The 57,463-nt window shown below is 70.6% G+C and carries 48 protein-coding genes and 6 pseudogenes (2 of these 54 running past the window's edge); 18 read left to right on the top strand and 36 right to left on the bottom strand.

From position 1 onward, the window contains the following. Nucleotides 1–441 carry the 3' portion of an SAM-dependent methyltransferase gene (locus OHT74_RS32855; RefSeq protein ID WP_328623440.1) on the top strand. The gene continues 15 nt to the left of window position 1, outside the view, so 441 of the gene's 456 nt are visible here — the last part of the coding sequence; its start codon lies off the left edge, out of view; the stop codon is at nt 439–441. A 309-nt stretch (nt 442–750) separates the two neighbouring features. On the opposite strand, the gene OHT74_RS32850 is transcribed toward OHT74_RS32855, so the two are convergent. Beyond that, entirely contained in the window at nt 751–933 is a 183-nt protein-coding gene (locus tag OHT74_RS32850) for a hypothetical protein (RefSeq protein ID WP_266669547.1), read from the bottom strand. Nucleotides 934–1,221: 288 nt separating this feature from the next. Here OHT74_RS32850 and OHT74_RS32845 point away from each other — a divergent pair, with 288 nt between their 5' ends. From OHT74_RS32845 to OHT74_RS42190, 4 genes and pseudogenes are all read left to right on the top strand, one after another. Continuing rightward, nucleotides 1,222–2,592: a GAF domain-containing protein gene (locus OHT74_RS32845; protein WP_328622182.1), complete on the top strand. Its 1,371-nt coding sequence runs from the start codon at nt 1,222–1,224 to the stop codon at nt 2,590–2,592. A gap of 54 nt (nt 2,593–2,646) precedes the next feature. Continuing rightward, nucleotides 2,647–4,170, top strand: coding sequence for an acetaldehyde dehydrogenase ExaC (gene exaC, locus OHT74_RS32840; protein ID WP_328622181.1), 1,524 nt, complete (start codon nt 2,647–2,649; stop codon nt 4,168–4,170). A 270-nt stretch (nt 4,171–4,440) separates the two neighbouring features. Then, nucleotides 4,441–4,818 (top strand): FKBP-type peptidyl-prolyl cis-trans isomerase, encoded by a 378-nt coding sequence (locus OHT74_RS32835; protein ID WP_285440506.1) that lies wholly within the window; start codon nt 4,441–4,443, stop codon nt 4,816–4,818. 218 nt (nt 4,819–5,036) lie between these two features. Continuing rightward, nucleotides 5,037–5,168: pseudogene (locus tag OHT74_RS42190) on the top strand (aldehyde dehydrogenase family protein); the annotation flags it as partial. Nucleotides 5,169–5,304: 136 nt separating this feature from the next. Here the strand turns inward: OHT74_RS42190 and OHT74_RS32825 are convergent. The 5 genes from OHT74_RS32825 to OHT74_RS32805 form a co-directional block, all read right to left on the bottom strand. Then, nucleotides 5,305–6,831 (bottom strand): FG-GAP-like repeat-containing protein, encoded by a 1,527-nt coding sequence (locus tag OHT74_RS32825; RefSeq protein ID WP_328622179.1) that lies wholly within the window; start codon nt 6,829–6,831, stop codon nt 5,305–5,307. Nucleotides 6,832–6,926: 95 nt separating this feature from the next. Then, a complete protein-coding gene (locus OHT74_RS32820; protein WP_328622178.1) occupies nt 6,927–8,483 on the bottom strand; it encodes an FG-GAP-like repeat-containing protein in 1,557 nt (518 codons plus the stop codon). A 185-nt stretch (nt 8,484–8,668) separates the two neighbouring features. Then, complete coding sequence (locus OHT74_RS32815) at nt 8,669–10,243, bottom strand: FG-GAP-like repeat-containing protein (protein WP_328622177.1); 1,575 nt, start codon at nt 10,241–10,243, stop codon at nt 8,669–8,671. A gap of 129 nt (nt 10,244–10,372) precedes the next feature. Beyond that, the gene (locus tag OHT74_RS32810; RefSeq protein WP_328622176.1) at nt 10,373–12,826 is read right to left on the bottom strand and encodes a trypsin-like serine protease; all 2,454 of its coding nucleotides are present in this window, start codon (nt 12,824–12,826) and stop codon (nt 10,373–10,375) included. A 388-nt stretch (nt 12,827–13,214) separates the two neighbouring features. Then, nucleotides 13,215–13,730, bottom strand: a complete 516-nt coding sequence (locus OHT74_RS32805; RefSeq protein ID WP_328622175.1) for a hypothetical protein — start codon at nt 13,728–13,730, stop codon at nt 13,215–13,217. Between the two features lie 596 nt (nt 13,731–14,326). On the opposite strand from OHT74_RS32805, the gene OHT74_RS32800 reads away from it, so the two are divergent. After that, a complete protein-coding gene (locus tag OHT74_RS32800) occupies nt 14,327–17,692 on the top strand; it encodes an ALF repeat-containing protein (RefSeq protein ID WP_328622174.1) in 3,366 nt (1,121 codons plus the stop codon). A 371-nt stretch (nt 17,693–18,063) separates the two neighbouring features. Then, nucleotides 18,064–18,387 carry a hypothetical protein gene (locus OHT74_RS32795; protein ID WP_328622173.1) on the top strand — a complete coding sequence of 108 codons (324 nt, stop codon included), beginning with the start codon at nt 18,064–18,066 and terminating at the stop codon, nt 18,385–18,387. A gap of 63 nt (nt 18,388–18,450) precedes the next feature. Here OHT74_RS32795 and zapE (OHT74_RS32790) read toward each other — a convergent pair whose 3' ends face one another. From zapE (OHT74_RS32790) to OHT74_RS32735, 13 genes and pseudogenes are all read right to left on the bottom strand, one after another. Next, nucleotides 18,451–18,642, bottom strand: coding sequence for an AFG1/ZapE family ATPase (zapE, locus tag OHT74_RS32790; protein ID WP_328622172.1), 192 nt, complete (start codon nt 18,640–18,642; stop codon nt 18,451–18,453). Nucleotides 18,643–18,774: 132 nt separating this feature from the next. Beyond that, nucleotides 18,775–19,265, bottom strand: a pseudogene (zapE, locus tag OHT74_RS32785) (AFG1/ZapE family ATPase). A gap of 224 nt (nt 19,266–19,489) precedes the next feature. Further along, nucleotides 19,490–20,068, bottom strand: a complete 579-nt coding sequence (locus tag OHT74_RS32780) for a PEP-utilizing enzyme (protein ID WP_328622171.1) — start codon at nt 20,066–20,068, stop codon at nt 19,490–19,492. A 417-nt stretch (nt 20,069–20,485) separates the two neighbouring features. Then, nucleotides 20,486–20,977, bottom strand: a pseudogene (locus OHT74_RS42185) (hypothetical protein); the annotation flags it as partial. 154 nt (nt 20,978–21,131) lie between these two features. Continuing rightward, nucleotides 21,132–21,419: an ABC transporter ATP-binding protein gene (locus tag OHT74_RS32775; RefSeq protein WP_328622170.1), complete on the bottom strand. Its 288-nt coding sequence runs from the start codon at nt 21,417–21,419 to the stop codon at nt 21,132–21,134. Between the two features lie 73 nt (nt 21,420–21,492). Beyond that, a pseudogene (locus tag OHT74_RS32770) lies at nt 21,493–22,600 on the bottom strand (FecCD family ABC transporter permease). Between the two features lie 125 nt (nt 22,601–22,725). Further along, nucleotides 22,726–23,025 (bottom strand): annotated as a pseudogene (locus tag OHT74_RS32765) (ABC transporter substrate-binding protein); the annotation flags it as partial. A 414-nt stretch (nt 23,026–23,439) separates the two neighbouring features. Next, complete coding sequence (locus OHT74_RS32760; protein WP_328623439.1) at nt 23,440–23,595, bottom strand: maleylpyruvate isomerase N-terminal domain-containing protein; 156 nt, start codon at nt 23,593–23,595, stop codon at nt 23,440–23,442. A 421-nt stretch (nt 23,596–24,016) separates the two neighbouring features. After that, entirely contained in the window at nt 24,017–25,003 is a 987-nt protein-coding gene (locus OHT74_RS32755) for a helix-turn-helix domain-containing protein (protein WP_030296791.1), read from the bottom strand. Nucleotides 25,004–25,661: 658 nt separating this feature from the next. Next, nucleotides 25,662–26,258, bottom strand: coding sequence for an NADPH-dependent F420 reductase (locus tag OHT74_RS32750; RefSeq protein ID WP_266631639.1), 597 nt, complete (start codon nt 26,256–26,258; stop codon nt 25,662–25,664). 44 nt (nt 26,259–26,302) lie between these two features. Further along, the gene (locus OHT74_RS32745; RefSeq protein WP_328622169.1) at nt 26,303–27,121 is read right to left on the bottom strand and encodes an inositol monophosphatase family protein; all 819 of its coding nucleotides are present in this window, start codon (nt 27,119–27,121) and stop codon (nt 26,303–26,305) included. 108 nt (nt 27,122–27,229) lie between these two features. Further along, nucleotides 27,230–28,735: a GMC family oxidoreductase gene (locus tag OHT74_RS32740; RefSeq protein ID WP_443047744.1), complete on the bottom strand. Its 1,506-nt coding sequence runs from the start codon at nt 28,733–28,735 to the stop codon at nt 27,230–27,232. 144 nt (nt 28,736–28,879) lie between these two features. Further along, complete coding sequence (locus OHT74_RS32735; protein ID WP_266673703.1) at nt 28,880–29,101, bottom strand: hypothetical protein; 222 nt, start codon at nt 29,099–29,101, stop codon at nt 28,880–28,882. 855 nt (nt 29,102–29,956) lie between these two features. Here OHT74_RS32735 and OHT74_RS32730 point away from each other — a divergent pair. Beyond that, nucleotides 29,957–30,487: a hypothetical protein gene (locus tag OHT74_RS32730; protein WP_328622167.1), complete on the top strand. Its 531-nt coding sequence runs from the start codon at nt 29,957–29,959 to the stop codon at nt 30,485–30,487. Between the two features lie 394 nt (nt 30,488–30,881). On the opposite strand, the gene aspA is transcribed toward OHT74_RS32730, so the two are convergent. The 3 genes from aspA to OHT74_RS32715 all read right to left on the bottom strand — a co-directional run bounded on the left by aspA (nt 30,882) and on the right by OHT74_RS32715 (nt 34,783). Further along, on the bottom strand, nt 30,882–32,291 hold the full coding sequence (gene aspA, locus OHT74_RS32725) for an aspartate ammonia-lyase (protein WP_328622166.1): 1,410 nt from the start codon (nt 32,289–32,291) through the stop codon (nt 30,882–30,884). A 56-nt stretch (nt 32,292–32,347) separates the two neighbouring features. Beyond that, entirely contained in the window at nt 32,348–33,364 is a 1,017-nt protein-coding gene (locus tag OHT74_RS32720) for an asparaginase (protein WP_328622165.1), read from the bottom strand. A gap of 81 nt (nt 33,365–33,445) precedes the next feature. Further along, the gene (locus OHT74_RS32715; protein ID WP_328623438.1) at nt 33,446–34,783 is read right to left on the bottom strand and encodes an amino acid permease; all 1,338 of its coding nucleotides are present in this window, start codon (nt 34,781–34,783) and stop codon (nt 33,446–33,448) included. A 126-nt stretch (nt 34,784–34,909) separates the two neighbouring features. Here OHT74_RS32715 and OHT74_RS32710 point away from each other — a divergent pair. Continuing rightward, a protein-coding gene (locus tag OHT74_RS32710; RefSeq protein WP_328620557.1) for an IS3 family transposase occupies nt 34,910–36,201 on the top strand; the annotation gives its coding sequence in 2 pieces (ribosomal slippage) (nt 34,910–35,195 and nt 35,195–36,201; 1,293 coding nt in all). A gap of 52 nt (nt 36,202–36,253) precedes the next feature. On the opposite strand, the gene OHT74_RS32705 is transcribed toward OHT74_RS32710, so the two are convergent. Both OHT74_RS32705 and OHT74_RS32700 read right to left on the bottom strand, forming a co-directional pair. Beyond that, nucleotides 36,254–36,985: a FadR/GntR family transcriptional regulator gene (locus tag OHT74_RS32705; RefSeq protein WP_078613352.1), complete on the bottom strand. Its 732-nt coding sequence runs from the start codon at nt 36,983–36,985 to the stop codon at nt 36,254–36,256. Between the two features lie 31 nt (nt 36,986–37,016). Then, entirely contained in the window at nt 37,017–37,811 is a 795-nt protein-coding gene (locus OHT74_RS32700; RefSeq protein WP_328622164.1) for a gamma-glutamyl-gamma-aminobutyrate hydrolase family protein, read from the bottom strand. A gap of 272 nt (nt 37,812–38,083) precedes the next feature. Here OHT74_RS32700 and OHT74_RS32695 point away from each other — a divergent pair, with 272 nt between their 5' ends. Further along, nucleotides 38,084–38,992, top strand: a complete 909-nt coding sequence (locus OHT74_RS32695) for a LysR family transcriptional regulator (protein WP_266661840.1) — start codon at nt 38,084–38,086, stop codon at nt 38,990–38,992. Nucleotides 38,993–39,202: 210 nt separating this feature from the next. Continuing rightward, nucleotides 39,203–40,468 carry a hypothetical protein gene (locus OHT74_RS32690; RefSeq protein WP_266631611.1) on the top strand — a complete coding sequence of 422 codons (1,266 nt, stop codon included), beginning with the start codon at nt 39,203–39,205 and terminating at the stop codon, nt 40,466–40,468. 414 nt (nt 40,469–40,882) lie between these two features. Here OHT74_RS32690 and OHT74_RS32685 read toward each other — a convergent pair. The 3 genes and pseudogenes from OHT74_RS32685 to OHT74_RS32675 form a co-directional block, all read right to left on the bottom strand. Next, nucleotides 40,883–41,350, bottom strand: a pseudogene (locus OHT74_RS32685) (cation transporter); the annotation flags it as partial. Nucleotides 41,351–41,381: 31 nt separating this feature from the next. After that, nucleotides 41,382–41,687 (bottom strand): ArsR/SmtB family transcription factor, encoded by a 306-nt coding sequence (locus tag OHT74_RS32680; protein ID WP_328622163.1) that lies wholly within the window; start codon nt 41,685–41,687, stop codon nt 41,382–41,384. Nucleotides 41,688–42,143: 456 nt separating this feature from the next. After that, nucleotides 42,144–42,539: a winged helix-turn-helix transcriptional regulator gene (locus OHT74_RS32675; protein ID WP_328622162.1), complete on the bottom strand. Its 396-nt coding sequence runs from the start codon at nt 42,537–42,539 to the stop codon at nt 42,144–42,146. A gap of 90 nt (nt 42,540–42,629) precedes the next feature. On the opposite strand from OHT74_RS32675, the gene OHT74_RS32670 reads away from it, so the two are divergent. Beyond that, complete coding sequence (locus OHT74_RS32670; RefSeq protein ID WP_328622161.1) at nt 42,630–43,424, top strand: MBL fold metallo-hydrolase; 795 nt, start codon at nt 42,630–42,632, stop codon at nt 43,422–43,424. Nucleotides 43,425–43,577: 153 nt separating this feature from the next. Here OHT74_RS32670 and OHT74_RS32665 read toward each other — a convergent pair whose 3' ends face one another. From OHT74_RS32665 to OHT74_RS32655, 3 genes are read right to left on the bottom strand one after another with little or no spacing between them, the layout of a single operon-like run. After that, on the bottom strand, nt 43,578–44,234 hold the full coding sequence (locus OHT74_RS32665) for a phosphatase PAP2 family protein (protein ID WP_328622160.1): 657 nt from the start codon (nt 44,232–44,234) through the stop codon (nt 43,578–43,580). Continuing rightward, nucleotides 44,231–44,836 carry a phosphatase PAP2 family protein gene (locus OHT74_RS32660; protein WP_328622159.1) on the bottom strand — a complete coding sequence of 202 codons (606 nt, stop codon included), beginning with the start codon at nt 44,834–44,836 and terminating at the stop codon, nt 44,231–44,233. The genes OHT74_RS32665 and OHT74_RS32660 overlap by 4 nt, the downstream gene beginning before the upstream one ends. Further along, a complete protein-coding gene (locus OHT74_RS32655; protein ID WP_266669454.1) occupies nt 44,836–45,504 on the bottom strand; it encodes a DedA family protein in 669 nt (222 codons plus the stop codon). Before OHT74_RS32655 ends, OHT74_RS32660 begins: the two co-directional genes overlap by 1 nt. A 118-nt stretch (nt 45,505–45,622) precedes the next feature. Between OHT74_RS32655 and OHT74_RS32650 the strand changes: the two genes are divergently transcribed. After that, nucleotides 45,623–45,991 (top strand): BlaI/MecI/CopY family transcriptional regulator, encoded by a 369-nt coding sequence (locus OHT74_RS32650; protein WP_328622158.1) that lies wholly within the window; start codon nt 45,623–45,625, stop codon nt 45,989–45,991. Between the two features lie 368 nt (nt 45,992–46,359). Here the strand turns inward: OHT74_RS32650 and OHT74_RS32645 are convergent, their stop codons facing one another. Next, nucleotides 46,360–47,298 (bottom strand): M56 family metallopeptidase, encoded by a 939-nt coding sequence (locus OHT74_RS32645; protein WP_328622157.1) that lies wholly within the window; start codon nt 47,296–47,298, stop codon nt 46,360–46,362. Continuing rightward, entirely contained in the window at nt 47,295–47,666 is a 372-nt protein-coding gene (locus OHT74_RS32640) for a BlaI/MecI/CopY family transcriptional regulator (protein ID WP_266669450.1), read from the bottom strand. The genes OHT74_RS32645 and OHT74_RS32640 overlap by 4 nt, the downstream gene beginning before the upstream one ends. A gap of 251 nt (nt 47,667–47,917) precedes the next feature. On the opposite strand from OHT74_RS32640, the gene OHT74_RS32635 reads away from it, so the two are divergent. Continuing rightward, a complete protein-coding gene (locus tag OHT74_RS32635; RefSeq protein ID WP_266669448.1) occupies nt 47,918–48,388 on the top strand; it encodes a hypothetical protein in 471 nt (156 codons plus the stop codon). A 15-nt stretch (nt 48,389–48,403) separates the two neighbouring features. Here OHT74_RS32635 and OHT74_RS32630 read toward each other — a convergent pair whose 3' ends face one another. From OHT74_RS32630 to OHT74_RS32615, 4 genes are all read right to left on the bottom strand, one after another. Continuing rightward, complete coding sequence (locus OHT74_RS32630) at nt 48,404–49,906, bottom strand: ABC transporter ATP-binding protein (RefSeq protein WP_328622156.1); 1,503 nt, start codon at nt 49,904–49,906, stop codon at nt 48,404–48,406. Further along, nucleotides 49,903–50,772: an ABC transporter permease gene (locus OHT74_RS32625; protein ID WP_266669444.1), complete on the bottom strand. Its 870-nt coding sequence runs from the start codon at nt 50,770–50,772 to the stop codon at nt 49,903–49,905. Before OHT74_RS32625 ends, OHT74_RS32630 begins: the two co-directional genes overlap by 4 nt. Continuing rightward, nucleotides 50,769–51,659 (bottom strand): ABC transporter permease, encoded by an 891-nt coding sequence (locus OHT74_RS32620; RefSeq protein ID WP_443047743.1) that lies wholly within the window; start codon nt 51,657–51,659, stop codon nt 50,769–50,771. The genes OHT74_RS32625 and OHT74_RS32620 overlap by 4 nt, the downstream gene beginning before the upstream one ends. A 113-nt stretch (nt 51,660–51,772) precedes the next feature. Next, nucleotides 51,773–53,332: an ABC transporter substrate-binding protein gene (locus OHT74_RS32615; RefSeq protein WP_266669436.1), complete on the bottom strand. Its 1,560-nt coding sequence runs from the start codon at nt 53,330–53,332 to the stop codon at nt 51,773–51,775. Between the two features lie 342 nt (nt 53,333–53,674). On the opposite strand from OHT74_RS32615, the gene OHT74_RS32610 reads away from it, so the two are divergent. The 4 genes in view from OHT74_RS32610 to OHT74_RS32595 are tightly spaced (at most 56 nt apart) and all read left to right on the top strand, a layout consistent with a single transcriptional unit that may run on beyond the window. Further along, the gene (locus tag OHT74_RS32610) at nt 53,675–54,700 is read left to right on the top strand and encodes a TauD/TfdA family dioxygenase (RefSeq protein ID WP_328622155.1); all 1,026 of its coding nucleotides are present in this window, start codon (nt 53,675–53,677) and stop codon (nt 54,698–54,700) included. A gap of 31 nt (nt 54,701–54,731) precedes the next feature. After that, nucleotides 54,732–55,745: an ornithine cyclodeaminase family protein gene (locus OHT74_RS32605; protein WP_328622154.1), complete on the top strand. Its 1,014-nt coding sequence runs from the start codon at nt 54,732–54,734 to the stop codon at nt 55,743–55,745. Further along, on the top strand, nt 55,736–57,106 hold the full coding sequence (locus OHT74_RS32600; RefSeq protein WP_328622153.1) for an alanine racemase: 1,371 nt from the start codon (nt 55,736–55,738) through the stop codon (nt 57,104–57,106). Before OHT74_RS32605 ends, OHT74_RS32600 begins: the two co-directional genes overlap by 10 nt. A gap of 56 nt (nt 57,107–57,162) precedes the next feature. Beyond that, nucleotides 57,163–57,463 carry the beginning of a cysteine synthase family protein gene (locus OHT74_RS32595; protein ID WP_328622152.1) on the top strand. It continues 728 nt past the right edge of the window, so only the first 301 of its 1,029 coding nucleotides appear in the window; its start codon is at nt 57,163–57,165; the stop codon falls past the right edge of the window.

Raw genomic sequence — 57,463 nt, 5'->3', positions numbered from 1 at the left:
GTGGCCGTGGTGGTGGGCGGCCGCGCGGAGGTCGTCGACGACGACTGGGGGCGGGAGACGGCCGTGATCCGCGTGGACGCCGGACGGTTCGGCCCGGAGGCCCTGTACGGGCTGGCGGAGTTCTCGCACCTCGAGGTCGTCTACCACTTCGACCGCGTCCCGGTGGAGAAGGTCGAGACGGGCGCGCGGCACCCCCGGGGGAACCCGGACTGGCCGCTGGTCGGCATCTTCGCCCAGCGCGGCAAGAACAGGCCGAACCGGCTGGGTGTCTCCCGGTGCCGGATCCTGAAGGTGGACGGTCTGGACGTGCACGTGGAGGGCCTGGACGCGGTGGACGGCACCCCGGTGCTCGACCTGAAGCCGTACCTGGCCGAATTCGGCCCGCGCGGAGAACTGCGCCAGCCGGAGTGGGCCACGACGCTGATGCGGGACTACTACTGACCCCGGCCCGCCGCGACGGGGCGCGGGCCCGGACGCCCCGCCCAGGCCCGGGCCGCTAGGTCGTGTCGTCAAAGTATCGTCTGGCTGGCGGGGTCTGGCACGCACGCTCGCCGCGTTGTCGTCGGTCAACGACGTCCCCCAGCTACCGCTGGGAGGTGCCCCCACCGCGTCGCTTCCCTCCTCCGCCTTGCGATCGCACGCACCAGACCCCGCCAGCCCCGCCCTTCCGGGCGGCCGACGCCACTTTGACGACACTCCCTAGGCCGGCCCCGGGTCCGGGTGGTCATGGGCGGATGCGGCCGCGCCCGCTCAGCGGCCGAGCTGCTTCTTGGATATACCCCGCAGACGACGCCGCTGGGAGGAGTCCAGCAGCAGGTAGGCGGCCGCCGGCACCCCGATCAGGACCAGCAGCCCTGCCCAGAACCCGACCGTCCAGAACAACACGATGGCTGCCGCGACTCCGGCAACCGCGACCTTGCCGCGCTTGGACATCTGCGGACACCTCCAGCTGTCGTCGACCACTATCCCCTCAACGCGCCACCGCGACCAGGCGTTCCCGGAGCCTGCCACGGGCAGGAGCCGTTCCCGCGCCGCATCCGCGTCCGGTGGGCGGTCCCGGGAACGCACCACCGGCTCCGGCTGCGCGGGCACCGGCCGCGAGCAGCTGTACCCGGCGGCGTTTCGGCACCGCGTGGCCGACGCAGTGCTTGCCGGGGCTCGGGCGCGGGACGACGATGGGGGCGCTCCGGACACGACACCGCGGCACCACGGGAGGGTGACATGGACGATCCGTCGGTGGCGCTGCCGGGCGGGGCCGATCCCGCCGAGCGCACGCGCGTGCTTCGCCGGGCGCACACCGCGTTCACGCAGGACGGGCTGGTCGAGGCCCCGGTCCGGGCGGTGATCGCGAACTCCTGGCGGCGGTGCGCCCGGGCCCGGGTCGGCCCGGAGTGCACGCCCCGGGTGGACTTGGCGGAGGCGGAACTGCGGTCGTACCGCGCGCAGCACCCGCTGGCCCGGGTGATGCCGGTGTTCCGGGACCTCGTAGGTGCCTTCGCGGCGCACGGGGCCCATCTGCTGGCGGTGTGCGACGCGCGGGGCAGCCTGCTGTGGGTGGAGGGCGAGACGGCCACGCTGCGCCGGGCAGAGGGGCTCGGCTTCGTACCGGGCGCGCGCTGGGCCGAGGCGGCGATGGGGACCAACGCCCCGGGTACGGCGGTCGCCGTCGGGCAGCCGGTCCAGGTCTTCGGGGCCGAGCACTTCAGCCGCCCGGTCCACCCCTGGACGTGTGCGGCGGCCCCGGTGCGCGACCCCCGTACCGGCCGGCTGCTCGGCGCGGTGGACATCACCGGCGGCGACAGCCTGGCCCATCCGCACTCCCTCGCCTTCGTGCAGGCGGTGGCCCGGGCAGCGGAGGCCCAGCTGGCGCTGCTGGACCCGTTCCCGCAGGGCGCCGGGGACACCCTCGGCTCCCTCGGCCGGGACGAGGCCCTGCTGGTCGGCGGTGACGGCGCGAGGATCCGGCTGGGGCGGCGGCACAGCGAGATCATGGCGCTCCTCGCGCACCACCCCGAGGGGCTGTCGGGCGAGGAGCTGGCGATCGCGCTGTACGAGGACGAGTCGGTGTCACCGGTGACCCTGCGCGCCGAAATGTCACGGCTGCGCGGGCTGCTGGGGTCCCGCGCCCCGCTCTCGCGGCCTTACCGTACGGCGGCGCCGCTGGAGGCGGACTTCACCGTCGTGACCCGCAACCTGGCGGCCGGCGCCGTGTCGGCGGCGCTCCACCACTACGCGGGCCCGCTGCTCCCCGGCTCGACCGCGCCGGGCATCGTCCGGCTGCGGCGCCGGATCGAGGACCAGGCACGGGCCGCCGTGATCGCCCGGGCGGACGTAGGGCTGCTGACGGACTGGGTGTGCGCCCCGTGGGGCGCGGACGATGCGGCGGTGTGGCGGGCGCTGGCCGCCGCGCTGCCGCCGGAGGGACGCCCGGCCGCGCTGGCCCGCATACGGGCACTCGACAGCGAACTCGGCACCGCAGGCCCTCACCCCACCACCGCATCCGTACCCGTACCCGGCGCCGAACCGCCCACCGTCCGGCGGGAGTCGGCGCGGCCGGGCCGTGCAACGTATCCGCAACCTGCCCGCTCCTAGCCTCCTCCCGAGCGCTGTCCGACGGCGGCCGGCGCCCGGCAAGGGGAGGACACCATGGCCCGTTACGCTGCGCCCGGTACCGAAGGCGCGCTCATGTCGTACGCGTCCCGCTACGGCCACTTCATCGGTGGCGAGTACGTCGAGCCCGCCCGCGGCGGATACTTCGCCAATCCCTCTCCCGTCAACGGCCAGCCGTTCACCGAAGTCGCGCGCGGCACTGCCGAGGACGTGGAGCGGGCGCTCGACGCGGCGCACGCGGCCGCGCCCGCCTGGGGGCGCACCTCGGTCGCCGAGCGCTCGACCGTCCTGCTGCGCATCGCGGACCGGATGGAGCAGAACCTGGAGGCCTTGGCGGTCGCGGAGACCTGGGAGAACGGCAAGCCGATCCGGGAGACCCTCGCCGCCGACATGCCGCTGGCCATCGACCAGTTCCGCTACTTCGCGGGCGCGCTGCGCGCCCAGGAGGGCGCGCTCAGCCAGCTCGACGACGACACGGTCGCCTACCACTTCCACGAGCCGCTGGGCGTCGTCGGGCAGATCATCCCGTGGAACTTCCCGATCCTGATGGCGGTGTGGAAGCTGGCTCCGGCGCTCGCGGCGGGGAACACGGTGGTGCTGAAACCGGCCGAGCAGACCCCGGCCTCGGTGCACTACTGGCTGAGCCTGGTGGCGGACCTGCTGCCGCCGGGCGTGGTGAACATCGTCAACGGCTTCGGCGAGGAGGCGGGCAAGCCGCTGGCGTCCAGCCCGCGCGTGGCGAAGATCGCGTTCACCGGGGAGACGTCCACGGGGCGGCTGATCATGCAGTACGCGGCGGAGCACCTCAAGCCGGTCACCCTCGAACTCGGCGGCAAGAGCCCGAACCTCTTCTTCGACGACATCTGGACCACCGACGACGACCTGCGCGACAAGGCCCTTGAGGGCTTCACCATGTTCGCCCTGAACCAGGGCGAGGTGTGCACGAGCCCCTCCCGCGCGCTGATCGAGCGCGGCCGGTACGGCGACTTCCTCGACGCGGCGGTCGCACGCACCGAACTGATCGTGCCCGGACACCCGTTGGACACGGACACGATGATCGGAGCGCAGGCCTCCGAGGAGCAGCTGCGCAAGGTCCTCTCGTACGTGGAGATCGGCCAGCAGGAAGGCGCGAAGATCCTCACCGGCGGGCAGCGGATCGACCACGGCGGCGACCTGGCCGGCGGCTTCTACGTGGAACCGACGATCTTCGAGGGCGACAACCGGATGCGGATCTTCCAGGAGGAGATCTTCGGCCCGGTCGTTTCGGTGACGTCCTTCCAGGACTTCGACGACGCCGTCCGGATCGCCAACGACACGGCGTACGGCCTGGGCGCCGGCGTCTGGACCCGCGACATCAACACCGCCTACCGCGCGGGCCGCGCGATCCAGGCGGGCCGCGTCTGGACGAACTGCTACCACGCCTACCCGGCCCATGCTGCTTTCGGAGGGACGAAGCAGTCCGGCATCGGTCGAGAGACCCACAAGATGATGCTGGAGCACTACCAGTGGACCAAGAACCTTCTCGTCAGCTACTCGCCGAAGAGGCTCGGGTTCTTCTGAGCGTCTTCGGAAGCCACATCGGCTTCCTCTCCCCTCCGCTCCGATCGCCAAGACTCACCGGGCGCCAGGAGGGCTCAGCGGACTCAGCTCAGGCCTCGCCATGGCCATACCGAAGACGTAGCACGCCCAGTCACGCCGCGCCGTGTTCCATGGGGTTTGATGTACTTCAGTCGATCAGCGTTCTCGGTAGCGTGATCATCTACTGCATGGAGTGACCATGCGCCCGGCTGGTCTGTACGAGGGATTCCGGCGGAGAGTAATGAGGCTGCGATGAGTGAACTGACGAAGCCCGAGATCGAACTTCCGGGGGGTGATGCTCCCCAGGAGCTGACAATCCGGGACCTCGTCGTCGGGGACGGGCCTGAGGCGAAGCCGGGCAGGGTTGTCCGGGTTCACTACGTCGGGGTCACCTTCGAGTCCGGAATGGAGTTCGACGCCTCCTGGGACCGGGGCCAGCCGTTCAAGTTCGCCGTAGGTGGCGGCAGGGTCATCAAGGGCTGGGACCGGGGACTCAGGGGGATGAAGGTCGGCGGTCGGCGCGAGATCATCGTTCCCCCGCGCCTCGGCTACGGCAACCAGTCCCCCTCGCCGTTGATCCCGGCGGGTTCCACGCTCGTCTTCGTGGTGGACCTGCTCTCCGTAGTCTGAGGAAGGCCTGCTTCTCCCCGGCCTCTCCGTCGGAACGAAGGCCGGGCAGCCCTTGCCCGGCTGACCGCGACACCACACCCGTGTCGGTGCTCCATGATCCGCTCCAGGGTCGCCTCGGCGAGGGCCGGAGCCCGTTGGAGCCAGTGATCAAGGCACTCTGTGTTCGTCATCACGCCAGGTCAGCCTCCCTCCATGGTTACGGAGTTCTGTCAAAATCTGCCCACGCCGCCTTCGGCGGCTACAAGCAGTCGGGCATCGGCCGCGAGACCCACAAGATGATGCTGGAGCACTACCAGCAGACGAAGAACCTCCTGGTCAGCTACTCCCCCAAGAAGCTCGGGTTCTTCTAGAGCGCTGGAGTCCGCTGCCGGAGACGGGCGAGCGTGCCCTTGATCGGTGGCGCGGCACGCAGCGGTCGCGCTCGGTGCCAGGGGCCGTTCCCGCGCCGAGGTCCGCCGGCTCGCGGAGAGCCGGAGGACCTCGGTGTCACGCTCCTGCCGACACCCGGCCGAGGTCGGTCCAGCCGCCGGCCCGGTCACCGCCGTTCCACAACAGGACGCGGACGGAGTTGTCCGCGGCGGTCAGGATGCAGTCGCTGTAGCCGTCCCCGTCGTAGTCGGCGAACGCGACCATCCGCTGGTCGGTCGTCTCGCCGGCCGATACCGGGCCCGCGGGCACGGACCAGCCGCCGTGGCCGTCGCCGCCGCGGTTGAGGTACGTCTCCACGGCTCCGCTCTCCGCGAGCACGGTGTAGTCCGCGTACCCGTCTCCGTCGAAGTCCGTCCACCTCACGCGAGACGGGTCCTTGGTCGTACCGGTGGCGATCGTGCCGCGGTCCTGCCAGCCGCCGTGCCCGTCGCCCCCCTTGTTGAGGAAGACGGTGACGGGACCGTCGGGGCGCACCAGAGCGTAGTCGGTGCGGCCGTCGCCGTCGAAGTCGACGAAGCGGACCTGGTCAGCGTCCCGGGTCAGTCCGCTCGCCACCGAGTCGGCGAGTTCCCAGCCGCCGTGGCCGTCGCCGCCCCGGTTGAGGTACACCGACACGCTGCCGGTCTCGGAGATCAGGATGTAGTCCGCCCGGCCGTCGCCGTCCCAGTCTGCGAACCGGACCCGCTTGCTGTCCGTGGTGAGGCCGGTGGCGATCTGCCCGAGGTCCGACCAGCCTCCGCGGCCGTCGCCGCCCCGGTTGAGCATGACGCGGACCACGCCGCTGTCCGCGACGACGATGCGGTCGGCCCGGCCGTCGCCGTCCCAGTCCGCCCAGCGCAGCGGGCCGGTCCCACCGGACTCCATGCCCGCCCTGCCCAGGTGCGTTCGGGCGGCGACACCGTCGAGGACGGCCTTGTCCATGCCTTCGAAGAAGGCCGCGCCCATCTTGGCGTAGCCGGCGTCCCGCGGGTGCAGGCTGTCAGCCATTTCACCGGGACTCAGCGCGGGCGCGTCGACGTACCGCACCCTCGCCCCGGCCCCGGCCTTGGCCGAAGCCCAGTTCTTCACCTCACGGTTGAAGGCAGGAACCCCCGGGACGTTCGAGTTCGGTATGAGGCCCATCACCACGACGGTGACACCGGGCCGCGCGGCGAGGATCTCATCGGTGAGCGCCGCGAGCCGTGCGGGGGCATTGGCCTTGTCCGTCCCGCGGTCGAGGTCGTTGACGCCTTCGTGGAGCAGGACCACGTCCGGCTCGGCGGCCCGCACCCACCCCGGGGCGCCGGCTCGGATGTCGTTGATCATGGTGGCGCCGTGCGCCTCGTTGTCGGAGTCACCGTTCGGGCCGGCCTGGCGCGACCCGACGAAGTCGACCCGGAACCGGGTGTGGGTCAAGGCCTTCTGCCAGAGGGGCAGGCGATAGCCGAGGCCGGTCGAACCCTGGTATCCGTCGGTGATCGAGTCGCCCAGTGGCATGACCCGAAGGACGGGCGGAGCCGGATTCGGGGCGGCTGCCGCAGGGGTCGCCGCCGCCCCGATCAGGCCGCTGACGCCGACGGCCGTGGCGGCCGTCAGTGTGATCATCTTGCGCAACATACGTGGTGAGACCTTGTCTTCGTAACTGCCCGCGCTCGGCGGGGTCCGGTCGGTTCGCTGCGCCTGCGGCAGACGCGGCCCGGTCATGAGCCGCTGGGGACGCCGCCGAGCTCGGTCCAGCCTCCGGCCCCCGGATCGCCGCCGTTGAAGGCGTAGACGGTGGTGCCGTCGGGTTGCTGCAAGAGGTAGTCGGCATGGGTGTCGCCGGTGAGGTCGGCGAGCTGAACCCGGGAGTGGTCGGGCGTCACTCCCGACGCGGTCTGACCGAGCGGCTTCCAGCCTCCGTGGCGGTCACCGCCGCGGTTGAGGTAGGTCGTCACGCTGCCGCCGGGGTTGACGGTCCAGTAGTCGGCACGTCCGTCGCCGTCGAAGTCGCCCAGACGTACGCGGGTGCGGTCGGTCGTCGTTCCGGTGGCGATCTGGCCGAGATCGGCCCAACCGCCCGCTCCGGACGGGTCGCCGCCGCGGTTGAGGTGGACGTTGACCGATCCGTTGTCCGCGATGACCCAGTAGTCGGCACGTCCGTCGCCGTCCTGGTCGGCGAAGCGGACCTGCTCGTGTGCGGTGGTCGTGCCCCACGCGATCCGGCCGATGGACTTCCAGCCGTTGGGGCCGCCGACATCGCCTCCCTGATTGAGGTAGGCGGTCACATTGCCGTTCGGGGCGATGTACAGGTAGTCGGCCCGCCCGTCGCCGTCGAAGTCGGCGAAACGTACCCGGGTACGGTCGGTGGTGATGCCCGTGGCGATGCGGCCGATGTCCTGCCACGTCCCCACGCCCTCGCCGCCGCGGTTCAGCGTGGCCCGGACTTCACCGCCCTCGCCGATGGTGAGCTGGTCAGCGCGTCCGTCGCCGTCGAAGTCGGCCCAGCGGATGCTTCCGGTGCCGCCCGATTCGGTTCCTGCCCGCGGTACGGCGGGGCGCCGGGTCCAGCCGTCGGTGACGGCCTGCTCAAGGCCCTCGTGGTACGCGGCCGCCATCTTCCGGTATCCGGCCTCGTTGGGGTGGAGCCCGTCGGGGAGCTCGGATGGCCCGTCCAGGCGCGGGGGCTCGACGTACCGTACGTGCACCCCGTCCGCGGCACGGGCGGAGACGGCGGTCCGCAGGTCCGCGTTGAAGGTGTTGACACGGTCGTACTGGCCGCGGGTGTCCAAAAGCAGCCCCTGCACGATGACCGCGGTACCGGGCTTGTTGGCCTGGATGCGATCGATGAGCGAGGCCAGCTCGGCCGCCGCGGCGTGCGGATCGGCTCTGCGGGTGTTGAGGTCGTTGATGCCGAGGTGGAGCAGTACGGCATCGGGGTTCGCGGCGGCCTGCCAGCGGTCGATTCCGTCCCGGATGTTCCCGATCGTGTAGCCGCTGTGGCCCTCGTTGTCGGGATCGCCGCCTCCGCCGAACGACCCGCACCCGACGAAGTCGGGCGTGTACCGGTTCTGCGTGGAGATCAGGTTCCACAGGGGTGCGCGGTAGCCGGCCTCGCCGTTGCTGCCGGCGCCGGCGGTGATCGAGTCGCCGAGCGGCATGATCCGCAGCAGTGCGGGGGCGGGCTGCGGTGCCGCTGCGGCCTGCGTGCAGCCCAGGCCGAGTGCGGCGGCGGCGCCGACGGCCAGGGCGGAGGCTGCGGATGCGGTGCGTTTCATCGCTGGTGTCGCCTTCGCGAGTGACGGACGGCGGGGCTTCGAACTGCGGGAGGGCCTCGCCGGAGAGGGAAGGGGCGGCACAACGGACGACCGCCTCCGGTCCTTCCCTGCGGGGAAGGACCGGAGGCGGTCGGTCGCGTCGGGCCGTACGGCGGGCTCCCGGCGTACCGGTGACCCGGTCCGGGTCAGGTACCGCTCGCGACCTTGCCGAGGTCGGTCCAGCCGTTGCCCTTGTCGCCGCCGTTCCAGGCGAAGACGGTGGCGCTGTTGCCGGGGCCGGCGAGGACGTAGTCGGCGTGGGTGTCGGCGTTGAAGTCGACGAACTGGACCTTGGTGTGGTCGGTGGTCAGGCCGGTCGCGATCTGACCGACGGTGAGCCAGCCGGTGTTCGGGACGACGTCGCCTCCACGGTTGATGTAGAGGTCGACCTTGCCGTCGGGCTTGACGAAGTAGTAGTCGGCCTTGCCGTCACCGTCGTTGTCGGCGAACCGGATGCGGCTGCGCTCGCTGGTCACACCGGACGCGACCTTGCCCACCGCGGGCCAGCCGTTGCCGGACTGGTCGCCGCCCCGGTTGAGGTAGGCGTACACCTCGCCGGCGTCGGTGAAGACCAGGTAGTCGGAGCGGCCGTCGCCGTCCCAGTCGGCGAAGCGGACCTTGGTGGGGTCGTTGGTGGTGCCGACGGCCACCTTGCCCAGGTGCTTCCAGCCGTTGCCCGGGTCGCCGCCCTGGTTGAGGTAGACCTCGACGGAACCGTCCGTGTTGATCAGGAAGTAGTCGGCCTTGCCGTCGCCGTCGAAATCGGCGAAGCGGACCCGGTTGCGGTCGTTCGTGAGGCCGGTCGCCACCTGCCCCAGGGGCTGCCAGCCGTTGGCACCGGCCGGGTTGCCGCCCCGGTTGAGCCAGACGGAGACCGCGCCGCTGTCGGCGACGTTGATGTAGTCGGGCTTGCCGTCACCGTCGAAGTCCGCCCACCGGATCCGCTCGCCCGCTCCAGCCTCGTTCGCGGCGGCGGAGCGCCGCGGCTTGACGGTCTCGGCGATCCAGGCCGCGACGTCGGCGGTGCGGGTGGAGACTGCGCCGGTGCGGGTCTCGGTGGGGTTGACGCCGAGGCAGCCACCCTGCCAGGACCGGCTGTTGACGCCTACGAGTTCACCCGCGGCATTGAGCAGCGGGCCGCCGGTGTCACCCTTGCAGATGGCGTCGGTGCCCTTGCCCGTGATGGTGAGCGACGTCGCGGCGGCCGCGTTGAGGGTGAACGTACCGGTGTGAAGCTTGCCGGGCACCCACTCGGTCTTCGTCCGGCCGAAACCGACCGCGGTAAGGTCCGCACCGACCGCGGGAGTCGTGGCGGAGATCTTGGCCGTGGCCGCGCCCCTGGCCGGCAGGGCGAGGCGGGCCAGCACCATGTCGCGGTCGGAGCGGGGAGCCAGCTCGGTGACCTCGCGGGTCTCACCACCGGCGAGGACGACGGTGGCCTTCAGCGCGGGCTTTCCGGCCGGAACCTGCTGGCCCGGGGTGGCCGCGAAGCAGCTGGCGGCGGTGGCGATCCACCACTCGTCCACGAGCGTGCCGGTGCAGGAACGGCTGTTCACCTCGTCACCGATGCTGAGCTTCACGACGGCGGGGTGCTGGCCGGCGGCGGCCTCGGGCCCGGTGAGGGCGTGGGCCGGGACGGTGCCGGCGAGGCCGGCGGCGACCGCGGTGGCAGTCGCCAGCAGGCCGGTCATCCGCGCCGAGCGCGTACGGAGAAGAGACATGCGAGGCATCCTCCAGGAGGGGATCCGGATGGGTGAGCGAGCGTGTGGGAAGCGGAGCGGCGTACGGAGGAGTGCGTCCTCCGTACGCCGCTGCGTCACTCCAGGAGTTGAGCGGGGCGGCGCCCGCCTCTACTTGGTGGTGGTGGCGGCGACGTCGGTCGGGCTGGTGAGCGTGCCCGGAATCTCGTGCCAGCCGGTCCAGGAGCCCAACGTGGCGTCGAGCGTGGTGTTCTGGACCTTGCCGCCCGCGCCGGTGGCGTAGACGTGGACGTTCTTGCCGGCGGAGGCGCTCGTGACGTGCGTCAGGCCCGTGCCGCCGGTCTTGGTCCAGGAGGGCTTCCAGATTCCGGCCAGGTAGTCGCCGGTCTGCGCGTAGAGCGCACCATCGGAACCGATGACCTGGACGTGGACGGTGTTGCCGATGCTGGACACCGCGATGTCCTTGGCGCCGGTGATGCCGCCGGGCAGTTCACCCCAGGCGGTCCAGCTGCCGTTGCGGCTGTCGAAGTCGCGACCTTGGACCTTGCCGTTCTTGATGCCGTAGAGGCGTACGAACGGACCCGCCTTGACGCTGGCGATGTCGGTCAGACCGGTCCCGCCGGACACCGGCGTCCAGTAGGTGTTCCAACGCCCGGCGTTGTAGTCGCCGACCTGCGTGTACAGGTCGCCGCTGGAGCCGATGGCCTGCACGTACAGAACGTTGTTGATCATGGCGGCTGCCACGTCCTTGACGCCGCCCGCGCCGCCGGGGACCTCGGTCCAGTTGCCCCACTTGTTGTTGCGGACGTCGTACTCGCGGTCGAAGACCTTGCCGTCGGCCACACCGACGTAGCGGATGGTGCTGCCCGTGTCCACGCCCACGATCCGGCTGACGGTGGCGCCACCGACGCCGGCCCACTGGGCTCCGAAGACACCGGTGTCGAGCTTGCCGCTCTGGCTGAACAGGGTGGTGCCGGCCGGGGCGGCGAGCGTCACGTTCGAGGGGGCGGAAATGACGGAGGCGGAGACGTCCGAAGCTCCGGCGAGACCGCCCTGAAGCTGCTTGAAGGTGCTCCAGGAACCGGTCGTGGTGTTCATGGAGGCATTGTTGATCTTGCCTTCGGCGCCCACGGCGTAGAGCTCGACGGTGCCGCCGTCCGCGATGCTGCTGATGCGCGTCAGGCCGCTGCCGCCCGCCTTCGCCCACTGGTCGTTCCAGCGGCCGGCGTCGTAGTTGCCGAACTGCGTCCAGATCGCGCCGTCGGAACCGATGATCTGGACGTGGACGTTGTTTCCGACAACGCTGGAGGCGATGTCGACGGCACCCTTGGCGCCGCCCGGAACCGCACCCCACTGCGACCAGCTGCCCGTGCGGGTGTCCAGGTCGCGGCCGTAGACCTCGCCGCCGCCGATGGCCTGGACACGCACAGTGGTGCCCGAAGCCGCGCTGGTGACGTGGGTGAGTCCGGTCGCGCCGACCGAGGCCCAGTTGTTGTTCCAGCGCCCGGCCCTGTAATCGGCGGCCTGCGCATACAGATTGCCCTCGGAACCGACGATCAGCACGTGGACGGTGTCGCCGACCAAAGAGGCCGAGATGTCCTTCGCACCGGCGGCACCGCCGGGAATCTCGCCCCAGCCGGACCACTTGCCGGTCGCCAGGTCAAGGTCCTCGCCGTAGACGCGGCCGCCCGCGATGGCGTAGGCACGCACGGCGTCGCCGTGCCGCACGGTGCTCACGCGGGTGACGTCCTGACCATCGACCTTCCCCCACGACGCACCGTACTCGCCGTAGCCGAGGTCACCGGACTGCGACCACATCGTTCCGCCGCCACCGGCGAGCAGGGACACCTGCGCCCCGCCGCGCGGAGAGGTGACCTGGTCGATCCACTGGCCGACGTTGTCGGTGCGGGTGGAGACTGCGCCGGTGCGGGTCTCGGTGGGGTTGACGCCGAGGCAGCCACCCTGCCAGGACCGGCTGTTGACGCCTACGAGTTCACCCGCGGCATTGAGCAGCGGGCCGCCGGTGTCACCCTTGCAGATGGCGTCGGTGCCCTTGCCCGTGATGGTGAGCGACGTCGCGGCGGCCGCGTTGAGGGTGAACGTACCGGTGTGAAGCTTGCCGGGCACCCACTCGGTCTTCGTCCGGCCGAAACCGACCGCGGTAAGGTCCGCACCGACCGCGGAGACGCCACCGGCCCGCTTGACGGGGGCGATGTCGGACACAGGACTGGCAAGACGAGCGAGGACCAGGTCACGGTCGGCGGCGCTCGCGGAGACCTCGACGACCTCGCGGCTCTGACCGTTGCTCAGTGCCGCGGCGGTCTGCAGCGAGGGCTTCCCGGCCGGGACCGACCCACCGGGGGTGGCAGCGAAGCAGCTCGCGGCGGTCAGAACCCAGCGGGGGTCGACCAGCGTGCCGGTGCACGAGCGGCTGTTCGCCTCGTCGCCGATGCTGAGCTTCACCACGGCGGCGTGCTGGCCGGCGGCGGCCTCGGGCCCGGTGAGGGCGGAGGCCGATCCGGCCGTGACGAGGCCTGCGGCCACCGCAGTGGCCGAGACGAGTAGGCCGGTCATCCGCGCAGAGCGCAGATGGGGTACAGACATGCTTCTCCTTCGGAGCAGGGCGCAGGCAGGCGGTCATTTTTGAGCGCGCCGGAGCCCCGGTCGACTGAAAGTCGACCGTCGAGTCGGTGTGTCTGGTGATGGCGCAGAGAAGGATGGCCGGTTGAGGCGACCGTTTTGATTCAGGCCGCAATTCCCACAGGGGCGGCCAATCGTGCAGTCGGACTCGATCCGTCACTTCTCCGCAACTCGCAGGCGCCGAACGACTCCAGGGTGAGGTCGAACGACGATGGGCGGACGGTTCTCTCCGGGCATTCCTGCGCCTCATGGGAGAGTGGGTAATCAGATCCGGATTCAGCGAATCCGTGCGCAAGACATCAAGAATTCAAAGCAGATGATTTTGCACGGGACAGGCGCTGCCATACGAGTATTACTTGGAAGCCCTGATTTCCATGAGCATGAAGTCACGACCCTGCTCGTCCGCGCTCTCACCGACCGGAGTCCAGTCGTTCTTCTTCACCTCGAACGTCTTCTCCACGGCACCCGCAGACATGTCCACCTGGGCGCTGTAGCTGTTTCCCTTGATGAAGTAGACCGCGGGAATCTCCAGGGTCAGGTAGCCGCTGGTTCCCGTGACGCTGAAGCAGATCTTTTCGTTCTTGCGTCCCCAGACCTCGAGCACGTCGGCCGAGCTCGCGCAGTCCGCGAGGAGGATGTGGCCATCGCCACGCTTGAGCGTGATGTGCTGCTCCGCGAGGATCTTGTCGGCGTTCGGGTAGGAGAAGTCCTCGACGGCGTAACCAGGGCCTTCGTCGGCGATCGTCTTCACGGAGGAGGCGTCCACGGCGGATCCGCCCGTCGCGCCGCCCGCTACCGCGAACCACGCCAAGATGCCGGCGCCCGCGGCCGCACCAAAGGTTCGCACAATTGCCTTACGTGCCTTCATCGCTGTCCTAGTCGTCGGTTTCGAGGAAGCCCCGAAACATGCGTCAACGTCGGAGGTGAAGGACACCATCTGACCAACAGGCAACAGCTCTTCGACGAGCCCGTCCCCCGCTGGAAGCCCCCCACTTCCAGTCGCAGCATAACTGTTCGTCAGGAGTCTCGTAAACCTGGCAAGAAGCAGCTCGATGACGAGACGTCAGACAGACGGAACACCCTGCGGCTCGTGTACGTAAGCACACCGGGCCGGCGCCCGTCCAACAACTTTCCCAGAGCCGGACGGGACAACCCGCGGGCGCCACGAGTGACTTTCACCACGGTGGAGATGCCCTGACCGATCCATACGGAACACGAGGATCCGAACTCCCGAACCGGAATGCAGAATTCCCGTTCTTGTCTTGGCTCAAACCGTGTCGCTTACAGCGTGCCGCGGGTGTTCAATACCTTCATCGCCGCATAAAGTCACGAGGCAGATCTGTCGTGTCCCTGCCCGACTTCCTTACGGGCCGGGGGACATGGCCTCGGCCAACGCAATTCCCCGTCTGGCGACAGGCCACCGCCGGTGCGTCGAGCGTCAGGCGCTGATTCCGAAGGACTGTTTTGGACACCATCTATTGGAGCAGGCGGCGTGTGCTCACCGCCGTCGCGGCCGCCACGGCTGTCGTCACCACCTCCAGCCTCGTTCTCAACCCCGTTGCGGCGTGGGCCGATACACCGCCGCCGGAGGGCGACGGAGGCGACCCGTTCAAGCTGCCCGACACTCCCCGGGCCAAGGTCGTCAGGGCCTGGCTGCTGGGCGGCAAGGGCGTTCGCGCGGCCGCGGAAGCGGCGTTGATCGGATCTGACGCCGACGTCCAGACCTTCCTCACCGTCACGCTTCCCGCGGAGACGTCGGTGGACAACCGCGTTGCCATCGGCACCTCTCTCGCGAGGGGCGGCAAGGGCACCCGGCGAGACGCCGAGGCGGCACTCAACGGCGGCGACGCCGCCATCGCCGCCTTCCTCGCGGGCGGCTTCAAGGCCGCCATCGCCGAAGACCTGCGCGTGGCCACCGGAATCGTCATGGCCACCGGCGGCAAGGCCGTGAACCGAGCCGGGAACGATGCCCTGAACGCGGGCAACCAGGCCGCGTTGGAGACGTTCCTCACCGACGGTCAGTACACGGCCCGCCAGGAGGACATGCGCGTCGAGGTCGCCAAGCTCACCTTCCAGGCAGGTCCGGAGGTTAAGAAGTACGCCAACCGTGCCATGTCGGGCACTGCCTCCGACATCGAATGGTTCCTGGAGACCGGCCAGCACATCGCGCGCGCCCGCGACCAGGAGGCGACGAAGATCGAGGAACTCGTCGCGGTCGTCGAACGCGAAGGCAAGAAGGCCGACGCGATGACGAAGCAGGCCGAAGAGGCGTCCGCCCGCGCCGTCAAGGCGGCGGCACAGGCCAAGGAAGCCGCGGAGAAGGCGGCCTACGAAGCCCAGCAGGCCCAGGCCGACGTGGCCAAGTCCGGCAGGGCGGCCCGCAAGGCCGCCGAGGCCGCCAAGGGCGCGGCCGACTCGGCGCGTGTCGCGACCAGCGCTTCGCACGCCGCCGTTCAGGCTTCCCGTCGCGCCGCCTACGCCGCCGCCGCGGCGAGCCAGGCCGCGGCCACCGCCGGCTACGCCGCCGCCCAGGCATACGGCGCCGCCATCGCCGCGTCCAAGGACGCCTCCCAGGCGGCCGCCGCCAAGGACGCCGCCGTCTACGCTCGCAACGCCGCGGCCAGGGCGCGCAGCGCGGCGACCGCCGCCGGCTACGCCGCCGATGCCGCGACCCAGGCGGCGGGTGCCGGCTCCGCCGCCGCGTCGGCCGCACGCAACGCCGCCTCCGCCGCGAACTCTTCGGCCGCCGCGGCCGAAGCGGCCGGCGTCGCCCAGTCCGAGGCCGCGGAGGCCAGGCGCGAGGCGCAGATCGCCAGCACCAACGCCCAGATCGCCACCAATGCCGCCGGCATGGCACAGAGCCTCGCGAACACGGCGGCGACGGCCGCCCGCACAGCGCGCGACGCGGCGAACAGTGCGGCCGACCACGCCGAGAAGGCCGCGGCCGCCGCGGACTGGGCCGTTCAGTACGCGGGCCAGGCACTGGAGTACGCGAACAAGTCGACCGAGTTCGCCAACGAGGCCAGCAAGGCCGCGAAGACCGCCACCGACGCCGTCGCCGAGGCGGTCGCGGTCGAGAAGGCCGCGCGTGAGGCCGAATGGCAGCGCCTCGACCAGGACGCGCAACAGGCGGTCGAGGAGACCCGCCTGCTCAAGCGGATCGAGGACCTGGAGCGCGCGGAGCTCGCCGAGAAGCGCACCCAGGCCGCGCAGGCCGTACAGGCCCACAAGGACCTGATAGCCCAGGCCGAGTCGGCGCTCAAGGCGGGTGACACGAACCTTGCCGCCGCGCTCGGGCGCAAGGCCGCCGTCACCACGATGCGTTCCACGGGCACCTGGTCGCTCGAGGCCGCACGGTTCGCCCTGTCCGGAACGGACTCCGACGTCCACCTCTGGATCGACGCCTCCCGGCAGATCGCCCAGCGGCAGGACGACCGGGAGACCAGCCTCTACCTCGCGCGGACCTGCGCCCCGGACATCGCCGATGCGGCGACCAAGGCGCTGGCCAGCACCGACCCGGACGCCGCCACGAAGTTCCTCGGCACCGGCGCCGTCCAGGCCGCCGCGACGGACAACCGCGTCACGGTCGGCCGTATTCTCGCCGCCAACCCCGGCAAGGCGGTGAAACTGGCGGCGAACGACGCGATGAACGCCGGAACCGCTCAGGCCCTGCACGATTTCATCAACATCAAGCACGAGGTTGCGCAGCGGGAAGACGACGCTGTCGCCGCCGCAGCCCTCATCGCCTCGGGGGGCCGGTACACCAAGGCCCATGCCCAGGCGGCGATGGAGGGCCCGGAGTGGATGCGACGCAACTTCATCGCCTCCGTCCAGTACAAGACCGCGCTACTCGACTACGATTCCGCCACTCACATCGCGGCCATGCAGGGCGCGATCGCGGCAGCCGCGAAGATCGCTTACAAGGCTCAGGAGAACGCCCAGCGCGCCCAGCAGGCCGCCGCGCTCGCCCGTGACGCCGCTGTCGAAGCGCAGGAGTGGGCGAACAAGGCGGACGCGTCGAAGCGGCAGGCCGCCGCCTCCGCGCAGCAAGCGAACACGTACGCCGACGACGCCGAGAAGTCGGCGGTGTCCGCGCAGTCCTCGGCGGACCGGGCCAAGCAGGCGGCCGCCACCGCACGTACCGCCGCGCGCTCGGCGAACTACTCCGCCAACCGCGCCCTGGATTCCGCCCGGAGCGCGGTGGCCTCGGCCAACGCCGCCCAGGCGTCGGCCGCTTCAGCCCACGCCTCGGCGCTTCAGGCCGGTCAGGACGCGAGGACGGCGGCGGTCGCGGCGAGCGATGCGCAGCGGATCGCGACGGACAAGCGGACGGCCGAGATCGCGGCGGCCGCCAAGAAGGCAGCCGACGACGCGCGCGCGGCCAAGGACGCCGGGAAGAACCCGGCGGACACGTCCGACAACGACACCGTCAAGAACGACGTTCCCTGGTGGAAGGACGTCAAGTGGTGGGCGAACGCCACGAACTGGGCGAGCATCGGCACGGGCTTCCTGTCCGCCGGCTTCGGTGTCGCGGGCATCTTCTTCCCGCCCCTGGAGGTCATCGCCGGCGGACTCGCCTGGACCTCCCTCGGGCTGTCCGCCATCAGCACGGTGCTCACCGGAATCGGCTACGGATGGACGAGCGGCGAGTTCAAGACGTCCCTCGGGGGGACCGCCCTGGGCCTCCTCACCTTCGGCCAGTCCAAGTGGATCGGCGCGCTCGGCAAGATCGACGGCAAGGTGGTGGCTCCGATCGCGACGAAGATCTCGCAGTTCGGGCACGACCTCATCTCACCGGTCACCGGCCTCCTCGGAACCCTGGGGCTCTAGAAAGGTAGAAGGACGGGTACGGGTTCAGGGCCGGCCGACGCACCTGCGGTCGGCACTGAACCGGTTCCCGCGAACCCGTACCGGGCGCTACCGGGCTCGACCACTCGGAGAGGACATCCCGCATGTGATCAACTGATCTCATGGGAAATACGAGTGCGGCCCTGGGACCACTGGAACTGGTCGGAGGCATCTGGGTGGTAGGGGATTCCCGGCGCCCCGGCGGAACGTGGCTCGAATTCCGTGCGGAGGGGTTGTACCGGCAGAGATCAGCCGGGGATGGCGAGCTGATCCCGTGGCCCAGGATCATGCTCGGCGTCGGGGTGTACATCGGACGCGGGTATCCGCGTACGGGGCAGTACACGCTCGCGGGAATGCTCGGCAACCTCCCCGGTCCCTTCAGGGGGCACGGTGGCGGTCACCTCGACATGACGCTCCGCCACCCCTATGAAGACCGCAAGCTGACGTTTGACCGGCACACACGCGCGTACCGGCTCCTCGACACCTTCCTCTTGGAAGAACTGCTGTCGCAGATCGTCGCCGCGAACGAAGCGCACCGTCTCGGTGACCCTGATCTGCTCGGACAGGTGGTCGGCCGCCTGACATCGTTGAGCCCCTGGATGACGCGCCGCCGGCTCAGCGAAGCAGTGGCGGAAGCCTGGCGGGGCTCCCATGGCCCTTTGGGCAGTCGGCCCTGAGCCTGAGCCGACTCGGACGCCCGAGCATCGCGAGCCGGCTCGTCGTGCAGTCCAGGTCACGGGTCACGGCCTGGCCTTCGGGAGGGCGGTCAGGGGGTCGACGCCGATGAGGACGAGCCGGATGTCACGGTCGCAGGCGACGTCGACGAGGTTCGCGAACCGCTGCCTTCCGTCCGCGGAGGCCTCGGTCAGCGGGGGGACACCGTCCAGGACCAGCGTGCCGAACCGTTCGGCGAGGGCCAGGTAGTCGGGCACCCCGTCGCGGCCTCGCACAGGGCGTCGAAGGCGAACCAGACCATGTCACCGCACCGCGCGGGCCGGCAGCTCCCGCAGGTGGGCCCGGACGGGGGTGGCGTCCCCAGGCTCCGGGGCGCCGAGGCCGAGCTCCTACAGGCCCGCGTCACGCGGTGGCAGACACAGGCCTGTCGCGAACCGGCGGCCCGCCGCCGAGGGCGCCGCCACGCGGCGGAGGTCCACCGGACCCGAGACGTCCAGGACGTCCATCCGCTCCTCGATGAGCCGGATGGTCGGCTCGAACAGGTGGTGGTGGAGCGGGTCCGGCATCAGCCCGGCGGGCGGGTAGTTCGAGGTGGTGACCAGGGCGATCCGGCGGTCGAGCAGATACGGAAGGGGCGTGCGATCAGCATCGCGTGTCCCGCGTCGTGCGCGTGGAACTCGTCGAAGATCAGGATCCGGCTGTCCCCGATCAGCCAGTCGAGAGCGCTCTGCCCGTCGTTACGGGCGCCCAGCCCGGTCACTCCGTCGTGCAGCCGGCGGAAGAAGTCGTGGAAGTGCAGGCGACGTTTGCGCTCCCTGGGCAGCCCTTCGTAGAAGGGCTGCCCACGAGCCAGGACTTCCCCCGGCCCACCGGGCCCCACACGTACAGGTCGCGCGGCGGTCTCGGGAAAGTCCAGGCGGGCCGGATGAGTTCGGCCGCCAGGTGGGCCAGCCGTTCGACGGCGGCCTCCGCGCGGGGGCGACGCGGAAGCCGCGCTGTGCGGCGGCCTCGTGGAAGTGGCGGCGCATCGCCTGGGCGTGCTGGGGCACCGGTCGGTTCATCCCTTCGTACGATGGTTCTCGGGTCGCGGCATCGACGCGGTGGTCAGGCGAATTCGGGGGAGGAGGCCGCCGGTTCCAGGACGTCGACCGTCCCGCGGCCGCCGTCCACCCGGATCCTGTCCCCCGTCCTTATCCGGGTCGTGGCGTTGCCGCATCCGACCACGGCCGGAATGCCGAGCTCCCGCGCGACGATCGAGGCGTGCGAAAGGCTCGCGCCGACGTCCGTCACGATCGCCGAGACGCGGGTGAACAGCGGTGTCCAGCCGATGTTCGTCACCGTGGTCACCAGGATCTCGCCCGGCCGGACGACCTCGCCCTCCTCGACGGTGGCGACGACCCGGGCGATGCCCTCCACCACACCGGCGGAGGCGGGCGAGCCCGCGACCGTGTCCGTGGCGGGGGTCGTGTCCTGCGCGTCGAACCGGTCGGGCCGCCGGTTGGGGTCGGCGGCCCAGGTCGCCGGGTCGAACTCGCCCCGGATCAGGGTCGGGTAGGTGGGCAGCACGCCTAAGCCCACGTACGCGGCACGGCGGGCCCGGACCACGGCGAGCGGAGCCCGGTCGCCGCCGGGCACGGCGAGGATCTCCTCGCGGGACAGGAAGAACAGGTCCTCCCTCCCCACTGACCTCTCCGGCGCGCAGGACGAACGCGCGCAACAGCCGGAAGGCGCGGGGGACCTCGGTGCGGGCGGCCTCTCGCAGGCGGGCGGAGGCCGCCCACGCGTCCACGGCGGCGCGCATCCCCTTCACCCGTCGCGGATGTTCGGCGGCCAGGCGGTCCCATGCCGCTGCGCGAGCGGTGGTCTGCCGTGCGAGACGCAGTGCCGCGTCCTCGACCGTGCCGAGTGCGGCGAGCTGCCGGTCGATCCACCGCGCGTCCTCGGCGGGCCGCGGGAGGGACACCTCGAACTCGTGCGGGCCGCGGTGGCCGTACGTACGGGTGTAGGTGTCCCGGTCGGTCTCGCCGCGGGCGAGCCGTTCCAGGCCCAGCACTGGTCCTATGCTGCCCAGTTGGCCCTCGTCGCCGAGGCCGGTGGTCATCAGGTCGGCGTCCTCCTCCCCCACCAGGGACTCCAGGGTGCCGCGGACCTTGACGAGCGAGTCGCCGCCCTGTCGGGTCGCGGCCTGGAGCATGTGGCAGCAGCGGCGGAAGTAGGCGCCACCTGCGACTCCCACATGGCCGACAGGTCCCCGGCGGTCGCCGCGGCGGCGACGCGGGCCCGCAGTTCCTCGCAGCGTTCGGGTGCCTCCTCCAGGAACGTTGGCAGCTGCTTTCCGTTCGCTCGGATGCGGATCATCACCGCGAACGCCTCGCCGATCGTCTCCCGCCAGACCCGCGGCCTGAATGCGGGCAGAACCAGGTCGCGGGCGTCGTCACGTCCGGGACGGCCTCGCCGACCGGTGCTGTCGTTCCACACCTCGGGCCGGGGCGGCGCGATCGTGGTGATGGGCCGTGCCTGGAGGATACGGAAGGAGCCCGCCTCGCGGGCCCACTCGACGTCGCGCGGCTCTCCGTACAGTTCCTCGATCGCGAGTCCGAGCCGGCACCATCGTGCCCGCGCACTGTGTGAGTGCCCGGGCGATCAGCACCCGCTGCTTCTCTCCGCCCGAGAGTCTGTCGAAGGGCGCGTGCATCAGGGGGCCACGTTGAGCTCTGCCAACGCGCCCGTGATGATGTCGCGGTCATCAGCGTCGTCGCCGGCGAAGGCCCGCTTGTGGGGGGCGGCCCATGGCTACGACGTCGTAGACGGTGAGTTCGAAGTCCCCGGCCGTCTCCCGCAGGACCGCGGCCAGGCGCCGGGCCAAATGCTTGGCCGGTATGCGCCAGACGTCCTCGCCGTCCAACAGCACCCTGGCCGACGTGGAGCGCAAGGCCCGATAGACCGTCCGCAACAGCGTCGACTTGCCGGCGCCGTTGGGGCCGACCAGTCCCACCACCTCCCCCGGCGCCACGTGCAGGGATACCCGGTCCACCAATGTGCGGCCCCGCACGACGACCCATATCTCTTCGGCTTCGAACGCGCGGGCTTGCCCATGGGTCTGTCTGTCACTGCGCCCGCCTCCGCATCAGCCAGAGGAAGAACGGGCCGCCGACCAGGGCGGTGAGGATCCCCACGGGTATCTCCTCCGGGCTCATGAACGTACGGGCAGCAAGGTCGGCGGCCATGAGGAACGCCGCGCCGAGGAGGGCGGCCGCCGGTAGAGCCCGGCGGTGGTCGGCGCCCACGAGGAGGCGTACCACGTGCGGCAGGATCAGCCCGACGAAGCCGATCTGGCCGCTCACCGCGACGATCGGGCCGATCATCAGAGCCACCAGCACGAACAGCGCGCCGCGGAAGCGGTGAACGTCCAGGCCGAGCGAGGCGGCCGCTTCCTCCCCCGCCAGCAAGAGGTTGAGCGGGCGGCAGACTCCGAGCAGGACCGCCGTCCCGAGCAGGACCGCCCCGACGGGGATCCAGACCGTCGTCCAGGTGGTGCCGGCCAGTCCGCCCAGCATCCACCGCAACGCCGACTGCGCCTTCTGCGGCTCGCTGGAGGTGACGACCAGGAAACTGGCGACCGCGGAGAGCACTTCCGCCATCGGCACGCCCGCGAGCACCAACCGTACGGTGGCCATCCGCCCGCCGGACCGCGCCAGCAACGCCGACTGCGCCTTCTGCGGCTCGCTGGAGGTGACGACCAGGAAACTGGCGACCGCGGAGAGCACTTCCGCCATCGGCACGCCCGCGAGCACCAACCGTACGGTGGCCATCCGCCCGCCGGACCGCGCCAGAGGTAGACCGCCACCAGCGCGGCGAGGGCCCCGCCGAAGGCCGCGACCGGTACGGAGAACATGCCGAAGAGCGTCACGTTGAAGACGAGGCGACCACCGCTCCGACGGAGGCACCCGAGGACACCCCGAGCAGCATCGGGTCGGCCAGCGGGTTGCGGACCAGGGCCTGCAGGGCCATCCCGGACACGGACAGGCCCGCGCCCACCACGGCGGCCAGCAGCACCCGGGGCAACCGGACACCGACCACGATCGTCTCGCGCACCGGTGTCCAGGTCGGGTCGGCCAGCCCCGGATGGATCCGGTGCAGCAGGATCGACCAGACCTGGTCGGCCGGAACGGTGATCGATCCGACCGCGATCCCGACCGTCGCCGCGGCGACCATGAGGAGCCCCAGCAGTACGAGGACCACGCCGTACGGAATCCCGCGCTGCCGGAAGCCCGTCGGCCGGGCCGCCTCCGCAGCGCCGACAACAGCGTTGGTTCCGGCCGCCTCCTGCCGCACATCGGTCACTGGAAGCGGTCCGGGTGGATCTGCCGGGCCAGGGACTCCACGGCCGACGGCACCCGTACGCCGAGCACGGTCGACGACAGCGGCAGCACCGCGAAACGCTGGTTCTTGATCGCCAGCACGTCCTTCAGCGCCGGGTTGGCCGGCAGGAACTTCTTCTTGTCCTCAACCGGCTGGTCGCCGTAGTCGTAGATGGCGATGGCCTCGGGGGCGCGCTCGGCGACCTGCTCGAACGACACGTCACCGAAGGCCTTGTCCACGTCGGCGAACAGGTTCACTCCGCCGGCCCGCTTGATCATCTTGTTTGGGGGACCGCGGGAGCGCCGGGTACCGCCAACCGAGGGCGTTGATACTGGGCCGGGGTTGTTCTACCCGGGTGGCCAGCCCGTTGGGCGGGGCCCTCGCCGACGCCCGCCAGTCCCGGGCGCAACGTGAACCAAGATCCGGACCATTTCCGGACCAGCCCCCTACAGGAGGCTGCAGATGATGCCATTTTCCCTGGTCAACATGCGTGCAACTGCTGTACCGCCAGCAGACGAAGAACGTTTTGGTCAGTTACTCACCCAAGAAGCTCGGGTTCTTCTAGAGAACAGAAATCCGTTGCCTGGAGCGGGCATTGCCTCTCCAGGCAACATTGACTCCAAGCGCAGAAGGTAATCAAACGGCAGCCATACGTGACCTCCGGACCACTTCGGAACCTTCCCCCGGACCAGTCACGGACCAAGAAGTTGGAAATCGCTCAAGGCCGAGTGGGCGAACCGGGTCGGCGGCTGCTGGATGCGCCGGGGAAGCAGCTCACTGAACCACCGGTGCTCGCTGCCGACGTGCCGCGTGAGGTCCCCGAGAGTCCAGCCGGGGCAGGTCGGCAGCGGGGTGGAGGGTCGGCTCCCGTGACCGTGGCGACGAATGCGGCGGTCTCGGCTGCGAAGGCCGCTCCGTGCCGGGCGGGGTTCATGACTGCGCCCTTCCTCTGATGACGCTGCCCCAGGTGGCGATACTCAAGGTCTCTGGCGTCGTACTCGGCGCCGATGGTGGACAAGGGCTCCGTTGACGTCCCAGGACGAGGTGCGGAGCACTGTGCTGCCCTTGGCAGCCGTGACGCGATAGCCGTCGGAGTCACAGGCGAAGCCGTGACGGTTCGGGCAAGTCATCCCGGCCCTCGTTGTCGGCGGGTCGCGTGCGGTGCAGGTCGTCGAGCCTCCAGCCGGCGCCCAGGCCGCCCACAGCGCCCCGCTGCCTTGCTTGGGACACGAGTCGGCGGCATCCGCTGAACTGCAGCCGTACCTCTGGTCACGCGCTATCGGCCGACCCGTGGCCCGGCGGGTGCCGGTTCGGCGAGAGCGAGGCCGGTCCGGTCGAGCGGGCGCACTCGGTGGGAGTCTGACCGTAGTGCTTCTTGAAGGCTCGGGTGAAGTGACTGCCGTCCGCGAACTGCCAGTGTGCGGCGAGTTCCGAAATGCTCAGGCGCCCTGACGGCGAGACGAGGGCGAGCCGGGCCTCATGCAGTCGCCGGTGGCGGATGTAGGTGCTCACCTGCTCTCCCACCGCGGCGAATGCCCGGTGCAGCGTGCGGACGGAGACGTTGAGTTCACGCGCAAGCATCGCCGGAGAAAGTTCGGGATCAGCGAGCCGACGGTCCGCGAGGTCCTTGGCTGCCTGGGTGAGCGCGGGAGCCAACCGGGGCTCTACGTCGTCGAACCGGCCCTTCACCACCGCCTTGGTCAGCTCGATCAGGGTACCTTGGGCAGCTGCCACACCGGCCGGACCGAGGTCGGCCACGGTCATGTGGATCATGTCTGCAAGGGCCGTCAGCAAGCGCACCTCGGCCGAGTCCGCCGGCCCGGTGACGACCCGGTTCCCGAGCAGGGGTTTGAGCTCGCCGGGGGGCAGGACGAGGAACTTCGCCGTGAGGTGCGCCGTCGTCTCGAAGGCCGTCAGGCGCCCGAGGTGCCGGACGAGGAACTGCCCGGCCGACACGGTCTGGTCGCCGTAGCCGGACGGGCCGCCCAGAGTCCATGCGCCGCTCCGCACGACATACATGGCAACCAGATCCTGATCGCCGCCCGGGACGTCCGCGGTCCGGGTTGCCGACGCGGCGTGGAGATCGGCGATCGCCGCGCCATGCACCTTGGCAACCTTGCCCTTGACCCGGAAGTCACCGATCGTGTCCGGGCTGAAGGCCGGCAGTTGGAAGACATCGTCGCCGACCTGCGTCTGCCACCCGCGCCGGAAAACGTCGAGTCCCCGCGGTGCGGAATCCGGGGCGGTCGAGTCCACTGCGAACACCCCGCGCGCGCCGTCGACCTCCGCTCCAGTACCGTGCATCCCTCTGCGATCCTCTCGTCTTCATTGCTTCAACGCCGTCCTGTGGTGGTCGTGTTCCGCAGGACGCCGCCATGACCCATGTGGACACCGTGCCAATCTTCCTATAGACGGCTCGCATTGCAGCGGCCGGGAGGCAGAGCTGATGCTTCTGATTCGGCGAGATGAACGACGCGACCCCTGACGATCAGGTCGCAGCCTGATCGTCAGGGGTCGCACTCGCGCTCGGTCCTCCCTCATGGGCTCGTGCCGGGGACGTCTTCGCCGCCTCGGTCGGAGCTTTCGCCGGAGGTAACGGTTAGTGGCCGGCGCGCAGTTCGCCGTGTGGGCCGACGGCGTCGGCCACGCCCAGGCAGGTGCTGCCCCGGAGGCACCGAGTTCGTAGTGCACAGCCCCGGTGTCGACGGAACGGACCGTGAGCGCGACCTCGTAGTTGCCCGGGTAGGTCACTCACCGAGCCGCAGCCGAATCCGGGCGTCTTCCGGCGGCGGGCCATGCCGATCGGCCGGCCAAGCCGTGTCGGCCAAGATCATCCTGTCGCGGTCGTGTCCCACCGGGAACCCATCCGTGCCGGCGCCGGCTCCGGTCACCTGCAGGTTGCGCGGCTCGACGGTCAGCGGGCGATCGAGATCGCGAAGGGGGTGAATCCGATGGACCGGATGACGTGCGGTACGAACAGTATCGCGGCCTCCGTGGCGCGGGCGGTCTGGATCCCGCCGAGGTCGGTGATCCATTCCTTGCGCCAGCCGAGGTCGATGAGCAGTTCAAGGACGGTCCGCTTGGCCTCCGGTTCCTCGCCGGAGAGGAAGGCGGTTGGCGTCTGGGTGAGCGTGGCCGGGGCGGTCATCACCGGGAAGAGCATGGTGTTGAGCGTCTTGACGACGTGCGTTTCGGGGAGCGCTGCCTGGAGTTGCTCGGCGAGGCTTGAACCGGGGTAGATCAGGGCGGCGGGCAGTCCGTCCGGTCCGTCGACGGTGGCGTTGGAGACGTCCACGAGGATCTTGCCGTGCAGCTCTTCGCGCAGGGCGGCGAGACGTTCCAGGGAGCCGGCGCCCGGGGTGGCGTTGATGACGATCCGGGCCGCCCGGGCGGCATCGGCGGCGGCGCCCGGCGCGCGGTCCGCGACGGTCACCTCGTGCCCTGCCAGGGTGAGGGCTTTCGCCAGGTTGCCGCCGACGCGGCCGTTTCCGAGAACTGCGATCGTGGTCATGATGTTCTGGTCCTTGCGTTGGGTGCGGGTTGTGGTGTGCGGGGTCAGCGGGAAAGCGTGACGACGGCTTCGGCGTGGACGCCGGGCGCGGCGGCCAGGAAGCTCTCGCTCTGCGGGGTCCAGGGGCGGCCCTCGGCGTCGGAGATCTGTCCGCCGGCCTCGGTGACGAGCAGCGCGCCGGGCAGCAGGTCCGCTCGGGCGCCGGCGAACTGCCAGAAGGCGTCCATGCGGCCGGCGGCCACGTTCGTGAGGTGCAGGGTCGCGGGCACGGCGGTGCGGACGACGAGCGCGTCGAAGAGCATCGCGGTGATCGAGGAGCCGACGCGCCGTACGACCCTCTCGTCCTCGTCCGGCCGGGCCTGGCTGGTGGCCACGATGCTCAGGCCGAGGTCCGCGGTCGGGGAGACGCGCAGCGGCCGGCCGTCGAGGTAGGCGCCGGCGCCGGTGAGCGCGGTGTAGGTCTCGCCGGTCAGCGGCAGGTGGACCGCGGTGAGCACCGGCTGGTTCTCACGCACGAGGGTCGCGGTCACCGCCCACTCCGGCAGCGCGTGCAGGTGGTTGACGTTGCCTTCGGCCGGGTCCACGACCCACCACTCGCCGGGCGGCAGCGCCCCGCCGTCCAGTTCGTCCTCCACCCAGCCGGCCTCCGGGCGCAGGCTCGTGAGGCGGGGGCGCAGGATGTCCAGGGCCGTGTCGTCGTTGACGGCGAGCGCACGCATCAGCTCATCACGGGTCTCGTAACGGACCACATCGCCGAAACGCTCGCGCAGCGCCGCACCGGCGGCGCGCACGGCGGTCGCGGTGCGGTCGAGCAGGTCGGCGTCGGAGGTGACGACGTCCGTGGTCTGAAGCGTTTCGGACATGGCGGTGCTCCTGTCTGAGGAGGGGTGATGAGGCCGGTCGGGGTCGCGTTCGACGGACGACGGGGGGATGAAGCGCGTTGTGGAAGCGCCGTGGGCGCGGAAGAAGGCTCAGTCGATCAGTTCGGCGGCCCGTTCGGCGATGGCGTAAACGGTCGCGTTGGTGTTGGCCGAGGGGATGGACGGCATCACCGAGGCATCGGCGACCCGCAGTCCGGCTATTCCGTGCACGCGAAGGTTCGCAGGGTCGACGACGGCATCGGCGTCGGTTCCCATGCGGCAGGTGCCGGTGAAGTGGAAGTAGGGGCCGGTGGCCTTGCGAATGAACTCGTCCACAGATTCGCCGCTCGTCCCGGAGCCCGGCACCGCTTCCTGCTTGCGCCAGTCGGCGAACGCGTCGGCCTCGCCGATGCGGCGTGCCACTGCCAGGCCCTTGCGCATGACCTCCAGGTCACGGTCGTCGCTCAGGTAGCCCGGGTCGACGACGGGAACACTGGCGGGATGGGCGTCCGCCAGGCGCACGGTGCCGCTGCTGTGCGGAGCCATCGCGGAGAAGGCTATGGAGTAGCCGTTGGCCGGCGGCTGGCCCCAAGCCGACGGGAGCGGTGCGGCGACGATGTAGACCTGAAGGTCCGGCCGGGCCGCGGCGGGATCGCTGAACAGCAGGCCCATCATTTCGGCCGGCGGGTTGGCAGGAACGAACGGTACGGGCTGGTCGGCCTCGTACACCACACCCGCCATCGGATGGTCCTGCAGATGGGATCCCACTCCCGGCAGGTCGGCGACGACGTCGATACCGTGTTCCTCAAGGTGTTGGGCCGGGCCGATCCCTGACAGCATCAGGAGGTGCGCGGAACCGATGGCTCCCGCGGTCAATATGACCTCGGCGCTGTCGATGGACAGGTGCTCCCCACCGATGGTGTACTCGACGCCGGTGCAGCGGCCCGCGGTGGTGCGCAGCCGCTGCACGGTCGCGTCCGTGACGACGTCCAGGTTCGGCCGGTCGAGGAACGGACGGATGTAGGCGTCGGCCGCGCTCTGGCGGGCGCCGCCGGGCAGATTCATGTCACTCCACCCGAACCCGGTCTCCAGCCCGCTGCCGATGTCATCGGCGCGTGCGAACCCAGCCTCCACTGCGGCGTCGACGCCCGCCGTGGCCAGGGGATGGGGTTCCGGGACCGGGGCGACCGCGACCGGCCCGTCCGTGCCCCGCACGGAGGCATCACGACTGCGAGTGCTCTCGCTGCGGCGGAAATAAGGCAGCAGATCGTCGAAACCCCAGCCCGGAGCACCGAGGCCGGGCCATTCGTCGTAACCGGACCGGTGCCCCCGCAGGTGGTAGAGGCCGTTGATGCTCGACGATCCGCCGAGCGCCTTACCGCGCAGCACGTCAGCGGCCCTGCCTGTACCGGCCTGCACGGTCGAGGCGCCCAGCCAGAGGGATGACGGGTCGAACCCCAGGAACCCCCAAGGAGATGCCATCGCCTCGGTTGCGTCCCGGGCTCCCGCCTCCAGCAACAACACCCGCACGCCCGGGCGTTCCGAAAGCCGGGAGGCAATCACGCACCCCGCCGTCCCCGCTCCCACCACGACATAGTCATAAGGACTCTTGCCCATCATGTCTCCGCTTCCCACGGCAGCACTGTCCGACCACCGGGTTTCAGGAAAAGGCTCCTCGACGATCAAAGAGCTGATTGCTTGCACGAACTAAAGGGGCCGAGAAGTCCGAGCTCGGCGCGCAGAAGGCGTGGAACCGGCTGATCAGCAGCGAGCGGGCTCCAGTGGAGCGGGGCTGTCCGCAGGCAGGCCGCGCGCGCTGCTGGTGCTGACGGACACCGAGGTGGCCCGGCGGCAAACGATCACCTTGATCCGACGGGCCTGGGAGCGCCCGGTCCGGCCATTGCCGATCACCCCGTTGGGGATGTCCATGCCGGCGCCGGTGCCTGCGATGACGGCCTTCCGGCTGGACTTCTCTTGTTTCACGCGTTTCTTGTCCTTGGTGTGTACCCGTCCTGGAACAGCCCGGGTTTCCCTTCTGCCGTCGAATCTTAGGAATACGGACACGGCGCGTACTTGAACCTCCGCGACGTTCGTTCGGAACCTCAGCGCCATACGTGTGGCGAGACAGTCGGCGTCACACAGCACTGGGTCAGGCTGCTCGTACACGCCGACCGACTTCTTGCCCTGCCACAGGTGGCCGCCCTTTCCCACCGACGGCCGCGTGAACCTGGGTCGGCAGCAAGGACGTTAGGCGGCCGCAGTTCCGGCCACGGCGGGCCCGTGGCATCGGGGATGGGCGCGGATCCTCACGTCCGTCCACCGGGAGATCGACCTCTGGCAGCAGGTCGACGAAAACCTCGGCCCGGAAGCCACCCTCCGTGCTCTCCTGCACGGCTCCCACACCGAGTCGATCGGCGAGTGGTGGGGCTCCGGCTGGTACGAGACGATGGTCCGCCGCGCGGTTGTCCGCGCGGCGGACGACGGAAGCCTCCCAGCAATCATTCCCAGAACTTCCCGGCCCACCCCACGCCAGGAGCGCCCGGGCAAAGATCCGGACCAGCTCCGGACCAGCTCCGGACCAGCCCAGACCAAGGGGGCGCATCAACTGACGTTTCCGCTGGTCAGCATGGGTGTGCCTCCCGTACCACCAGCAGACGAAGAGTCTGCTGGACGTCTGCGGAGCGGATTATTGACGCAAAGGCAAGGGGAAAGCGCAGGTCAGAGGGGGCGCATGGGTCATGGTGGTCGCACGAGACTGGAGGTGTCGACCCTTCCTCCGCCTCCCGGAGGCGATCCCCATGCGTACCACCGGCGACCGCGGCCGCATCTACCGCAGATGTGGCTGCCGGGACACACTGCATCACCAGCTCGGAGAGCACTGCCCCACACCTGCTCGCTGACGGTGACCACGGGACGTGGACCTTCGCGGTCGACGTCCCGTCACCGCGCCGCCGCCGGACGACCGTGCGCAGGGGCGGCTTCGACAACCACGACGCAGCCGAGAACGCACTCCGCAGATTCCTCGAGGGCGAGGCCGGAGGATTCAACGCCGACCCGAACCAGAGCGTCGACGACTACCTGAGCACCTGGCTGGCCGCCAAGGCGCTCGTGCTCAAACCGACCACCATGGCGCGCTACCGGGACTACGTCCACAACGACCTCGCCCCCGCCTGCGGCACCCTCAAGCTGGACGAGCTCGGACACCGTCACATCGCCGCCTTCGTCACCGGCGAACTCGCCGCAGGCCGCGGAACGACCACCCTCTACCGCTGCGTGGCCACCCTCTCCGACCCCTGCGACCCCTGCGACCCCACACCGTCCTCGACCGGCTCCGGCAGCTGTCCCGAGAAGCCGGCGCACCCCGGGTGACTGTTCACGACCTGCGACACCTGGCTGGAACGGCTGCGACCACCACGCGACCGCATCCAGCGCCTCCGCGAAGCCCTCCACCGGCTCCGCTCCCCCGCCCCGCCCGCGTTCAGCACTATGGCGGACAAGCCCCGAACCGGGCGTGCGGCCACACTGCGACCACCAGGACTCCGGGCATGGAAAAGGCCGCCCTCTCATGGATGAGAGAACGGCCTCCGACCTGCATGAAGCATGGTCGGGACGACAGGATTTGAACCTGCGACCCCTTGACCCCCACCGGCTCCAATAGGTCGCCACAGGTGGGCGCTCGGCATGGCGAACGGTGCAACAGCGTGCCGTCCGCGGCGAGGGACGGTCCAGGTGCGCGGCCGGTGAGCCGCGGCGCAGCCCCGCGTCAGGCCCCGGCCGCTCTGGCTCCCGCGATCACCTCGGGCCGCAGCAGGGCGGTGAGCCGCTCGGCCGGCAGCAGACCTCGCTCCAGGACCAGCTCGGCCACGCCCCGGCCACTGGCGAGGGCTTCCTTGGCGATGTCGGTGGCGGCCGTGTACCCGATGTGCGGGTTCAGGGCGGTCACCAGGCCGATGGAGTTCTCTACGGTGGCGCGCAGCACCTCGGTGTTGGCGGTGATGCCGGCCACGCAGCGCTCGGCGAGGGTGAGGCAGGCCGCGCGCAGGTGGGTTATGGACTTCGACAGCGAGTGCAGGATGACCGGCTCGAAGGCGTTGAGCTGGAGCTGTCCGGCTTCGGCGGCCATGGTGATGGTGATGTCGTTGCCGATCACCTCGAAGGCGACCTGGTTGACGACCTCCGGGATCACCGGGTTGACCTTGCCGGGCATGATGCTCGAACCCGCCTGCACCGGCGGCAGGTTGATCTCGCCGAAGCCCGCGCGCGGCCCGGAGGACAGCAGGCGCAGGTCGTTGCAGGTCTTGGACAGTTTGACGGCGATGCGCTTGAGTACACCGGACATCTGGACGAACGCGCCGCAGTCCTGGGTGGCTTCGACCAGGTTGGCCGCGGTGACCAGGGGCAGCCCGGTGATGTCGGCAAGGTGGCGGCGGGCCGACTCGGCGTAGCCGGCAGGGGCGTTGAGGCCGGTGCCGATGGCGGTGGCGCCGAGGTTGATCTCGTGGATGAGTCCGAGGGCCTCCGCGAGCCGGCTGCGGTCCTCGTCGAGCATGACGGCGAAGGCGGAGAACTCCTGCCCGAGGGTCATCGGTACGGCGTCCTGCAGCTGGGTGCGGCCCATCTTCAGCACGTCGTGGAACTCGGCGGCCTTGCGGGCGAAGGCGGCCTGCAGGACGGCCATGGCTTCGAGCAGGCCGCGCACCGCCGAGGCGGTCGCGATCCGAACGGCGGTCGGGTAGACGTCGTTGGTGGACTGGCCGAGGTTGACGTCCTCGTTGGGGTGCAGGTGCCGGTACTCGCCCCTGGCGTGGCCCAGCAGCTCCAGCGCCCGGTTGGCGATGACCTCGTTGGCGTTCATGTTGGTCGAGGTGCCGGCGCCGCCCTGGATGACATCGACGACGAACTGGTCGTGGAGCTTGCCGCCGCGTATCTCCTGGCAGGCGGCGACGATCACGGCTGCCTTCGCGGGCTCCAGCAGGCCGAGTTCCTCGTTGGCGAGGGCCGCGGCCTCCTTGACGGCAGCGAGGGCGTCGATCAGGTGCGGGTAGGCGGAGATGGGCGTCCCGGTGATGGGGAAGTTCTCGGTGGCGCGCAGGGTGTGGACGCCCCAGTAGGCGTCGGCGGGGACTTCGCGGTCTCCGAGCAGGTCGTGTTCGCTGCGGGTGGCGGCGGTCATGGGTGTGCGGCCCTCTTCCTGAGGTGGGTGGGTCAAGGTGGTGAAAGGGGATGGAGTCAGGCGGTGGCGGGGATGCTGGGCGGGTTCAGCGCCGCCACCGGCTGGATGCCGCCGACGGGCCGGCCGCCGCCGGTCATCGGCTCGCCCTCGAACCCGGCGAGCAGCCGCGGCTCGACTCCCGCCCGGGCGAGGGCTGCGGCCGTCACCGGGATGCGCGCCCGGTCCGCCCCGTCGGCGATCTTCACCGCGACGGCCCGGCCGTCGGGCAGCGCGGCCACCTGGACGCCCTCGAAGCCGTCCTTGGCCAGCAGCCCGGGCACCGCGCGCATCAGCCGGGCCGTGTCTCGCCCTGTGCCGGAGGCCATCTCCGGGTGGACGCGCAGCGCGTCCGCCACCCGGCGCCCGGCGGTGTCCGGACCGGCCGTGGCGATGCGGGCGGCGGCGCGGGCCAGGCCGTGCAGGGACACTGCGAACAGCGGGGCTCCGCAGCCGTCGACGGTGACGTTCGCGATGTGCTGGCCGGTGAGTTCCTCGACGACCTCGGCGATCGCCCTCTGAAGCGGGTGGCCCGGGTCGAGGTAGCTCTCCAGGGGCCAGCCGGCCAGCTTGCACAGGTACAGCATCGCCGCGTGCTTGCCGGAGCAGTTCTGGGCGAGCCGGGAAGGCCCGCGGCCCTCGCGCACCCAGGCATCCCGGACCGCCGGGGCGTACGGCACGTCGGGGACGTTGCGCAGGTCGTCGTCGGTGAGGCCGGCCAGTTCGAGGATCAGCCGGGTACCTGCGAGGTGGTGCTCCTCGCCGGAGTGGCTGCCCATCGAGAGGGAGAGCAGGGCGCCGTCGAGCGGCAGCCCGGCCCGCACCATGGCGAGGGCCTGGACCGGCTTGAGGGCTGAGCGCGGGTAGCAGGCGGCCTCGATGTCTCCGATGCTCAACCGGACGTCGCCATTACCGCCGAGGACGACGACGGATCCGTAGTGGACTCCCTCGATCACGCCGCCCCGGGTGACGTGGGCGACGGGTGCATGCTGGGGCTCGCGCATCGCGGGCGCGTCCGCGAGGAGACTGCTGCGCATCACTGCCTCGTTTGGTGGTGGGTTGCTGCTGACCGGGGTGGCCGGCGGCGGGCCCGGGGGGGGCCGCGCCCGCCGCCCGGCTCAGCCCTCGCTCTTCGCGGCGGCGCGCGCCACGCGGCCGCGGACGGCGTACCAGCCGGCGACCAGCGCCGCGGCGATCAGTGGCACGCACAGCACGGTGGTGCGCGCCGCTCCTCCGTCGGCGTACATGAGGACCAGGACGGAGGCGAGGAAGGCCAGCGTCACGAGTTCGGTCCACGGGGAGCCGGGCAGGCGGTAGGAGGGGCGGGTGAGTTCGCCGTCACGGGTCTTCCGCCAGAAGAGGAGGTGGCAGAGCATGATCATGCCCCAGGTAGCGAGGATGCCGATGGCGGCCAGGTTGAGCACGATCTCGAACGCGTCCGCCGGAACGACGAAGTTGAGCCCGACGCCGAGGACGCACATGCCGCTGGTGAGCAGGATGCCGCCGTAGGGCACCTGGGTGCGGCTCAGCCGGGCGGTGAAGCTCGGGGCGGAGCCGTTGACGGCCATCGAGCGCAGGATGCGGCCGGTGGAGTAGAGGCCGGAGTTGAGCGAGGACATGGCCGCGGTGAGAACGACCAGATTCATCACGTCGCCGGCCGCCGGGATGCCGATGTGGGAGAGCACGGTCACGAACGGGCTCTGGCCGGCGCTGTAGCTGTTCCACGGCATCAGCATCGACAGCAGGACGACCGAGCCGACGTAGAAGAGGGCGACGCGCCACATGATCGAGTTGATCGCCTTCGGCATGATCTCCTCGGGATTCTCGGTCTCACCGGCCGCGACTCCGACCAGCTCGACGGAGGCGTAGGCGAAGACGACGCCCTGGATGATCAGCAGCATGGGCAGCAGGCCGTTGGGGAAGATCCCGCCGTTGTCGGTGATCAGGGACGGACCGGGCACGGCGTCGTCGATGGGGTGCCGGGTCACGAGGAAGAAGATCCCGATGGCCATGAAGACGACCAGCGCGCCGACCTTGACGATGGCGAACCAGAACTCCAGTTCGCCGAAGATCCGCACCGAGATGAGGTTCACGGTGAGGACCACGGCCAGGGCTATGAGCGCGATCACCCACTGCGGGACGTCGGAGAACAGGCGCCAGTAATGGGTGTAGGTGGCGACGGCGGTGATGTCGGCGATGCCGGTGGTCGCCCAGTTGAGGAAGTACATCCAGCCCGCGGTGTACGCGCCCTTCTCCCCGAGGAACTCCCGGGCGTACGAGACGAAGGCGCCGGAGGACGGCCGGTACATGACGAGCTCGCCGAGCGCGCGTACGACGAGGAACGCGAAGATCCCGCAGACGGCGTAGGCGACGAACAGTGAGGGGCCGGCATCGGCGAGGCGTCCGCCCGCGCCGAGGAAGAGCCCGGTGCCGATCGCACCCCCGATGGCGATCATGTTGACGTGCCGGGGTGTCAAGGACTTGCTGTAGCCGGTGTCCCCGGCGTCCACGTGACGGGTCGTGGGGCGCTTTGAACCGCCCCGGCGTGTTCGGAGACTCCACTTCGTGAGGAGATGGAGTCCATGTCACGTCCTTCGAGGAATTACCCGGCCGAGTTACGCGAGCGTGCGGTGCGGCTGGTGGCCGAGGTCCGGCCGGAGCATCCGACCGAGTGGGCGGCGATCTGCTCGGTCGCAGGCAAGCTCGGCATCGGCAGCGCGGAGACGCTGCGCAAATGGGTCCGCCAGGCCGAGGTCGATGCCGGCGCCAGGGCGGGGACCAGCACCGCGGAGTCGGCCGAGATGCGCCGGCTGCGGGCCGAGGTGCGGGAACTGAAGCGGGCCAACGAAATCCTGCGGGCGGCCTCGATTTTCTTCGCGGCCGAGCTCGACCGGCCACGCAGGTCCTCGTGAACTTCATCAGCGCCCACAAGGACACCACCAGCGAGACGGGGGTGCGGTGGGGAGTCGAGCCGATCTGCCGCGTGCTGAGTGAGCACGGGGCACCGATCGCGGCGTCCACCTACTACGACGCCACAGCCCGAAAGCAGCGTCCCTCCGGCTCCGGCTCTGAGGGAGCGTCCTCGCGGGACGAGATGCTGAAACGGGAGATCATCCGCGTGTTCGACAAGAACTTCCGGGTCTACGGAGCGCGGAAGGTGTGGCTGCAGCTCAACCGGGAGGGCATACCGGTGGCCCGCTGCACCGTCGAGCGCCTGATGCGCGAGCTGGGCCTGCGAGGTGCGGTCCGGGGCAGGAAGTACCGCACCACGGTGCCCGATCCGACCGCCGCCCGCCCCACCGACCTGGTGAAACGCCGGTTCGACCGGCCCTCGCCGAACCGGCTGTGGGTCACCGACTTCACCTACGTGGCCACCCTGTCCGGCACCGCCTACGTCGCGTTCGTCATCGACGTCTACGCCCGCCGGATCATCGGCTGGTCCGCGGCCGGCCACATGCGCACCGGCCTGGTCCTGGACGCCCTGGAGATGGCCGTCGCCGCCCGCTTCCGCGCCGGCGCCACCGACCTCACCGGCCTGATCCACCACAGCGACGCCGGATCTCAATACCTTGCCATTCGCTACACCGACCATCTTCAGGAGGCCGGGATCGCACCGTCCGTCGGCACGGTCGGCGACGCGCTGGACAACGCCCTCGCCGAGAGCACGATCGGCCTGTTCAAGACCGAGGTCATCAAACCCGGCGGGCCGTGGCAGTCCCTGACCGACGTCGAGATCGCCGCCCTGACCTGGGTCGACTGGTACAACAACCGGCGTCTGCACGGCGCCTGCGACGACCTCACCCCCGCCGAGGCCGAACAAGCCCACTACCATCACCACCGCGACCCCGTCCGGGCCGCTCATCCAACAAACTGAGTCCCCGGACACGCCGGGGCGGTTCACTTCTCGTCTTTGAGGAACTGCTCGCTCACGCCTCGGGTCTGCCTTCCGTGGAGGTGGCCGCGCGCTGGGGGCGCACGATTTCTGTGAGGGTCGTCTCGACCCGCAGGAGGTGGTGGGACATGGCCTCCACCGCGTCGTGCTCGGAACCGTCGGCCAGCGCCTCGAGGATCGCCCGGTGCTCGCAGTTGGACTGCTCGCGCCGGCCGCCCAGTTCGTTGAGGAAGGTCGACTGACGCGCCAGTGCGTCGCGGATCTCCTCGATGACGCGGCGGAAGACGGGGTTGCGGGATGCCTCGGCCACCGCCAGGTGGAAGACGGTGTCCATCGCCACCCACGCGGTGGTGTCGGTCTCCTGCTCCATCCGGTCGAGCAGATGGCCCAGATGGTCCAGGTCCTCCGGGGTGCGGCGCAGCGCGGCGTACCCGGCGACCGGGATCTCGACGTGCCGGCGCACCTCCAGCAGGTCGCTGGCGACGTAGTCGCCGAAGGTGGGGTCCTCGACCGTGTTCGCCAGGACGAACGTGCCCTTGCCGCTCTTGGAGGCGGTCAGGCCGATGGCTTGGAGGGCTCGGAGCGCCTCCCGCAGCACGGGCCGGCTGACCTCCAGGGTCCGGCACAACTCGGCTTCGGAGGGGAGCTTGTCGCCCACGACGTACTCACCGCGCTCGATGGCGCTGCGCAGGTGGCCGAAGACCGCTTCCATCGCGCTGACGCGCCGCGGGGCCTGGCCACCTGTCTGGCTGTCTGACAGGTTCACGGTGTGATCCTGATGGGTGCGCCGGAGGGTGTCAAGACACCTGTGTCGGGAAAGTCCGGCCCGGCGAGTTTCGTACCGTGCGCACTTTCCGTCCTGCCACCGAAGCGGCCCGATCGGTGTCTGCGGCGGAACCGGCGGCATCCACCAGGGCGTGCACCACCGGCGTGTCGACACCCATCTCCGGATGCCACTGGACGCCCACGGCGAAGCGGTGCCGGGTGCTCTCGATCGCCTCGACGGTGCCGTCCGCCGCACGGGCTGACACGATGAACCCGGAGCCAAGGCGATCCACGGCCTGATGATGGTGCGTGGCGACCTCGCGGGTCCCCGGCAGGAGGGCGCCGATCCGGGTCCCCGGCGCGGTGGTGACGGTGTGGGCACAGAAGTGGCCCCGGTAGGGGTTGTGGCCGTGATGGCCCACCCTGTCGGGCAGGTGCTGGATGAGGGTGCCTCCGGCGTGTACGTTCATCAGCTGCATACCCCGGCACACTCCGAGCACGGGTATGTCGCGGGCGAGACCGGCGGCCAGTACAGCTTGCTCCCACCGGTCGCGCTCGCGGACCGGCGGCCCCGTGCGCGGGTGGGGCCGGGCGCCGTACAGGGCGGGATCCACGTCCTCGCCTCCCGTCAGGACGATCGCGTCCAGACGTGCGACCACATCGGCCGCTGCCGACGGGGCGTCCGGCGGCAGCAGGACGGCCCGGCCGCCCGCGGCCTGGAGACAGCCGGCGTAGGCAGCAGGCAGCACTGCGGCGGGCAGGTCCCACTCGCCCCACCGGGCGTCGGCCAGGTAGGTGGTGAGTCCGATGAGTGGTGGCTGGGGCATACCACTTCCTTTCAGGGCGTGAGGGGTGATCGTCGACGGCCGGGTGCACACCCGCCCCGCCGGACGTCCCCGGCCACGGCGGGCTGCGGCAGAAAAGGCGGACGGGGCGGACGGGGCACTGGCGGAGGGCGCCCCGGCGACAAGGTGGAGGGGCGGTCACGATCCGGGAGCGCGGGCTTGCGTTTTTCTTGCCGCGAGCAAGAATCCTGCTGGCGTTCATCCGCAATCACAAGAAAACACATCTTCGCGACAGATAAGTGAGCCTTAACTCCGTGCACGGACTCGACCCCCGCCTGCTCGCCACCCTCGAAGCCGTCGTGCGGCACGGCTCCTTCAACGCCGCCGCACGCGAGCTCGGCTACAGCGCGCCCGCGGTCTCCCAGCAGATCGCCGAACTCGAACGCCGCGCGGGCCTGAGAGTGCTGGAGCGCCGGCCCGTGCGCGCCACACCGGCCGGCGAAGTCCTTCTCGACGCCGAGCAGGGCGTCCGCAACGCGTTGGCGACGGCATCGGTGGAACTCGACGCCATGCGCGCGGGTACGGCCGGACGGATCCGCCTCGGCGCCTTCGCCTCGGCCGCCACCAGCATCGTTCCGCAAGCGCTGGCCCAACTCCACGCGGCCTACCCCCACGTGCAGGTCAGCCTCAGCCAACTGGAACCCGAGGCCTGCTACAACCGGCTCAAGCGGGGGGACATGGACCTGGCCCTCAGCTACGACTACGACTTCATCCCCGTCCCGCCACCCCGGATGCTGCGCCGGACGCTGGTCGCACGGGATCCGGTGGTGGCCGTGGTCCCGGCACACCACCGCCTGGCCGACAGGGAGGTCATCGACCTGGCCAGCCTCGCGTCCGAGACCTGGATCGCGGCTCCGGAGGCCGCACTGCGCCTGGAACTGCTTTCCCAGATGGCCAAGACGCCTGGCTTCCAGGCCCGCCTGCAATACGAGGGGGACGACTTCAACACCGTGCTCGGCTTCGTGGCCGCAGGCCTGTGCGTGGCCGTCATGCCGCAACTCGCCCTGCCCCGCGCCAACACCCAGGTCGTGGCCCGCCCCCTGGCCGAGCCGCAGTTGACGCGCTTCATCTACGCCGTCCGCATCGACACCCGGCACGCCCCGCGCGCCGTCCTGGACCTGGAGCAGATGCTCGCCGCGCAAGCGCTGGCCGCGCTCACATGAGGCTGCGGCGGGCGGCCACCGGAGGTGAACGGAGCGTGAACCCACGCGAAATGCGCCAAGTTGACGGCGGCCGCACGCGCGTAGACCGGGTGATGACGCCAGGTCTCCCGGCTTGTCCGACTACCGGACGCTGTGGCTGAAAGTTAAACTATTGCGTGGCGGGCGCCCTACGTTTGCGGCGGTTGACGTTCCAGCGAGAGGAAACCCCTCATGACCGCCGCCGACAGTGCGCCGCGAACGGCCCGCGTCCTCACCGGCTACCGCCCCGAGGACGGCTTCATGGCCGTGGAGCTGGACCCGCCTCCGGGCGAGTACGTATGGCACGACGAGCACGCCGAGCAGCAGGAGCAGCGCTACGGCCCGGGTGCGGGCTACCACCAGTGGCTGGCAGTGGACGCACGCGACGGCGCCGTATGGTTCGGCGACATCGACTGGCGGGCCCCGTCCGAAGACCTCGGCAGCCAGCTCCCCGGCCTCCCCCGCAGGGCACTCGGCGACGGGGCCGTGCCCGCCTCCGGAAGCATGGTGCAGCTGCTCGGCCACCTGACCCATGACGAACAGCGCGGCTGCTCCTGGCGCTTCTTCACCGCTGAGGAACTGCACGCGCTCGCCCTGCGCATACTCCCCGCCGTGCAGCGGCTCGTGGACTCCATCCACCGCATCGGACCGGACGACGAACTGGAGTGGTCGGCCGAGGCCGCCACCGCCTGGGACGACATCGAGCAGGCCGCGACACACACCTTCGACCCCTCCGGCGATCTCCGCTGGCCCAGGCTGCGCACGACACCGATCCCTGCCTGGCGTGTCGAGGTCGGCGCGTTCCTCGCCATGAACCCCGGTCTGTGCGATCCCTCCTGGGGCCTGGCCACGGACGCGGAACTCGATGCCTACGCCGACTACAGTCCCGAGAGCGGCTATGGCGGTGTACCGGGGCGGATGTGCCGCGCCGCCGACCGGCAGATCGAGGACGGTTTCACTTTCTACGGCCACCGTGCCGCCCTGTACGCCTACCGCGCGCAGGCGTGCGGCGACCGTGTTCCGACAGACGCCCGCGTCTGGCTGGAGACGACAGAGGCGGGTCGGGGCACCTGGGAGGCGGCCAAGCCCCCCGGGGCCACCCTCGCCGACGTCCCCGACTGCGTGCTGGCGGCCTTGGCCGAAGGGTTCCAGAACTCCGCGCACGAGGAGGGTCTGGTCCTGACGGGCCTGGACGCCCATCTGCGCCGGTTGCGCGCCGAGGAACGCTCCGCCGTCGACCAGCAGCTCGTCCGCGAAGCCGGGGAAGTCGAACGCCTCGAGAAGATGCTCAAGGACTTCCGCGCGGCACGGAACCGCACCGTGACACGGATCCTGGCCTGGTCCGATGGGCGCAGCGACGGGGAAATCGCCCGCCTGGCGTCCATGCCCGACGACTACGTCAGCGACTGGCGGGCCCGCCTGACCGACGAACAGACGACGGCCACACCCGCAACCTGAAGCGCCACGGCCGTCCGTAGACCGAGGCGACGGCCCGAGGCCTTGAGCTGGTGCCGCCGGCCCGCTGCGAGTACCGCTGCGCGGGGTAGGCGGAGCCGGACCTGGCCGCTGTACCGGCGAGACGACCGGAGACGGTGCTCGTCGACGGCCTCGGGACCAAACGCACCTGGCCTGCTGCGCCCCGAGCTCCGGACTCCGGCCGCTGCGATCCGAAGCCGCCATCCTCAGCCGATGCCTACGACCGGACATCGTGAACCCTTGCGCAGGGCAGCGACGCGGGTGCAGTGGGCGCACGCTCCCCGGCACCCAGCCCGGCGGTTCCAAGCCGCTCATCGAGCGCTAACAAGGGAAAGGCACTGGTCGCGGCGGCCTCGGGAGCGCGGTGGTCGCCTGTGGTCGCCCCCTGGAAGCGTCCGAGTCGGCAACCGCCGAGGCGGAGCCGAGTTCGTGCCCGGCCTCGCGCTGGGCGGCCGACAGAAACGGCATCACGGCCAGGGACAGAGCGGCGAGCACGATGCCGGGGATGGACCGCTCGGCCTCTCCGGTGCCAGAGAGCGGCAGGACGGCGTCGACGGCGACGTACGTGGCGAGCGCGAAGAACGAGAAGGCGATGATCCGTAGGATGGTCTTCTCCCGTGCCTCGCGGACAGCGTGGTCGCGGCCGGAGAACTGCCAGGCGACCGCGGCGGCCGAGGAGACCTCGATGACCGAGTCCAGGCCGAAACCGATCAGCGCAGTGGAGGGGGCGATAGCCCCAGCGGTGATGGCGACGATCGCCTCGACAACGTTGTAGGTGATGGTAGCCGCGACCAGCAGCCGTATCCGCTTCGCGAGGGCGTCACGGCGGGCCGGAGCCGGGCCGATGGATATCTCCGCAGCCATCTCAACAGCAACCCTTCTCCTCGGCGTCCACTCATGCACGGTCGGCCTCGACGGCGACCACGGCGGTGCGCAAGTCGTCCAGGGCGTGGCCGAGGCGCTCGTCGGCGAGTTCGTAGCGGGTGCGGCGGCCGACCGGGACCGTGACGACAAGACCGCAGTCGCGCAGGCAGGCCAGGTGGTTCGACAGCCGGGTCCGGGAGATGCCCAGCGCGTCGGCCAGCTCGGCGGGATGGGCCGGAACCTGGCACAGGGCGAGCAGGATGCGGCAGCGGATCGGGTCGGCGAGGGCGCGGCCGAACCGCGCCAGCACCTCGATGTCGGAGGCGATTGTCATCACCTACGGAACGGTCCGCTTCGAGATCCCGATTCCCGTCGTGCCCGCCGCCGGCCGATTCGGCAGCCAGCCACTTCTCCTGTGGGGCCGCCCGAGTACGTCGTCACCCATGCGCGGCACGTGCCCATACGGCGTGCTGCTGACCACGCTGGCGCTGCTCGTATCGCCCCCCAAGATCCGGACCATTCGCGGGCCAGGAGGCGGGAACTTGGCCCAGCGTCCGCCATTTTGGCTGGTCAGCCGCGGTGCGGCGTCTGTACCGCCAGCAGACCAAGAACCTTCTCGTCAGTTACTCGCCGAAGAAGCTCGGTTTCTTCTAAGAGGTCGCTTCTCACTCATCAGCTTCGCCGTCGTCGTGCATCCTGCCGGCGACGTCAGGCATGCGCTGCCACTTCGGACGCAGGGTCGCGGCCGGGTCATGGCTGTCACGACCGATGTCATCGGACGCTTGCCGGGCGATCACGTCCTCCGCTCGGCGATGCCTGCGGTGTTCTCGTCGAGCCAGCCCGGTCGCGCGGGCGGCTTCGGCAGATCGGGATCGGGATCGGTCCACTCGTTTCCCCAGGCGGCCAAGGCCGCGAGCACCGGCATCAAGGCCCGTCCCTGTTCAGTGAGGAGGTACTCGAAGCGGGCGGGTTTGAGGCTGTACTGCGTGCGCCTGAGGATGCCTGCGGCAGTCAGCTCCGTCAGTCGTCGGGTGAGCGTGTTCTCGCTCACCCGCAACCGATCGCGGAATTCGTCGAACCGACTGGCTCCGGCGAGGGCTTCACGCACCACCAGGAGCGCCCATCGTTCGCCGACCACGTCCAGTGCTCGGGCGGCGGGACAGTTGTCGAGGGCAAGGGTCGAGCGCATGCCCTCAGCTTAGTGGCTTCCATGTTGGAAGTGAACTGCTAGCCTCGCGTTACTTCCATAGTGGAAGCTACTTGGGAAAGGTGCTTCCAGATGCAGAGACTCCGTCAGGTCGGTATCGAGGTTGCCCGTGGGGTGTTCCGCTTCGGAGACGGTCACGTCAACTGGTACGTCATCGAGCAGGAAGGCGCCCTGACCGTCGTGGACGGCGGTATGCCCAGTCACTGGCCCGCGCTGATGGACTGGCTGAAGAAGCGGGGGCAAGGTCTGGACGCCGTTCGGGCCATCGTGCTCACCCACGGACACGCCGATCACCTGGGCATCGTCCGCCGGCTTTCCGACGCCACCGGCCGGCCGGTACACATACACCCGGACGACGAGGCGCTGGCCAAAGGCGCCCGACTCCACACCCCACCCCGCCGTATTCGGCGAAACCTGTGGAAGCCTCACGTCTTTGCACTCAGCGTGAACTGGGCGCGCGCGGGCCTGTTTACCGTCCCGCCGATCCTGCACGCCGAGTGCTACACCGATGGGCAGCGTCTCGACGTACCGGGATCGCCTCGGGCGATCCACACTCCCGGCCACAGTCCGGGCAGCAGCTGCCTGCTGCTCGCCGACCGGGACGTCCTGATCACGGGAGACGCCCTGGTGACCCTCGACGTCGTCACCGGCCGACGTGGCCTGGGAATCATGCCCGGCACCCTCAACGACGACCCCCAACAGGCATTGGACAGCCTGACCGCTCTGGCCGGAATCACAGCCACCACGCTGCTCCCCGGTCACGGCGAGCCCTACGCGGAAAGCGTGCCCACAGCTCTCGCGGCGGCCCGTCGACATGGCATCGACTGGAGGACTCCGGCCGCGGGCGCACACGGCCACACCCATTGACCGCAGCCTCCCCGTCCTCGCGGGCAACCCACGGCGGCGATCCGCTCCAGCGCCTCCTCAGGGAGAGGTGGAGCCTGCGACAGCCAGTGGTCGAGCCGATCCGCGTCGGTCAGGGCGTGGCCATCCTCGATGACGAGAATGGATCGGCGCACGTCAGGCGGGTTCCTCGGACCGGGCTCCGAGACGGCGGAGGTAGGCACAGGTGAGGAGCGACAGCCAGGCCGTGGCGAAGAGCCAGCCTCCGATCACGTCGGTGAACCAGTGGACGCCGAGGTACACGCGGGTGAGTCCGACCGCGGCGCCCCACAGCCCGATCAGCGCAACGGCGGTCCGGGGCACCTTGGAGCCGCGCAGGAACAGTGCGGCGATCAGGAGCCCCGCGGTCATCGCGGCGGTGGTGGTGTGGCCGGAGGGGAAGGACCGGCCCGTGGCGTGCGCGGCCCAGTCGCCCGCCGCCGGACGGGGACGGGCGATCAGCGTCATGACCGCGTAGCGCAGCGTCTGGCCCGCGCCGAGGCACAAGAGCAGTGCGGCAGCCACGGTGGCACGCTGCCTCGTGGTACGGCCCGCGTACAGGCCCGCCAGGACGAGCAGGAGGTACGGGACGAACCCGGTGCCGGTGTCGGTGAGCGCACGCGCCCATGCTGACGCCGCGGGCGGGCGGTGCTCCACGGACCAGCGATGCAGGCCGACGTCGGCGGGCAGCAGATGCTCTGGGGCGCGTACGACCCACAGCGCCAGCAGTGCGAAGAGCGCGGCGGCGGTGAGTGCCAGCCACCCGGCTCGGCGCGCAGGTCGGGCGCGGTTCACGCGCCGACCAGCAGCGGGCGCAGCGGGCCGTTCTTGAGCCGGTCGGCCAGCGTCTCCTCGTTGCGCTGGACACCCCAGGCAGCGGCGCCGGCCACGAGCGTGCCGACGAGGAATCCGGCCAGGACGTCGTGCGGGTAGTGCACGCCCACCCAGACCCGGGAGGCCGCCATCAACACTGCGGCCACCAGGGCCACGCCGCCGAGCCTGCGCGATACGAAGAGCAGGGCGACGGCGGCCGCGGCGGCGAGGGCGGCGTGGTTGCTGGGGAAGGACCAGTCACCAGGTGCGGGGCACGCCTCCAGCGTGGGCAGCCGGAGGGTCAGGCAGGGCCGGTCCTCGCGGACGGCGAGTTTCAGCAGCATGTCGACGCCGAAGGCGAGGACGGTGATCAGCGGAACGGCGACGGCGGTGACCACGGCCGGGGTTCCGGCACGGCGGGCCTGCCACCACCCGGCGAGCATCAGCAGGGCGAACAGGGCCAGCCCGTAGGTCGACCAAACGGCGATCAGGGTGTCCAGCCAGCCCGGTGTTCGGTGGGCGAGGTCGATGAGGTCGGTGTAGGCAGAGCCGTCGATGCTCGAGCCGTCGTACGCGAGGGTCATCAAGCGGTTCCGTTCTGGTGCTTACGGGCCCGCCGGGAGCGGAGCAGTTCGATTGCCAGGGGCAGCAGGGACACGGCGACGACGAGGGCGACGATCGGTAGCAGGTACCGGTCGACGTTGGGGACGGAGGAGCCGAGGGCGTACCCGGCCAGGACCAGCCCGACCGTCCAGACGATCCCGCCGACGATCTGCCAGAGGGTGAAGACGCGGACTGGGATGTTCAGCGCACCGGCGAGCGGATTGAGGACCGTACGCACCACGGGCACGAACCGTGCGAGGACGATCGCCTTGGCGTGCCCGTACTTCTCCAGCAGCTGCTCGGCGCGCTGGGCGCCCTCGTGCAGCTGCTTGGACCGGCTACGGGCGAGGAGGGCTCCGCCGGCGCGGCGGCCGAGGAGATATCCGCACTGGGCTCCCACCAGCGCACCGACCACCGAGGCGGCCAGGACCGCCGGGAGGGACAGCGTGGCGCTCTTGTCCGCCGTCCCTGCGCACAGGAGGCCCGCGGTGAAGAGCAGTGAGTCCCCGGGCAGGAAGAATCCGACCAGCAGCCCGGTCTCGGCGAACATCACGACCGCGATGCCGATCACGCCGAAGGCCGCCAACAGCGACTGGGCGTCGAGGAGATTCACCGCGAGGGGCATCGCGGCGAGAGCTGACACGGCCATGGTGAGGCGGCCTCTCACTAAAATCGGGCAGCGGGGCATCCCGGCGGAACACCCACACGTCTACAATCAAGTAGACGGTCTACTGCACTGTAGACGATCGTGGGGTAAGGAGGGTGTCATGGCCGAGCCGGCAGCCGAGCGCAGACCTGCGGGCGAGCTGGAGGCCGACATGCTCGCAGCCTTGTGGGCCGTGGACGGGCCGCAGACCGCCGGCCAGGTCCAGCGGAGCCTGACGGTGGAGCCGGCCCGCACAACCGTGACCACGATCCTGTCGCGCCTGTTCGAGAAGGGCACGGTGGAGCGGCAACGGTCCGGCCGTGGTTTCGCCCACTTCCCCGTACGGGACACACACGGCTTCACCGCTCGCCGCATGTACCACGAGCTCGACAAGGACAGCGACCGCGCGACGGTCCTGGCACGGTTCGTCTGTGAGCATCCTCCGGGCGCGAGCTTCGACCGGCCTGCGCCTCAACCCCGTGCGTTCTGAGGGGGATCATGCCGCACAAGGCGAAAGTTCGTTTGGCCGGGCGTCTTCCGCCCGGGCTTTCCAGGCCTGTACGAGGCCGGTACGAAGGACTTCGACTTCCGCGACCCGGATCATCGCAGATGTGGTCGCGCCGCCGGCCCCAAGCCCGTGTGCTTCGGCCAGTGCCGCAGCCGATCGGACAGCGGAGGCGAAGGCAGGTGACGGGTTCTGGCGGACACAGGGGTGCCTCGATTCACGCGGGGGATGCGAACGTCGAGGGGGAACCCGGCCGCCGCGGAGTCCACTCACATGTAGACACTGAGGGAGGGCTGCCCTTAGCCAGCGCTGTCCGGAGGCTGCGAATACAGGGGCCCGAGGGGCCCCTCTTGTCAGTCGGAGGCGTGCTCGCCCTGGGCGATTTCGACCCCGCGGTGCAACCAGATCGCCCCACCCAGAGAGCAAGTGCCGGCCGCGGTGCACACCAGGGCCATGGCCAGCAGTGCGGGGACGATCCGCCGGGCGGGCGCCTGGATGAGCAGGGCCCTCACCCGAGCGGGCACTGGTCCGCTGACAGCACCCGCAGCGAGCACGGGCCCCCCGGGCCGCCCGCCGCCACGAGTGGTGGCGAGTGCCGCGCGTCCCACGGCCTGTGCGGTGAGCCTCCGATTGCCGGTGGCGCGGGCGGCGGACTCGTCCGCCGCGCGTTCGGCGGCGAACGACACCTGAGGGATGACGGCGGCAAGCGCCGGGTGGCACCAACCGGCGACCTGGGCGGCGGCGAGGAAGAGGTGGTGGCGCGCGGCGAGGTGGGCGCGTTCGTGAGCCAGGAGCGCCTCACGCTCCTGCGGGTCGAGGGAGCGCAGCATCCCGCTGGTCACCACGATCCTGCCCGGACCCAGCAGGCCGGGCAGGGCGTAGGCGTCCGGGCGGGGGTCTTCCAGGACGCACAACCCTCCAGCGTGCGGAAGGTGGGCGACTTCACCGTGGGCGGTACGCAGGCGCTTCGCCTCGGAGAGCCCGCGCCGTACGACGGTGACGCCGGTGACCGCGACGATCCCGGCGGACAGCGCGGAGACGCCCAGCGCCAGAGGCACCGGACCGGCCTGGAGCGGCTGGATCAGGTGCACGAGGGCGGCCAGGGGCGGGATCGCCAGAGCGAGCGGCAGCAGCAGGACGCCCAGGCATGCCACGACCCCGACGGCGAGCGCCCCGGCGGCGGTGGTGATCGTCCACAGCGCGACCTCGGGCCTCACCCGCCCGGCCGTGCGCCGGGCGAGCGGCGGCAGGAGCCAGGGCAGGAGGAGCGGGACGAGCAGCAGGGCGATCACCGACCGCCTCCCTCCAGCAGCCGCCTGAGCTCCGCCTCGTCGTCGGGGCTGAGCCCTTCAACGAAACGGGCCAGGACGACACTGCGGTCACCGTCCTGATCGAGCTCGCGGTGCATCCGGCGAGCGGTGAGCCCGTGCGCGTCCTCCACCGGAAAATACAGGAAGCCCCGCCCACCCGGGTTGCGGTCGATGACACCCTTCTCGTGCAGCCTCGCGAGCAGCGTGGCGACCGTGGTCCGGGCCAGCGGCTGCGGTATCGCCGCCCTGATCTGCGCCGCCGACTGCGGTTTCCCCGCCGCCCACAACGCCGCCAGAACGCTGGACTCCAGCTCGCCCGCCGGCCGGCGTTCGCTCGCGCTGTCCGTCATGACACCTTCCTCTCACGGAGATCGTCCACAGCGAGGCAGGCCGACTACTGCTCTGTAGACAAAGAGTAGGTGGCCCGCACCTGATGCCGTCCGGCAGCCTCGTCCCCGCAGCGGTAAGTCCACCCCGCCCACCATTATCGACGGGGCCGCGCCGATGCCCGCAGCACAGCTCGCCGCGACGGCAAGCCCGACCGGCCCCGCGCCGTGACGTACGCTCCTGCGGAGCCGGACCGACTGAGGAAGGAGTGGCGATGCGGATCATCATCGAGGACATTCCAGATGACCTCGGCAGCGAAATCGCCCTGGGCGTCCTCGCGCTCGTCGGCCGCCACGCCCCTCTTGGAAGCGCCGACGGCGCCACCGTGCTCGTGGAGAGCGACTGGACTCCGGAACGCGCCGCCCACCTGCTACGCGACATCCCGGTCCGCGCCGTCAACGTCGTGCGTCACGTCGTCGAGGGCTCCGGCTGGGCCGGGGTCGAAACGCTACGCGGCCCGAACGGCGAGGACGTCTGGAAGGGCCTCAACAGCACGCTCGCGAGCGCCGTTGCCCGAGGCTCCCGGCGCGGACTCTGGCCGCCCGGCATCCGATTCCCGCTGACCCCGACCGCTCACCCTGACGAAGACCGACGCATCCGCGGCTACGCCATGCCCAGCGACGTCGTCGCCGTGTTCGCCGAGGCGCTGAAAACCGTGGCTGGAGAGACCGTCCCGCATCCCTGAACCCGAGGCCGGCTCTCACGCGCCGGGGACGAGCTCAGCGGTGACCCCGCGGGCGGTGAGTCGGCCGGTCTCCAGGAGGTGCACGGTGTCGGTGTAGGCGGCGATCAGGTGGAGCTCGTGGGAGACCATCACCACGGTCAGACCACGTTCGGTGCGCAGACGGGCCAGCAGCTCCATGACGGTGATGGCCGTCTCGGGGTCGAGGGCGGACGTGATCTCGTCGCAGAGCAGGTAGCCGGGATCGGTGGCGAGGGCTCGGGCGATGGAGACGCGCTGGCGCTGGCCGCCGGAGAGTTCGCCGGGGTATCGGGCGGCGAAGTCGGCCGGGAGTTCGACCTGCTCCAGGAGCTCGCCGACCTTGCCCGCGATCTGCGGCCGTGCCAGTCCGCTGTGCAGACGCAGGGGTCTGGCGAGGGCGGCGCCGACGGTACGGGAGGGGTTCAGGGCATCGAGAGGGTTCTGCGGGACGAGTTGGATCCGGCGATGGTGCTCGCGCCGGCGCTTGCGGGCGGTGAAGGCGAGCCGGTGACCATCCAGGGTGAGCCGGCCGGAGTCCGCGGGGTGGAGCCCCGCCAGTACGCGGAGCAGAGTGGTCTTGCCGGAGCCCGAGGGTCCGACGATTCCGGTGGCGGTGCCGGGAGCTGCGGCGAAGTCGACCGAGTCGAGAGCCTGCTGGCGCCCGGCGCGGTGGTTGTAGGCGACGCGGATGCCCTGCGCGCGCAGCCCTTCCCCATCCTCCTTGGAAACCGGTGACATGGGACCCGCGTCGGGTGCGGCAGCCCGCTGGGACGGTAGGTGTACGGGCTGCGGCGCGTCGAGGCGTACGACGTGGTCGGCGCAGGCCTCGACGAGTTCGGGGTCGTGGCAGGCCATGACGACGGCCAGGCCCCGGCTCGTGGCCAGGTCTCGGAGCAGTTCGGCGATCTCGTCGCGCAGGGCGGAGTCGAGTCCGGCGGTGGGCTCGTCGAGGAGCAGGATCTCGGGGGTGCGGGCCAGGGCCCGGGCAAGGGCCACGCGGCGCTGCTGGCCGCCGGATATCGCGGTGGGGCGCCGGTCGGGCAAGCCGTCGTCTACCGGGAGGCGGCACTCGCGCAGGAGCCCGAGTACGGCTTCGTCGCTCGGGTCGGTAGCGGTCTCGGCGACGATGCTGCGGATCTTCATCCGGGGGTTGAGGGCCGATCCGGGATCCTGGCCGACGTAGGCGATGCGGGTGCGGCGCAACAGGCGCAGCTCCTCGGGTCCCAGGTCGGCGGGGCTGTGTCCCAGGACGTCGAGGGTGCCGGCGGTGATGGCCGCCCCGTCGGGGAGGTGGCCGATCAGTGCGCGGAGCAGGGTGGTCTTGCCTGATCCGGAGGGGCCGGTGAGGGCGGTGATCTGTCCGGCGCGGACGGTCAGTGAGGCCGGGTGCAGCAGTACCGGGCCGTCGGGGATTCGGATTTCGAGACCGGTGGCCGAGGCCACGGGGGTGGCCGTGGTCGGGGTGGACCGGTGTTCCGTTGCGGGTGCGGTGTCGCTCACGAGGTGGTCACCGCCTTCAGTGCGGAGCGGGAGGCGAGGGAGGCGGAGGCCAGGTTGAAGCTGATCGCCAGGACGGCGATGGCCAGGCTGGGGGCCAGTACGGCCCAAGGGTTGAGGAGGATGCCCGGGGCATTCTCACGGATCATCAGGGCCCAGTCGGCTGCCGGGGGCTGGGGGCCGATCTGGAGGAATCCGGCCATGGAGATGACGTAGACGGCTTCGACGAAGCGGAGCCCGAACAGGGCGAGGACGGTGGCCCGCAGGTTCGGCAGCAGTTCGCGCAGGGCGATGTAGGCGGTCCGCTCGCCCCGGGCGGTGGCGGCCTCGACGTAGCCGGCCGATGCCAGCGGGGCGGCTGCGGAGGCGACGATGCGGATGGCGTACGGGGTACCGAGGACGATGGCCGCGGCGATGACGGCCCAGCGTCCGCCGCCCGGCCAGGCCAGGGCGATGAGCATGATCCCCAGCACCGGCGGCAGCAGGATGAAGACGTCGGCCGTGCGCTCGATGGCGCGGCCGAGCTTGGGGCGCAGGACGGCCGCGCAGCCGACGACGGTGGCGAGGGCGGTGACGACGACGGCGATGAGCAGGGCGCCCGCGATCAGTGCGGTGCCGCCGTGGAGCAGCCGGCTCAGCACGTCCCGGCCGAGCTGGTCGCCGCCGAGCAGGGCCCCGTCTCCGGCGGCTGCGTAGGGAGCGGTGACGGGGGTGTCGATGGGGTGTGCGGCGAGCCACGGGCCGGTCAGGGCCACGATGACGAGGAGCAGGCCGGGGGCGACGCGGAGCAGGGTCCGGGAACGCGTCCGGGCCCGGGCGGGGTTTGCGTGGGAGGCCGTGTCGGGAAGGGCTGTTTCGGCGGCGCTCACTGGCGTCCTCCCAGGGTACGGGCGCGTATCAGGTCGGCGGCCAGGAGGACGAGGCTGATGGCGGCGCCGGCGCAGACGACCACTCCGGCGATGAGGGGGGTGTCGCGGCTGCTGACGGCGGCGGCCATGACGGAGCCGATGCCCGGGTAGTTGAAGAGGGTTTCCACGACGACGGCGCCGCCGAGCAGCATGCCGGTGGAGGTGGCGATACCGGTGGCGATGGCCGGGATCGCCCCGGGCAGGGCGTGGCGCAGCACGACCCGGTGGACGGGCAGCCCGTCGAGGTGGGCGGCTTCGACGTGTGGGGTGCGGGCCTGGTCGGCGAGGGCGCCGCGGACTATGCGGGTGTTCCATCCGGCCTGCGGGATGACCAGGGCCAGGACCGGCATGATCAGCATGGTCCAGTCGGCGAGGGAGCCGTCGGCGCCGGTGAGGGTGACGGCCGGAAGCCAGCCGGTCCACAGGGACAGCACGAGCAGCAGTCCGACCGAGACGACGAACTCCGGTACGGCGAAAGCCGCGGTGGAGGTGTGGCCGATGATCCGGTCGGCGAGCCGGCCGGGGCGGGTCGCGGCCCAGCATCCCAGGGCGAGGGAGGCGACGACGGTGAGGGCGAAGGCGGTCCCGCCGAGGATGAGGGTGTTGGGGAGGGGGTCGGCGAGGAGGTCGGTGACCTTCTGACCGCGCGCGCTGGTGCCGAGGTCTCCGGTGGGCAGGGCGGTCATCCAGTCGGCGAATCGTTCCCAGACGGGGCGGTCGAGGCCGAGCAGGTGACGGCGTGCGGCGACGTCGGCGGCGCTGTCGCCGCGTTCCGAGCTGGCGCTCGCGGCGTCTCCGGGGAGCAGTTCGACGGCGACGAACACCGCGGCGAGCAGAACGACGAGCATGAGCGCCCGACGGGCCACGGCGGCCGCGAGGCGCAGGAGGAGTATGCGCCGCGGCGCGGTGGCCGCCCCCGTCGTGACGGGGGCGGCCACCGCGTGCTGCTGGGCCGTGCGGCTCAACTCAGCCACGCGTTCTCGAGCTGGACGCGGCCGTAACCGGGCAGGGTCGGCAGGCCCTTGACCTTGGCGGCGGCGAGGTCGATGCCATCGGCCATGCCCCACAGCAGGTAGCCGGAACGCTCGTACTGGATCTGCTGGACCTCCTTGAGGGCCGCGGCCCGCTCCTTCTCGTCCGCGGTGCCGATCGCCTTGCGGTAGGCGGCGTCGAACGCCGGGTCGGCCCAGCCCGCCTCGTTCTGTCCGGCCTCGCCGGCCATCGTCTTGGAGGCGAAGAAGATGACCGAGTCGTTGGTGCCCCAGTAGGTGGTGTAGAAGTCGCCGGTCTTCCAGGTCTTGTCCCAGAAGGCACCGGACTCCTGCTTGACGACCTCGACCTTGATGCCGGCCTCGCGGGCCTGGTTCGCGAACAGGGTCGCGGACTCGGCGATTCCGGAGATGTCCTCGGTGGTCACCAGAGAGTAGGTCTTGGACAGGTCGAAGTTCGCTTCGGCGAGCAGCTTCTTGGCCTTCTCCAGGTCCCGCTTGCGCTGGGGGATGTCCTTGGCGAAGGCGGGGTCGCCGGTGCCCAGGATGTCGTTGGCGACGGTGCCGTAGCCGGAGAGGACCTGCTTGACCATCGCGTCGCGGTCGACGACGAGGCGCATTGCCTCGCGGACGCGCGGGTCGGCAAAGGGGCTGCCGGCGGCGGTGCGCATGACGATGGGCATCGCCATGTCGTTGGGGCGGCGCAGGACCTGGATGTCCTTGCGGGTCTCGGCGGTACGGGCCGCGACGGCGCCGGCGTTGGAGGCGACGTCGATCTGCCCGGCGAGGAGGGCGTTGGCCATGGCCTGCGGGGTCTCGAACATGGTGACCTCGATGGCGTCGAGGTGCACGGTGCCGCCGTACCACTTGTCGTTCTTGACGAGGCGGGCGTTGCCGCCCCGGTACCAGTCGAGCTTGAAGGGGCCGGTGCCGGGGGCCTTGTCGAGCGCGTTGTCGGCGGTGTCCTTCTTCATCACGAAGGTGGCGAGCCGCGTCAGGAGCGGGAAGTCCGCGTTGGCGTAGTCCGAGACGATGACGACGGTGTCGGCGCCTTCGGCGGTGATGCTCTCCGGTCCCTTGACACCCGGGAGGCGGGAGGCGCCCGAAGGAGTGTTGCGCAGGCGGCGCAGCGACCAGACGACGTCCTCGGCGGTGACCGGTGTCCCGTCGTGGAAGGTCGCACCCTTGGCGATCTTGAACTTCCAGGTCTTCAGGTCGGGCGAAGCCTCCCACGAAGTGGCCAGGCGGGGCACGGTGTTGGTCTTGGCACCCGGCATGGCGAGGGTGTCGAAGACGAGGGCGATGACCAGGTAGTCGCTCTCGTTGGCCTGGGTGCCGTGGGGGTCGCGGGTGATGGCTCCCGCGCGGCCGAGCGCGCCGATGCGCAGCGTTCCGCCGTCCTTCGGCTTGCCGTCCCCCTGAGGGGCCTTGTCCGTCTTGGTGTCGTCACTTCCCGAGGAGCAGGCAGCGAGCAGGGCCCCCGCGCCTATCGCTCCGCCGGCCCAAAGCACCTGGCGCCTGTTGAAGTTCACGTACGTCCTCGTTCCACTGAAACTACGGGGGTGGCAGGGACACCGGACATGCACATCTGGATCTCTCCATCGTCCCGATCGAGCCAGGCATGCCATGGTGCTTAGGGTTGCCTATCCTAATGACAACCATTACCGCAAGTCACTGACCGGGATGGACACATGTCCGAATCCCGCCCCTCGGCGACTCGCGAGTAAGGTTTGCCTTACCTCATTTCGGTGTTACGGTTCGAGTCGTTCGCCGGTTCCGCAGATTCATGACAGCCAACAGCCCGTCGCGTCTTGCCAGTTACGTACTCCCGCCGCCCGACCGCCGGAGACCGTACCTCAGAACCGGGATCCCCCATGCCATCCGACGAAACGGATCTCTTCGCCATGAGCACGGCTGCCGCACCCGTCCGCCAGCTCGACGCCCAGACCGTGGGTGAACTCCGCCAGGCGGCCGAGAAAATCCTTGCCGAGTTCGGTACGTCCGCCACAAGTCCCCAGCTCCTGGCCCGCGTTGCCGAGACAGCCGCAACCCTGAGCCGGACGCTGCGCGAGCACTGCCGCCCCGTCGACACCGCGGACGGCCTGTACATCCTGCGCGGCCTGGAGGTGGACGACGAAGCCGTCGGGGCCACGCCGTCCAGCTGGGCCACGGCCGGCGAGAGCGGCGCGGTCTACGACATCGCCCTGCTCCTGCTCTCCACGGTGATGGGCAACCCCATCGCCTGGGAGGGCCAGCAGGACGGGCGTTTCGTACACAACATCGTCCCCTCGCCCGGTCACGAGACCGAGCAGACCGGCGCCAGCAGCACGGTGCTTCTCAGCCCGCACACCGAGGACGCCTTCCACCCCGGCCGCGCCCACCTCCTGATGCTCGGCTGCATGCGCAACCACGACAACATCGCCACCACCGCCGCCAGCATCCGCAAGACCCGTCTGGCCGACGAGGACATCGACCTGCTCACCCGGCCGGTCCTGCCGATCCTCCCCGACGACGCCTACGAAGAGGCCCAGGGCTTCACCGACCAGGCCCCGGCCGCGGTCCCAGCGCTGTTCGCGACCGAGGACGGCATGACGCTGCGCTACGACCCCGCCTACACCCCCCTCGACCAGGCCGACGAGGCCTACCAGGGCGCGTACGGACGCCTCTCGGACGAACTGACCCGCGTCTCCGTCGCCGTCAGCCTCAGCCCGGGCGACGTCCTCATCGTCGACAACGACCTCGTCGTCCACGGCCGCGTCCCCTTCCAGGCCCGGTACGACGGCAGCGACCGCTGGCTCAAGCGCGCATCCATCCGTATCCCGGGCCGCCGCACCCGCCCCGAGGCCGAAGCGAACGAACACGGCTACGGCCAGAGCGCCCTCGAAGCGCACGCGAGCTGACCACCCGCCCCGCACCCGGAGGAAAACCACCATGACCGACACCGCGTCCGCCCACATATCCGGCGACGACAAGCACCTGCGCATCCTGTCCACCACCGATCTGGCCGGGATCGACATCTCCCTGGCCGACGTGGTGGCCACCGTGGAAGGGGCCTACCGCACCCTCCAGGCCGGCCAGTCCGACAACCCCCGGAAACTGACCGTCAAGCCGCAGGACGGACACTCGGTCTCCTACGCGATGCTCGGCCGCGACGGCTCCCGCGAGGTCGTCGCGATCAAGACCTCCTACAAGCACGGCCTCGACAAGGGCCGTGAGGAGCAGCACTACTACACCTCGCTGACGATCTACGACGACGTCACCGGCCTGCCGGTCGCGATGATGGACTGCTCCCGCATCGGCTCCCTGCGCACCCCCGCGGTCTCCGCCCTGCTGGCCCGCGAACTGGCCGCCCCCGGCGCCCGCACGGCCCTCGTCATCGGCACCGGGACCCAGGGCCGACTCGCGCTGCCGTTCCTCCTCACCACTCTCCCGGACCTGGACCGCCTCCTGCTGTCCGGCACGCACCCGGAAGGCATCGCCGCGGTCCGCGAGCAGTTGCGCGCCCACTTCCCCGACCGGGACGTGGAGCTCGTCACCGACCTGCAGGCCGCAGCGGCAGACGCCGATGTCATCGTCGCCACCGCCGGCGGCCACACCCCGGCCGCCGTCGAGGCCTCCTGGCTGGGGCCCGGCGCGCTGTCGATCCTCGTCGGCCACGGGCTGGCGCCCTCCACCCTCCACGAGGCGGACCGCGTCATCGCCACCAGCGAGGCGCAGATGAACGTGACCGGTACGGACATGGCGGACGCCGAGGGCAAACTCCCGGCCGTGGACGCCGAGTTCCCGCCCGTGCTCGCGGGTGTGAGCAGCGGCCGTACGGGCGCCGAGGAGCGGATCTTCGCGTACAACAGCGGCCTGGTCGTCACCGACATCGCGCTCGGCCACCGCTTCGCCCAGCTCGCCCTCGCTCAGGGCCTGGGCACCGAGGTCGCGCTGTGGCAGTGAACAGCCGTCCCCTGCCCACCCTGCCGGTGCTGGACGACCCCGCCGCCGAGCAGGTCCTGGCCAGTGGGCTGCTTCCCGAACTGGCCTACGCCTTCGGCGGCCCGTTCCACTTCCTGCTGCCCGACGCCTTCGACACCAACCTGCGCGCCATGCAGGACACGCTGGCCGCGGCCGAGGTCGACGGCTTCGTGTACTTCGCGAAGAAGGCGAACAAGGCTGCCGTCTTCGTCGAACGCGCGGCCGCCGGCGGTGCGGGAGTGGACGTCGCCTCCGTCGCCGAGTTCCGCGAGGCCCTCGGCCACGGGGTACGGGGCGAGCACCTCGTCGTCACCGGCCCCGCCAAGGACCCTGCTCTGCTGCACTTGGCCGTCCAGCACGGCGCCTTGGTCGCGGTCGACGCCCTCGACGAACTCGACGCCCTGGCCACAGCCGCCCTGACCGGCCGGGTCCGGCCGGCCCGGATCCTGCTGCGGGTCCTGCCGCCCGCCCAGCCCCACAGCCGCTTCGGCCTCTCCCAGACCGAGCTGGCCACAGCCCTGGACCGGTGCGTGCAGGCCGGGGACGCCGTACGCATGGAAGGGTTCTCCTTCCACCTGTCCGGCTACGCCCTCCAGCCGCGCGCCGACCTCGCCGCCCACCTCGTCGACCTCTGCCTCAAGGCTCGCGTCCAGGGCCTGGAAGCGAGCCGGATCAGCATCGGCGGCGGGCTGCCGATCAGCTACAGCGACGCCGACAGCTGGCACACCTTCCTCGCCGAACAGAACAGCGGCCACTACCACGCGGGCAAGACCTTCCACACCGGCGACTTCTACCCCTACCACTCCCCCGTGGCCGGAGCCGCGGCACTCGCCGCCCTCCTCGCCACCCGGCCCGAGGGCCACGAGCAGCCCCTCGCGGCGCTCCTCAAGGAGGCCGGAGTCACCCTCCTCCTGGAGCCCGGCCGGGCCCTGCTCCACCAGGCCGGCGCCTCCGTCTTCCGTATCCGGGGAGTCAAGGACCGGGACGGGTACCAGATCCTCACCGTGGACGGCACGAGCCTGAGCCTGTCCGAGCAGTGGTTCAACAGCGAGTACCTGCCCGACCCCATCCTCCTCCCGCAGGACCCGGCCGGTCCGGCGGGCACGTTCCCGGCCAGCGTCGGCGCGGCCACGTGCCTGGAGTCGGACATGCTCACCTGGCGGAAGATCCCGCTGCACAGCCAGCCCCGTACCGGAGACCTCCTGGTCTACCCGAACACGGCCGGCTACCAGATGGACTCCAACGAGTCCCCGTTCCACGACCTGGCCCTGCCGCCCAAGGTCGTCATCGACCAGACCGACCGGCCCCGCCCCCGCTGGCGCCTGGACCGGCACTTCACCTGACGCACCGGCGCGCCCGCCCGCAGCCTGCCGCCTCCCACGACCTTCTGGAGTTACCGATGCCCGGAGCCCTTCAGCGTCCCGCCGTGGTCTCCCGCGTATCCGATCTCATCGGCTACACCCCCCTCCTCGAACTCGCCTCCACCGAGACCGGCAGCCGCCTGCTGCTGAAGCTGGAGATGTTCAACCCCACCGGCACCGCGAAGATCCGTATGGCCCGGGCCATGATCGATGCGGCCGAGGCCGCCGGCGAGCTGCGCGAAGGCGGCCGGATCATCGAGTCGACCTCCGGAAACACCGGCCTCGGGCTGGCGGTCATCGCCGCCGAACGCGGCTACACCTTCACCGCCGTCGTCGACA

Origin of the sequence: Streptomyces sp. NBC_00354 (genome assembly GCF_036106915.1) — a bacterium.
In the GTDB taxonomy this organism is placed as follows: Bacteria; Actinomycetota; Actinomycetes; order Streptomycetales; family Streptomycetaceae; genus Streptomyces.
The sequence above is the reverse complement of the archived record's forward strand: the minus strand, read 5'-3'. Positions and strand labels throughout refer to the sequence as shown.

What these genes read in the sequence shown, in the direction of transcription:
- OHT74_RS32850 (WP_266669547.1), bottom strand. Translation starts at nt 933, where the DNA reads ATGTCCAAGCGCGGCAAGGTCGCGGTTGCCGGAGTCGCGGCAGCCATC.
- OHT74_RS32845 (WP_328622182.1), top strand. Translation starts at nt 1,222, where the DNA reads ATGGACGATCCGTCGGTGGCGCTGCCGGGCGGGGCCGATCCCGCCGAG.
- exaC (WP_328622181.1), top strand. Translation starts at nt 2,647, where the DNA reads ATGGCCCGTTACGCTGCGCCCGGTACCGAAGGCGCGCTCATGTCGTAC.
- OHT74_RS32835 (WP_285440506.1), top strand. Translation starts at nt 4,441, where the DNA reads ATGAGTGAACTGACGAAGCCCGAGATCGAACTTCCGGGGGGTGATGCT.
- OHT74_RS32825 (WP_328622179.1), bottom strand. Translation starts at nt 6,831, where the DNA reads ATGATCACACTGACGGCCGCCACGGCCGTCGGCGTCAGCGGCCTGATC.
- OHT74_RS32820 (WP_328622178.1), bottom strand. Translation starts at nt 8,483, where the DNA reads ATGAAACGCACCGCATCCGCAGCCTCCGCCCTGGCCGTCGGCGCCGCC.
- OHT74_RS32815 (WP_328622177.1), bottom strand. Translation starts at nt 10,243, where the DNA reads ATGTCTCTTCTCCGTACGCGCTCGGCGCGGATGACCGGCCTGCTGGCG.
- OHT74_RS32810 (WP_328622176.1), bottom strand. Translation starts at nt 12,826, where the DNA reads ATGTCTGTACCCCATCTGCGCTCTGCGCGGATGACCGGCCTACTCGTC.
- OHT74_RS32805 (WP_328622175.1), bottom strand. Translation starts at nt 13,730, where the DNA reads ATGAAGGCACGTAAGGCAATTGTGCGAACCTTTGGTGCGGCCGCGGGC.
- OHT74_RS32795 (WP_328622173.1), top strand. Translation starts at nt 18,064, where the DNA reads ATGCTCGGCAACCTCCCCGGTCCCTTCAGGGGGCACGGTGGCGGTCAC.
- OHT74_RS32750 (WP_266631639.1), bottom strand. Translation starts at nt 26,258, where the DNA reads ATGACCACGATCGCAGTTCTCGGAAACGGCCGCGTCGGCGGCAACCTG.
- OHT74_RS32745 (WP_328622169.1), bottom strand. Translation starts at nt 27,121, where the DNA reads ATGTCCGAAACGCTTCAGACCACGGACGTCGTCACCTCCGACGCCGAC.
- OHT74_RS32740 (WP_443047744.1), bottom strand. Translation starts at nt 28,735, where the DNA reads ATGGGCAAGAGTCCTTATGACTATGTCGTGGTGGGAGCGGGGACGGCG.
- aspA (WP_328622166.1), bottom strand. Translation starts at nt 32,291, where the DNA reads ATGACCGCCGCCACCCGCAGCGAACACGACCTGCTCGGAGACCGCGAA.
- OHT74_RS32720 (WP_328622165.1), bottom strand. Translation starts at nt 33,364, where the DNA reads ATGCGCAGCAGTCTCCTCGCGGACGCGCCCGCGATGCGCGAGCCCCAG.
- OHT74_RS32715 (WP_328623438.1), bottom strand. Translation starts at nt 34,783, where the DNA reads ATGATCGCCATCGGGGGTGCGATCGGCACCGGGCTCTTCCTCGGCGCG.
- OHT74_RS32700 (WP_328622164.1), bottom strand. Translation starts at nt 37,811, where the DNA reads ATGCCCCAGCCACCACTCATCGGACTCACCACCTACCTGGCCGACGCC.
- OHT74_RS32690 (WP_266631611.1), top strand. Translation starts at nt 39,203, where the DNA reads ATGACCGCCGCCGACAGTGCGCCGCGAACGGCCCGCGTCCTCACCGGC.
- OHT74_RS32675 (WP_328622162.1), bottom strand. Translation starts at nt 42,539, where the DNA reads ATGCGCTCGACCCTTGCCCTCGACAACTGTCCCGCCGCCCGAGCACTG.
- OHT74_RS32670 (WP_328622161.1), top strand. Translation starts at nt 42,630, where the DNA reads ATGCAGAGACTCCGTCAGGTCGGTATCGAGGTTGCCCGTGGGGTGTTC.
- OHT74_RS32660 (WP_328622159.1), bottom strand. Translation starts at nt 44,836, where the DNA reads ATGACCCTCGCGTACGACGGCTCGAGCATCGACGGCTCTGCCTACACC.
- OHT74_RS32655 (WP_266669454.1), bottom strand. Translation starts at nt 45,504, where the DNA reads ATGGCCGTGTCAGCTCTCGCCGCGATGCCCCTCGCGGTGAATCTCCTC.
- OHT74_RS32650 (WP_328622158.1), top strand. Translation starts at nt 45,623, where the DNA reads ATGGCCGAGCCGGCAGCCGAGCGCAGACCTGCGGGCGAGCTGGAGGCC.
- OHT74_RS32640 (WP_266669450.1), bottom strand. Translation starts at nt 47,666, where the DNA reads ATGACGGACAGCGCGAGCGAACGCCGGCCGGCGGGCGAGCTGGAGTCC.
- OHT74_RS32635 (WP_266669448.1), top strand. Translation starts at nt 47,918, where the DNA reads ATGCGGATCATCATCGAGGACATTCCAGATGACCTCGGCAGCGAAATC.
- OHT74_RS32620 (WP_443047743.1), bottom strand. Translation starts at nt 51,659, where the DNA reads ATGCTCGTCGTTCTGCTCGCCGCGGTGTTCGTCGCCGTCGAACTGCTC.
- OHT74_RS32610 (WP_328622155.1), top strand. Translation starts at nt 53,675, where the DNA reads ATGCCATCCGACGAAACGGATCTCTTCGCCATGAGCACGGCTGCCGCA.
- OHT74_RS32605 (WP_328622154.1), top strand. Translation starts at nt 54,732, where the DNA reads ATGACCGACACCGCGTCCGCCCACATATCCGGCGACGACAAGCACCTG.